We start from the raw sequence: 56,219 nt of genomic DNA, 5'->3' as shown, positions 1-56,219 counted from the left end.
GACGCTGGTTTTACTCGGTCTGGCGTGGCAATTGAAAGTAGTCGGCATGACGCGGTTGGCCGGATTGGTCGTGATCGCCCTCGCCGCGCAAATCACCCTCGGGATCAGCAACGTGCTGTTTCATCTGCCGCTGCCGGTGGCCGTGGCGCATAACGCCGGCGGCGCGGCGCTGTTGCTGACCATGGTGCTGGTCAATTACCACGCGCGCACCAGTCTGGTTCGGGTCAAACAACCGGTGCTCGCACGCTGGCGTCTGAGCCCGCGCAAACACTCGGCTGCGCCCATCACTATAAAAGGAGAAACGCCGTGGCGATTCTGATTGGCGAACGCCCGCATCAGGCGATCTGGCGTGATTATCTGGAGCTGACCAAACCGAAAGTCGTGGTGCTGATGCTGATCACCTCGCTGGTCGGCATGTTCCTCGCCACTCGTGCCGGGGTGCCGTGGACGGTGCTGGTGTTCGGCAATCTGGGCATCGCGCTGTGTGCCGGTGGCGCGGCCGCGGTCAATCATGTAGTGGACCGGCGCATCGATGCGGTCATGGCCCGCACCCATAAACGGCCACTGGCCGAGGGCCGGGTTTCGCCCACGGCGGCACTGACTTTTGCGCTGGTGCTGGCGCTGCTAGGCCAGGCCTTGCTGCTGACCTTCACCAATCCGCTGACCGCGTGGCTGACACTGGCCTCGCTGCTCGGTTACGCGGTGATCTACACCGGTTTCCTCAAACGCGCGACGCCGCAGAACATCGTCATCGGCGGCCTCGCCGGCGCCGCACCGCCGCTGCTCGGCTGGACCGCCGCCACCGGCCACGTCAGCGCCGAACCGTTGCTGCTGGTGCTGATCATCTTCGCCTGGACCCCGCCGCACTTCTGGGCGCTGGCGATCCACCGCAAGGAGGAATACGCCAAGGCCGACATCCCGATGCTGCCGGTCACCCACGGCGAGCACTACACCAAGGTGCACATTCTGCTGTACACCTTCGCGCTGCTGGCGGTCAGCCTGCTGCCCTACGTGATCCACATGAGCGGCGTGCTCTACCTGATTTGCGCGCTCGCCTTGGGCTTAAGGTTTCTGCAATGGGCCGTGGTGCTGTACCGTGGCACTCGGCCGCACGCGGCGATCAACACCTTCAAGTACTCTATTTATTACTTGTTCCTGTTGTTCATCGCCCTGCTCGTAGACCACTACTTACTGTTGAACCTATGACTCGAACCCAGAAAACCGTCTTCATCCTCGTCGCCGTGATCGCGCTGATCCTGGGACTTACCGTCAACAAAGTACTGAGCGGCAAGGGCCAGGGCGACCCCACCGCGCTGATCGACGCCGGCATTATCCTGTTGCCGCAGAGCCGCAACCTGCCGGACGTGACGATGACCGATCAGGACGGCAAACCGGTGGCGATCAATGAGTTGAAAGGCAAGTGGAGTCTGCTGTTCTTCGGCTACACCTTCTGCCCGGACATCTGCCCGACCACGTTGGCGCAACTGCGGCAGATCAAGAGTGAATTGCCCAAGGACGCTGTGGATAAGTTGCAGATCGTGCTGGTCAGCGTTGACCCGAACCGCGATAACCCCAAGCAGTTGAAGCAGTACCTGGGCTACTTCGATCCGCAGTTTATCGGCCTGACGCCGACCTCGATTGAAGAACTGCAGAAAGTGGCGAACGCGGTGAGTATTCCGTTTATTCCGGCCGATACCAGCAAGCCGAATTACACCGTCGATCACAGCGGCAACCTTGCAGTAATCGGGCCGGACGGTACGCAGCGCGGTTTTATTCGTGCACCGTTGAATAATGCCAAGCTGGTTGCGCAGTTGCCGGTGATGTTGAGCCGCAAATAGCCAAGATCAAAAGCCTGCCCTCACCCTCACCCTAACCCTAACCCTCTCCCGGAGGGAGAGGGGACTGAACGGGGGATATTGGCGAGCTACACCGAATTGAACGCACTGCTTCGAATCCATAATCGCCAAGATCTTTCAGGTCGATGTAGGACGCAAGACACCTCGGTCGGCTCCCTCTCCCTCCGGGAGAGGGCTGGGGTGAGGGGGAAGGTTCGCTGCGGGACTAAAGCCGAAAACCGGACACAAAAAAGGGGACGCCACTGGCGTCCCCTTTTCGTTGCAGCTATCTGAATCAGAACGCCGGCAATACCGCGCCTTTGTACTTCTCGGTGATGAATTGCTTCACTTCCGGGCTGTGCAGGGCGGCAGCCAGTTTCTTCATGGCATCGCTGTCCTTGTTGTCCGCACGGGACACCAGGATGTTCACGTAAGGCGAGTCGTTACCTTCGATCACCAGCGCGTCCTTGGACGGATCGAGCTTGGCTTCCAGCGCGTAGTTGGTGTTGATCAACGCCAGATCGACCTGGGTCAGCACGCGCGGGATGGTCGCGGCTTCCAGTTCACGAATCTTCAGGTCTTTTGGGTTTTGCGCGATGTCTTTGACGGTCGACAGGATGTTGGTCGGATCCTTCAGAGTGATCACGCCAGCCTTGGCCAGCAGCAACAGCGCACGGCCGCCGTTGGTGGCGTCGTTCGGGATCACCACGTTGGCGCCGCTTGGCAGGTCTTTCAGATCCTTGATCTTGCTCGAGTACGCGCCCAGCGGTTCCAGGTGCACGCCAGTCACCGCCACGAGGCTGGTGCCCTTGGCCTTGTTGAACTCATCAAGATACGGCTGGTGCTGGAAGAAGTTGGCGTCCAGGCGCTTTTCGGCAACCTGTACGTTCGGCTGAATGTAGTCGGTGAAGACCTTGACCTTCAGATCCACGCCTTCTTTGGCCAGGGCCGGCTTCACGAATTCGAGGATTTCCGCGTGCGGCACCGGGGTGGCGGCAACGGTCAGGGTTTCGGCGTGGGCCGAGAATGCCGCAACGGCAGCGAAAGCAGCGATCAGTTTTTTCATTCAGCTAACTCCTTTTGAGGCGCCCGTCTGGCGCCTGCCAGCGAATGGCCGGCTCATATCATTACAAAACCGGTTATTTGCGCGAGAAATGCACGACCAGACGGTCGCCCACCATTTGCAACACTTGCACCAGGATCAGCAGTAACACCACGGTGACGATCATCACGTCAGTCTGGAAACGCTGATAACCGAAGCGGATCGCCAGGTCACCCAGACCACCGGCGCCGACCACACCGGCCATTGCCGTGTAGGACACCAGTGTAATCGCCGTCACCGTAATCGCCGCGAAGATGCCCGGACGGGCCTCTGGCAGCAAAGCGTTCATGATGATCTGCCGGGTGGTCGCGCCCATCGACTGGGTCGCTTCAATGATGCCGCGATCAACTTCACGCAGCGCAGTTTCCACCAGACGCGCGAAGAACGGCGTTGCACCCACCACCAGCGGCGGAATCGCACCGGCTACGCCCAGCGAGGTGCCGGTGATCAGTACGGTGAACGGGATCATCACGATCAACAGAATAATGAACGGCAGCGAACGCAGGATGTTCACCGCCAGCGACAGGAAAGCGTACAGGCCACGGTTTTCCAGCAACTGACGTGGGCTGCAGAGGAACAGCAACACGCCCAGCGGCAGGCCGAGCAGCACGGTGAACAGCAGCGAACCACCGAGCATCAGCATAGTGTCGCCGGTGGCGAGCCAGATTTCGTACCAGTCAATATTGGTAAAGAAACTCATCAGGTCTTCCATTAGCGCAACACCTCCATGTGAACGTCAGCGGCGGTGAAACGGGCGAAGGCCGCTTCCATGTCGCCACCGGTGACGGCGAGGGTCAATTGCCCGTACGGAATGTCTTTGATGCGGTCGATACGACCGGCGAGGATGCTGTAGTCGACGCCGGTTTCCCGGGCGACGGTGCCGAGCAGCGGCGCGTAGGTCGCTTCGCCCTGGAAGGTCAGACGCACGATACGACCGGGCACGTGAGCGAAGTCATCGCGCTGCTCGCTTTCGTCGATCTGCTCGCTTTCCTGAACAAAACGCTTGGTGGTCGGGTGCTTCGGATGCAGGAACACATCGGCCACCGAACCTTGCTCGACGATCACGCCCGCATCCATCACGCCAACCTGATCGCAGACGCGGCGGATCACGTCCATCTCGTGGGTGATCAGGACGATGGTCAGTTTCAGCTCACGGTTGATCTCAGCCAGCAGTTGCAGGACCGACGCGGTGGTCTGCGGGTCGAGGGCACTGGTGGCCTCGTCGCACAGCAGAATCTTCGGCTTGGTCGCCAGGGCGCGGGCAATGCCGACGCGCTGCTTCTGGCCGCCGGACAATTGCGCCGGGTACTTTTTGGCGTGGTCGGACAAACCGACCCGCGCCAGCAACTCGGCGACCCGCTGATTGATCTCGCTGGTCGACAACTCGCCCGCCAGGGTCAGCGGCAACGCAACGTTGTCGGCCACCGTCTTCGAGGCCAGCAGGTTGAAATGCTGGAAGATCATCCCGACTTGCTGGCGGAAACGGCGCAGGCCGTTGGCATCCAGCGCGGTGACTTCTTCGCCGTCGACGATGATCTTGCCGCCACTGGATTCTTCCAGGCGATTGATCAGGCGCAGCAGGGTACTTTTGCCTGCACCGGAATGGCCGATCAGGCCGAAGACCTGACCGTTCTCAATCGAAAGACTGGTCGGGTGCAGCGCGGGAATGTCCTTACCGGCGACGCGGTAAGTCTTGTGGACGTTTTGAAACTCGATCACGTAGCGAACCTTGTGGGGCGCGTTAGAAAAGGATCAGCGGTTAGCCGGGCGCGCATTTTAGCCTGTCCGTATAGAGGTTCTTAGCATTTATTTCGCAATTAACCTTCGATTTGGCAATAACAAGATCAAAGGTCATAAAAAAGGAACGCCCCAAGCGCCTCATCAGTCACTAAGTAAGCGACTTGAAAACCCTGGGTGCCGTGCCCGGGAACCACTCAAGAGTCCCCGGCAAGCATCGGGGTCAACCGAGGAGTTTACGACTGATGAGCAAGAAGCCTACGACCGATAAAAGCCAGATGGCCGGAACCGATACCCCGGATCGCGCCAACACCAACGCCAAACTCGACAGCCTGGAGAAATTCCGCTCCGACGCCACCGGCCAGGCGCTGCGCACCAATCAGGGTGTGAAAGTCGCCGATAATCAAAACACCCTCAAGGCCGGACCTCGTGGGCCGTCGTTGCTGGAAGACTTCATCATGCGTGAAAAGATCACGCACTTTGACCATGAACGCATTCCGGAACGCATCGTCCACGCGCGTGGCACAGGCGCCCATGGTTTCTTTCAGGCTTACGAGAATCATGCAGCGTTGACCAAGGCTGGTTTCCTACAGGATCCGGGGAAGAAGACGCCGGTATTCGTGCGTTTTTCCACTGTGCAAGGGCCACGCGGTTCCGGCGACACCGTGCGTGACGTGCGTGGCTTCGCCGTGAAGTTTTTCACCGATGAAGGCAACTTCGATCTGGTCGGCAACAACATGCCCGTGTTCTTCATTCAGGACGCGATCAAGTTTCCCGACTTCGTCCACGCCGTAAAACCCGAGCCGCACAACGAAATCCCGACCGGCGGCTCGGCGCATGACACGTTCTGGGATTTTGTTTCACTGGTACCGGAATCGGCGCACATGGTCATCTGGGCGATGTCCGACCGGGCGATCCCGAAAAGCCTGCGCAGCATGCAGGGCTTCGGCGTGCACACCTTTCGCTTGATCAACGCCGAAGGCAAATCGCGCTTCGTCAAATTCCACTGGCGCCCTACGGCCGGCACTTGCTCGCTGGTGTGGGATGAGGCACAGAAACTCGCCGGTAAAGACACTGACTACCATCGTCGTGACCTCTGGGACGCTATCGAGATGGGCGACTACCCGGAATGGGAACTGGGTGTGCAGGTCATCGAAGAGGAAAACGAACACGACTTCGATTTCGACATCCTCGATCCGACCAAGCTGATCCCCGAAGAAATTGTGCCGATCACGCCGCTGGGCAAAATGACCCTGAACCGCAACCCGGACAACTTCTTTGCCGAGACCGAGCAGGTCGCGTTCTGCCCGGGCCATATCGTGCCGGGCATCGACTTCTCCAACGACCCGTTGCTGCAAGGTCGGCTGTTTTCCTACACCGATACGCAAATCAGCCGACTCGGCGGGCCGAATTTTCATGAGTTGCCAATCAACCGCCCGGTGGCGCCGTTCCACAATGGCCAGCGCGATGCCCAGCACCGCACGGTGATCGACAAGGGGCGTGCGTCCTACGAGCCGAACTCGATTGATGGTGGCTGGCCGAAAGAAACCCCACCTGCCGCACAGGATGGTGGTTTTGAAAGCTATCCGGAACGCATCGACGCGGCGAAGATCCGTCAACGCAGCGAGTCGTTCAGCGATCACTTCTCCCAGGCGCGGCTGTTCTTCAAGAGCATGAGCAAGCACGAGCAGGAACACATCATTGCGGCTTACAGCTTCGAGCTGGGCAAGGTTGAACGCGAGTTCATCCGCGCGCGGCAGGTGAACGAAATTCTGGCCAACATCGATCTGGAGCTGGCCAAACGTGTGGCGGCCAATCTGGGCCTGCCGGCCCCTGCCAAAGGCACGGTTGAAGTGCGCAAAACGTCCTTCGATCATTCGCCGGCGCTGAGTCAGGCGAATCTGTTGCCGGAAAACATCAAAACGCGAAAAGTGGCGATTCTTGCTGCCAACGGCGTTGATGGTGCAGCGATTGATGCAATGAAGAAGGCATTGGCCGCTGAAGGTGCGCACGCCAAGTTGCTTGGCCCGACGTCGGCGCCGGTGAAGACTGCCGACGGAAAAATGTTGCCTGTGGATGCTTCGATGGAAGGCATGCCGTCGGTGATTTTCGATGCGGTATTTGTGCCGGGTGGCGCGGCGTCGGTCAAGGCGTTGAGCGGCGATGGCGTGGCGTTGCATTACCTGCTGGAGGCGTACAAGCATTTGAAGGCGATTGCGCTGCACGGCGATGCCAAGCAGTTGCAGGATTTACTGAAGCTGGAGGCGGATGCCGGGCTGCTGCAGGGCAAGGATGTGCCGGCGTTGACCAAGCCGTTCTTTGCTGCGATCGGGCAGCATCGGGTTTGGGATCGGGAGCCTAAGGCGAAAGCCATTCCGGCCTAAACATCTTCGCTGGCAGGACGCTATCGCGAGCAGGCTCACTCCTACAATTTGATCTCGGTAAGACACAAAATCTGTGTTCCCCAGAGATCCCCTGTAGAAGTGAGCCAGCTCGCGATGCTTTTAAGGTTTTCGCGGAATCAGAACCATCTGCGCCGGGACTGTGCGCACGATCTGCTTCTCGATCTGCACATCGAAATCCGGATTCAGTTTCTTCACACGTTTGGTCAACAATGTCGCCAACCAAGGGTAATCATTGGTCCGTGGCGCCTGAATGGTCACAGCACATTCGTAATTCACTACATCGGCGGCGATCGCATCCAGTTGACGACGAAGTTTGCGGCTATCGGTGATGTTCAGCGCCACCGTGGTGCTTTCGGCTGTCGGGTCGATCACTTTGGCTTTCGGCTTGGCTTCAGCCGCCAGCAATGCTGCTTCAGCCTTTTCCAGCTCAGCCTTGCGTGCTTCGGTGATCGCCCCGTTTACACCACCGGTCAGCGCCGGTGCTTTCGGCATCAACGCGCGAGCGCGGCTCAACGCCGTGGCAGCCGCGTTCACATCACCCTTCTGCAGCACGATCTGGCTACGGCGCAGATACGCTTCGGCCAGTTGCCGCTGATATTGCTCAAGGGATTGATCGTTGGGGGTTTCAGCCTGCAAGGCGGCCAGTTGGTCTTCGGCAGTGGCCAGTTCGCTGCTGGCCAGGCTTTGCTCCAGCTGTGCGATGGCCGTAGCTCGCGCATCCGGGGCTTCGGCCACCGGCGGCGTGCTTTGGCAGGCGCCCAGCAGCACTGAAAATGCGACAAGGAGCAGATAACGGGAGGCGAACGGCTTCATTCCTGCGACTCTCTAATTGCGCAAAAAGCGAGCAAGTCTACACCCCTCGACGGGGCAGAACAAAACTCAGCAGAAACAGTGCGGCCGCCGTCACAACGATTGACGGGCCAGCCGGGGTGTCCTTGAACCACGACAGCGCCAGCCCGCCACACACCGCGAGTATGCCCAGCAGGCTCGCGCCCAGTGCCATCTGCTCCGGTGAACGGGCGTGACGCTGTGCCGCAGCCGCCGGGATGATCAACAGCGAAGTAATCAGCAATACACCGACGATTTTCATCGCCACTGCGATCACCACCGCAATCAACAGCATCAGCGCCATGCGCAAGCCCGCCACCGGCAGGCCTTCGACCTTGGCCAGCTCTTCGTGCACGGTGATCGCCAGCAGTGGTCGCCACAGCGTCACCAGCAACACCAGCACCGCCGCACTGCCACCGAGGATCCATGCCAGATCGGTTGGACTGATCGCCAGCAGGTCGCCGAACAGATAGGCCATCAGGTCGATCCGCACTTCATGCATGAAGCTTAGTACCACCAGCCCGAGAGAGAGCGTGCTCGGTGCGAGAATTCCCAAAAGCGTGTCGGACGCCAGCGGTTGGCGCTGTTGAAGCGTGACCAAAAGCACCGCCAGCAGCAGGCAGCCGACCGTCACCGCCACCGTCGGGCTGACATCCAGCAGAAAACCCAACGCCACGCCGAGCAATGCCGCGTGGGACAAGGTGTCGCCGAAATAGGCCATACGCCGCCAGACCACGAACGAGCCGAGTGGTCCTGCGACCACCGCCAACGCCAGACCTGCGAGCAGGGCATACAACAGAAAATCAGCCATGCTTGCAGTTGTCTCCGTGAACGTGAGGTTGGCCAATTACCGGCCCTTTGACCACCGAACCGTGCAGATCGTGAGCATGGTCGTGATGGTGGTGATAGATCGCCAGACTCTGTGCGTTCTTGCCGAACAGCTCGACAAACGCCGGATCGCCACTGACCTGCTCGGGATGCCCGGAGCAGCAGACGTGACGGTTGAGGCAGACCACCTGATCGGTGGTGCTCATCACCAGATGCAAATCGTGGGAAACCATCAAGACGCCGCAGCCATGGCGGTCGCGCAGACGGGTGATCAGGCTGTACAGCTCGGCTTGCCCGGCGACGTCGACGCCTTGCACCGGCTCGTCGAGCACCAGCAATTCCGGTTCGCGCAACAGCGCCCGGGCCAGCAGCACGCGCTGCATTTCACCGCCGGATACGCTTTGCACCGGGCTGTCGATGACGTGCTCGGCGCCGACTTCCTTCAATGCCGCCAACGCGCGCGGCCGGTCAACGCCCGGCACCAGTCGCAGAAAACGAAGGACTGACAACGGCAGGGTCGGATCGACGTGAAGTTTTTGCGGCATGTAGCCGACACGCAGTTTCGGCTTGCGCCAGACACTGCCGCTGTCCGGCTTCAACAGCCCGAGCACGGCGCGCACCAGCGTGGTCTTGCCGGCGCCGTTGGGGCCGATCAGGGTAACGATCTGCCGCGGCTCGACGCTCAGCTCGATGTTGTCCAGCACGGTTTGACCGGCAAACGTGACGGCGACCTGTTCCAGACGGATCAGCGCGTTGCTCATCAAGCCCCCTGGCAACCGGAGCACAGGCCGACGACTTCGACGGTCTGTGCTTCGACGATGAAACCAACGTCCCTGGCGCTGTTGATGATCGCGTCACTGATCACTTTTTGCTCAAGTTCGATGGCAGCGTGGCAGTCGCGGCAGATCAAGAACTGGCCCTGATGCGCGTGCTCCGGGTGTACGCAGCCAACGAAGGCGTTGAGCGAGGAGATGCGGTGCACAAGGCCGTTTTCCAGGAGGAAATCCAGTGCGCGGTACACGGTCGGCGGCGCAGCGCGGCGGCCGTCCTGCTCGCTGAGCACGGCGAGAATGTCGTAGGCGCCCAGCGGCTTGTGGCTCTGCCACACCAGTTCCAGCACCCGGCGGCGCAACGCGGTCAGGCGCAAGCCTTTCTGGGCGCACAAGGTATCGGCCTCGGACAAAGCGCTGTGCACGCAATGTGAGTGGTCGTGGGGACGGCTGGCAATCGGTGTAATAGGCATGGGCGGCGACGAGTTTTGATAGAGACGTTATTATGTTACCCGTTCTCGCCTCCTTGAGTGGTCATCGTGTCCCGACTTTTTTCTGTTTTTGTGGCTTTTGTCGCCAGTTTTCTGCTGATCGGTTCGGCTCAGGCCGAGGTCAAAGTCCTCACCAGCATCAAGCCGTTGCAGCTGATTGCCGCGGCCGTGCAGGACGGCGTGGCGATTCCCGAAGTGCTGCTGCCGCCCGGCGCCTCGCCACACAATTACGCCCTGCGCCCGTCCGACGTACGGAAGGTGCAGTCGGTGGATCTGCTCTACTGGATCGGCCCGGACATGGAAGGTTTCCTGCCGCGCGTGCTGAACGGTCGTACGCTGCCGAGCGTGGCGGTGCAGGATCTGCCGGGGATGAAGCTGCGGCACTTCGCTGAAGACAGCCACTCCCACGCCGAAGACGCCGATGAGCATGACCACGACCATCGCCCGGGCACCCTCGATGCACATTTGTGGCTATCGCCGGTCAACGCGCGGGTCATTGCCGACAAGATGGCGGCTGACTTGAGCGCTGCCGATCCGGCCAACGCCGAACGCTATCAGAGCAACGCCAAGGCTTTCGACGAACGTCTGGATGCATTGGATCAGCGTCTGAAGAAGCGTCTGGCCAACGTTGAAGGCAAGCCGTACTTCGTTTTTCACGAAGCCTTTGATTACTTCGAAGAGGCTTACGGTTTGAAGCACACCGGCGTGTTCAGCGTGGCGGCAGAGGTGCAGCCGGGCGCGCAGCATGTCGCGGCGATGCGCAAGCGTTTGCAGGAAGTGGGCAAGACCTGTGTGTTCAGCGAGCCGCCGTTGCGTCCGCGTTTGGCCGAGACACTGGTAGCTGGTCTGCCGGTGAAACTGGCCGAGCTGGATGCGTTGGGCGGGTACACCCCGGCGACGGCTCAGGGGTATGAGCAGGTGCTGGAAAAACTGGGTAATGATCTGGCGGGATGCCTGGAGTCTTTGTAACCCGCAAAATCCTGCGGTGAGGGGGAAAGTCCCCCCCTCACCGCAAATCAGAGGGCGAAAGGCAACGGTGTATTGACCGTTTGCCGCTGCGCCAACCGCTGCTCAAACTCCTGCGGATCATGAATCAGCACATCCTGCCCGGCGAACTGCTCGGCCGCGATCAACCGCGACAGCCAGAACCGCACACAGGCCACGCGCAGCATGGTCGGCCACAACTCTGCTTCGGCTGCCGTGAACGGGCGTAATGCCGCATAAGCACCGAGGAACGCCCGCGCCCGTGGGCCATCAATCACCCCGTCGTCGTCCGAACACCAGTCGTTCAAGGCAATCGCCACGTCGTAGAGCATCGGCCCCGAGCAGGCGTTGTAGAAGTCGATCAGCCCGGTCAGGTGCGTGCCTTCGAACATCGCGTTGTCGCGAAACAGGTCGGCATGAATGTTCGCCCGAGGCAGCGCGAGGATCCTGTCCTTGCGCTCGGTGATTTCATCCAGGGCTTTTTGCAGCAGGGCACGCGGCTCATCGCTCAGGTGCGAGAGCAACTCGGTGCCCTCTTCCAGCATCCAGTCCAGGCCACGATCGGTCTTGCGCTTGATCATGCGCTCGCCCTGAGTGGCCAGGTGCAGATGCGCCTGCAACTCGCCGACCTGCGCGCAATGCTGGGCATTGGCGACCTTGATGTGCTTGCCGGACAGGCGCGGCTGCAGCAGCGCCGGTTTGCCCTTCAGTTCACGCAACGCCACGCCGTCGGTGGTACGCAACGCGTACGGCACAGGCAAATCAGCCTCGTGCAGCACGTCGAGCAGGTCGATGAAGAACGGCATCTCTTGCACCGGGCCGCGTTCGACCAGGGTCAGGACGAATTCGCCCTGCTCCAGACTGATGAAGAAATTGGTGTTTTCACTGCCGGCGGCGATCCCCTGGAAATCGAGCAGACGGCCGAGCCCGTAAGGGGCGAGAAAAGTTTCCAGCTCGGGCCGAGCCAGGGGAGTGAACACAGACATGGTTAAAAACTGCTCAGTTCTGGCGCCGCTTTCGCGCGGCGCCGATTAAAAGTCGGGAAACTTACTTCCAGGTAAAAATTTCCCACGACGGAATCAGCATATCCGGCTGGTCGGAGCGTATGTAGTTCGCGTCCGTACCATCGGCGCGGACCAGGAAATACGGTTTTCCGCCCTTTGGCGTGACCTTGATCGCATACACGAAGCCACTCCGGCTGTATTCCTGAATGACCTTGTCGCCTTCCGTGTGCGTGTTAATGGTAACTTCCGGCTCATTTGCCGGCACATCATCCGCCGCCATCGCGGCCAAGGGTGAGGCAGCAATCAGACCGACCAGCAGCAAGCGATTTAACGTACGCATGATAACCTTGTCCCTTTGTCGTCAACGGTCCCGCTATTCTAGCGCCGGACCCGCCGAAAAGGTTGATCCTGCTCATGAGCCAAGCCCCCCTCGTCCTGGTGGACGGTTCGTCTTACCTGTACCGCGCTTTCCACGCCCTGCCACCGCTGACCACCTCCAAAGGCCTGCCGACCGGAGCGGTCAAAGGCGTGCTGAACATGCTCAAGAGTCTGCGCAAGCAGTATCCGGACAGCCCGTTCGCGGTGGTTTTCGACGCCAAGGGCGGGACCTTTCGCGATGAGATGTACGCCGAATACAAGGCCAACCGCCCAAGCATGCCCGACGACATGCGCCTGCAGATCGAACCTCTGCACCAGAGCGTGAAGGCTTTGGGCTTCCCGCTGTTGTGCGTGGAAGGTGTCGAGGCCGACGACGTGATCGGCACCCTCGCCCGCAGCAGCGCGGCCGCCAACCGTCCGGTGATCATCTCCACCGGCGACAAGGACATGGCACAACTGGTCGACGGCCACATTACCTTGGTCAACACCATGTCCGGTAGTTCGATGGATGTGGAAGGCGTGAAGGAGAAATTCGGCGTCGCACCGGAGCAGATCATCGATTACCTGGCGTTGATGGGCGACTCTTCCGACAACATCCCGGGCGTTCCCGGTATCGGCCCGAAGACCGCTTCCGGCCTGCTGGTCGGCGTCAACGGCGGCCTCACCGAGCTGTACGCCAATCTCGACATCGTGCCGACTCTGCCGATTCGCGGCGCCAAGACCCTGCCGGCCAAGCTCGAAGAGCACAAGGAGATGGCGTTCCTCTCCTACCAACTGGCGACCATCAAGGTCGACGTGCCGCTGGACGTCGAACTCGACGACCTGCAAATGGGCGCGGAAGACCCGGCCAAGCTCTACGAGCTGTACACCCTGCTGGAGTTCAAGAGCTGGATCAACGACCTGGATCGCGACGCCAAACGACTGGAACTGAGCGCTGCCGCCGCGCCTGCACCGGCCGGCGATCTGTTCAGCGCACCAGCAGAAGAAGCCCCCGCCGCTCCGGCTGAAGCCGCTTACGAAACCATCCTCGATCAGGCGCGCTTCGACGTCTGGCTGGAAAAACTCAACAACGCCAAGCTGTTCGCTTTCGACACCGAAACCACCGGCATCGACGCGCAGCAGGCGCAGCTGGTCGGCTTGTCGTTCGCCGTGCAGGCCAACGAGGCCGCGTACATTCCGCTGACCCACTCCTACATCGGCGTACCGGAACAACTGGACCGCGACACCGTGCTGCGCGCGCTCAAGCCGATTCTCGAAGACCCGAGCAAGCTCAAGGTCGGCCAGCACGCCAAGTTCGACATGAACATCCTGGCCAACTGCGCCATCGGTGGCGATCAGAACGAAGGCATCAACGTGCGTGGCATCGCCTTTGACACGATGCTTGAGTCCTACGTGCTCAACTCCACCGCCACCCGTCACGACATGGACAGCCTCGCGCAGAAGTACCTGGATCACACCACCGTGAGCTTCCAGGACATCGCCGGCAAAGGCGCCAAGCAGTTGACCTTCGACCAGATCGCTCTGGAACAGGCCGGGCCGTATGCCGCGGAAGACGCTGACATCACCCTGCGTCTGCACCAAACCTTGTTCGAAAAACTCAGCGCCATCCCGAGCCTGGCCAGCGTTTTGACTGACATCGAAATTCCACTGGTGCCGGTACTGGCGCGCATCGAGCGTCAAGGCGCGTTCGTCGATGCTGAACTGCTCGGCATCCAGAGCATTGAGCTCGGCAACAAAATGGTGGCGCTGGAGCGCGAAGCGTTCGAGATCGCCGGCGAAGAATTCAACCTCGGGTCGCCAAAGCAACTGGGCGTGATTCTTTACGAAAAACTCGGCCTGCCGGTATTGAAGAAGACCGCCAAGGGTCAGCCGTCCACTGCTGAAGAAGTGTTGGCGAAGCTCGCTGAAGACGATCACCGCTTGCCGAAGGTGCTGATGGAGCACCGTTCGATGAGCAAGCTGAAAAGCACCTACACCGATCGTTTGCCGGAGCAGATCAACCCGCGCACCGGGCGCATCCACACCTCGTATCACCAGGCGGTAGCATCGACCGGGCGTTTGTCCTCCAGCGATCCGAACCTGCAGAACATCCCGGTGCGCACGGCTGAAGGCCGACGCATTCGTCAGGCTTTCGTCGCGCCGCAAGGCTACAAACTGCTGGCAGCGGACTATTCGCAGATCGAACTGCGGATCATGGCCCACCTGTCCAAAGACGAAGGCCTGATGAACGCCTTCCGCAATAATCTCGACGTGCACACCGCGACCGCTGCCGAAGTGTTCAAGGTCGAACTCAACGAAGTGACCTCCGACCAGCGCCGTGGCGCCAAGGCGATCAACTTCGGCCTGATCTACGGCATGGGCGCGCAGAAACTCGGCAAGGACATCGGCGTCGACACCAAGACCGCCAAGGCTTACATCGATACCTACTTCGCCCGCTATCCAGGCGTGCGTGAGTACATGGATCGCACCCGCGCCCAGGCGGCGGATCAGGGTTATGTCGAAACCTTCTTCGGCCGACGTCTGTACCTGCCGGAAATCAACTCAAACAAGCCGCAGGAACGCGCAGCGGCCGAACGCACGGCGATCAACGCGCCGATGCAGGGCACGGCGGCGGACATCATCAAGAAAGCCATGGTGGCTGTGGATAACTGGCTGACGACGTCCGGGCTCGACGCCAAAGTCATCCTGCAGGTACACGACGAATTGGTGCTGGAGGTTCGCGAGGATCTGGTCGAGCAAGTCAGCGCCGAGATTCGCGTGCACATGAGCGAGGCGGCGAAACTGGATGTGCCGCTGCTGGTCGAAGTGGGTGTGGGCAACAATTGGGATGAGGCTCACTGAGCCTATTGAACACGGTTCGCCGCGACCTGTTGTCGCGGCAACCCCGGCAAACCCTGCTTATTTCGAAAAGCACTCGGGATTATTCCAAAGCTTTTTGAAAAAATTCTGAACTAATCTGGAAGGACACCACTCAGAGTTACTGAATGGCTGGTGAAGCCCTTCGATGCTCCTATGTTGTGTTAAGTGTTGGCAGATATCTGAACCCCGCCCTAGCGGTTCGGAACTTGAACCCCGGAATTTCTCCCTCCCCAATGAAATCCGGGGCTTTTTTTGCCCGAAAATTGGCTGTGGCACGCTCAGAGTGCGTTGAAAGCACCACAACCAATTTTCTAATCACTGTTACTCAGTCGCCTCGGCACCTTTGTCTGCCAGTTCCATCCAGCCTGCCAGGACAGTGTAGGCCTCTTCCAGGCCCATGCGTTTTGGTGCGGAGAACAGCTGGATGGTGACCAGATCGCCCCAACCCTTGCGGATTTCCGACTGCACTTTGAGCAGGGTGTTCTTGGCTGCGCCGTAGGTCAGTTTGTCGGCCTTGGTCAGCAGGATGTGCATCGGCATGCCGGCCGCAACGGCCCAGTCGAGCATCAGCAGGTCGAAGTCAGTCATTGGATGACGGATGTCCATCATCAGAATCAAACCCTTCAAACTCTCGCGGCCACCGAGGTAAGCCTCCAAGTGACGCTGCCAGTGTTGCTTGAGCGGGATCGGTACTTTTGCATAACCGTAGCCCGGCAGGTCGACCAGACGCCGATCATCGTCTAGCTTGAAGAAGTTCAACAGCTGTGTGCGACCCGGAGTTTTCGAGGTGCGCGCCAGGCTGGCGTGAGTCAGGGTGTTCAGGGCGCTGGATTTGCCGGCGTTGGAACGACCGGCAAAGGCCACTTCAAAGCCCTCGTCGTCAGGGCACTGATCGACTTTGGCGGCACTGAGCATGAACGTGGACTGTTGGCACAGGCCGAGGATGGGATTCTTGAGTTGCATGGGATTTCCGATGTGGGCGGCGCCGGGATTGGGCGCGGAACGCGGTGTCGCTTCCGTTTCAGTGACGCCAGTATATAATGCCGCAGATTTTGTGTGTGCTTTGTCCCAGCGTAGGATGAAGTTCACGAGAGCGACAGACCTTGATTGCGCATTAGAACGCAGAACGCTCTCAACCCTGAAAAGGTCGTTTTATGACGAAATGGCTGCTGGCTGCCGGAGTCTTGATGCCGCTTTACAGCGCACAGGCTACACAGGATCCGGAAGCCGTGTACAACCGTGTTTGTGGTGCCTGTCATTCCGGCCAACTACCCATGGCGCCCAGAAGAGGCGATCAGGAAGCTTGGACGCCGAGGTTGGCGAAAGGTATGGAGACGCTGGTGCAACACGTAACCCAGGGTTTCAAGGCGATGCCGCCGCGTGGTTTGTGCATGGACTGCAGTACCGAGGATTACCAGGCCATCATCCTTTGGATGAGCGGAAGTAAACCCGGTCCATAACTCTTAACCCTTAGCCGTAGTTGGATTAGCTGATGAACAAACTGATCGTGAGTCTGCTGTTGACCGTGGGAATTTCAGGCTTCGCCCATGCTGCCGGTGATGCCGCCGCCGGCCAGGCGAAAGCTGCCGTTTGCGGAGCCTGCCATGGTCCGGACGGGAACAGCATGGCACCAAACTTTCCAAAACTGGCCGGCCAGGGTGAACGCTACCTGACCAAGCAGCTGCACGACATCAAGTCGGGCAAGCGCACCGTTCTGGAAATGACCGGCCTGCTGACCAACCTGAGCGATCAGGATCTCGCTGACATCGCCGCCTGGTTCGCCAGCCAGAAAGGCAGCGTCGGCGCTGCCGATCCGAAGATCGTCGCGCGCGGTGAAGCCCTGTTCCGCGGCGGCAATCTGGAAAAAGGCCTGCCAGCCTGCACCGGTTGCCACTCGCCGAATGGCGCCGGCAACGCTGCCGCAGGGTTTCCGCATCTGGGCGGCCAACACGCGCAATACATCGCCAAGCAGCTGACCGACTTCCGCAAGGAAGAAGCCGGTCGCAGCAACGATGGCGACGCCATGACCATGCGCACCATCGCCCGCAAACTCAGTGATGAAGACATCGCCGCCGTCGCCAGCTACATTCAGGGTCTGCACTGAGAACCGCACTGGCTGGCGATAGATCCCGCGCAACGTTAACGCTCGATTAATCCGTCGCAGCAAGTATAAAAAGGGTGGCTTTGGCCGCCCTTTTTTGTGGCCGCTGCCGTTACACTACAGAACTCATGCCCGCCAGGATCTGTCTGAAAACAGGTCGCGCGAGGCGACCAAAATTGTCCAGGAGTAAAGCATGCGTAATCTGATCATCAGCGCCGCCCTCGTCGCTGCCAGCCTGTTCGGCGTGACTGCCCAGGCCGCCGAAGCCCCTGCCGCCCCTTACGTCGAACTGAGCAACCCGGTACCCGTCGCCGTGCCTGGCAAGATCGAGGTGGTCGAGCTGTTCTGGTATGGCTGCCCGCACTGCTACGCGTTCGAGCCGGTGATCAATCCATGGGTTGAAAAACTGCCTTCCGACGTCAACTTCGTACGCATTCCTGCAATGTTCGGTGGCCCGTGGGACGCTCACGGCCAGATGTTCCTGACGCTGGAAGCCATGGGCGTCGAGCACAACGTTCACGCTGCCGTGTTCAACGCAATCCAGAAAGAACACAAGAAGCTGACCGACAAGAACGACATGGCCGACTTCCTCGCAACCCAAGGCGTGGACAAGGACAAGTTCCTGGCGACCTTCGATTCGTTCGCCATCAAAGGGCAGATCGTGAAAGCCCGCGAGCTGGCCAAGAAGTATGAAATCTCCGGCGTTCCAACCATGATCGTCAACGGCAAGTACCGCTTCGACATCGGTTCCGCCGGTGGTGCTGAACAAGCCCTGCAACTGGCCGATCAACTGGTGGCCAAAGAGCGAGCGACCAACAAGGCCGCTGCCAACTAAGCGCGGCGACCGCCATGCGCCGCTGGAAAACCGAACGCATCGTTGGCCTGCATGATCCGCAGGTCAACGAGCATCACCTGGCGTCCACGGGCCTGCCTGCGGACCAGCGTCTGCGTTTGCTCAGCTTCAATATCCAGGTCGGCATCAGTACCGAGCGCTATCGACACTACCTGACCCGCAGCTGGCAGCACTTGCTGCCGCACACCGGGCGCTCAGGCAATCTGCAAAAGATCGGCGACCTGCTCGGCGACTTCGATCTGGTCGCCCTGCAGGAAGCCGATGGCGGCAGCCTGCGTTCAGGCTACGTCAATCAGGTCGAACATCTGGCCCACCTCGGCGCCTTCCCCTACTGGTATCAACAACTCAATCGCAACCTCGGCCGCCTGGCTCAGCACAGCAATGGCGTGCTCAGTCGTCTGCGTCCGTGGGCGATCGAAGACCACCCGTTGCCCGGCCCGAAAGGTCGCGGCGCCATCCTGCTGCGTTTCGGCGAAGGCCCGGAAGCGCTGGTGGTGGTGATGATGCACCTGGCCCTTGGCGCACGGGTGCGCAGCCTGCAACTGGGCTACATTCGCGAACTGATCGGCGGCTATAAACACCAAGTGTTGATGGGTGACATGAACACCCACGCCAGCGATCTGCTACAACAGTCACCGTTACGCGATCTCGGCTTGCTGGCCCCGCAGGTGGAAGCGACATTCCCCAGCTGGCGCCCTCAGCGTTGCCTTGATCATATTTTGCTCAGCCCGACCCTGACCCTTGAAAAAGTACAGGTGCTGGCACAGCCCATTTCCGATCACCTGCCGGTCGCGGTAGAGATTCGTCTGCCGGGTTCGCTCACGGCCGATGCATTGCCCGCGTTGAGTCCTGCCCTTCGCGGAACCCCTGAATGAGCGACGAAGCCCAGCGCTGGAAAGAGAAGTACCTCAAAAGCATCGAACAACAGGACAAGCTCGAACGTCGCTGGGCCGCCCGCCTCGACTTGCTGCGTCGCGGTCTGGTACGCAGTACATTGGCGGCCGAAGGTACCGACCGCGTCGTTGATCAGTGCATGAAAGAAATGCGCGACGTGGTGCGCACCGACGACATGGACGCCGGCCTCGCCGCCCTGTTGCCGCGCCTGGAAAAAGCCGTGCTCGATTCCGAGCAGCGTCGCGAAACCCGGATTGATCAGGTCAGCACTGCGCTGACATCTCTGGTTGCTCAGTTGCAGGCCTTGCCGCTGCCGCGCGAAGTCGCACAGCCGCTGAAGAAGTTTGCCAAGCAACTGGACGGGCGTGTCAGTCAGGCCCGGGAAATGCCCCTGCTGCTGAGTGAACTGAGCAGTCTGCAGAGCAAAGCGCTGAGCCAGCTGGAGACGCCAGCAGAGCCGGACCGGCCAGGTTTGTTTCAGCGTCTTTTTGGCGGTCGCGATGGCGACGAGGCGCCCGTAGCCGTCACGCCTGCGCCTGAGCAGATCGCGCCCGTTGAGGTTGCGCACGCCATGCCTCAGCCCGAGCACGAACCTGTACACGCGGCTCCGGCCCCTGTGGCCGAACCGGTGGCAATCGCCCCACCCGCACTGCAACAGCCTGTGCCGGTCACGGAAGTTGCAATGCCAGCAGTCCCGGCGCCCGTCGAACCGCAGGTGACCGCTTTCGTTCCGCCCACGGTTGCCACCGAAACCCTTAGTCCGGCAGCTGAGCCGCAAACCATCACGCCCGCGCCTGAACCCGTTTTCACGCCCGCGCCAATCCCGGCTCCTGTTACCTTCAACCCCGACGAGCTGATTCATCCCGGCGACCCGCAGCCGTTGATCCTCGACAGCCTGCCCCTGCCCGAGCCGATCGCCCGTGCACTGGCCGCCATTGACCCGGAACAACCCGAGCACGACATTCTCTACGCGCTTCCCGACTCGCCGGAGCCGTCTTACAGCTCCGTGGCCAAGCACATCGAAGACACCCTGATCGGTCTGCTCGATGACCTGACCCTTCCGGAGCGCCACCGCCCGCAAGCGGAGGCCATGCGTGACCGCCTGAAAAATGGCTTGAACTGGTACGAACTGCTGCCGATCCTCGACGATCTGGCGACTTTGATGCTGGCGATCACCGACAGCGGCCAGCACGAATTCGAAGCCTACCTGCAACAACTCAACGAACGCCTCGAAGCATTCCAGAGCAATCTGCAGGCGGCCAGCGATGGCCATGCCGACAACAGTTCGGCGGCACGGGCGATGGACACGCAAATTCGTGAGCAGGTCGACGGCTTGCAGACCAGCGTGCAGCAAGCGGCGGATCTGGATGACCTCAAGCAAGTGTTGGAGAACCATCTCGAAGGCTTGCTCGGCACCATGGATCAACACCAGAAACAGCGCGATGCCCGCGAGCAGGAAGTGGCAGCGCGACTCAAAGGCCTATCCGAACGTGTGGCGCACATGGAGCAAGAGGCGCAGGGCTTTCGCGAGCACCTTGAAGAACAACGCCAGAAAGCCCTGATCGACCCGCTCACCGGTCTGCCCAACCGTGCAGCGTGGAGCGAACGGCTGGAGCAGGAAATCAAACAGTGGCAGCAACACGGCAACACCCTGAGCCTGGCAATGCTCGACCTCGATCACTTCAAACGGATCAACGACAACTACGGGCATCTGGCCGGCGATAAAGTGCTGAAAATCATCGCCAGCGTGCTGCGCAAACGCCTGCGCGGTTCTGACTTTATCGCGCGTTTCGGCGGTGAAGAGTTTGTCCTGCTGCTGCCGGCGACCCCGCCAGCGGTCGGTGCAAAATTGCTGGAAACCCTGCGTGCGGCAATCGAAGCCTGCCCGTTCCATTTCAAGGGCGAACGGGTGACGATCACTATTTCCATGGGGCTGGCATCGTTCAAACCCGGAGAACACAGCGATCTGGTGATCAAAAGAGCCGATCAGGCGCTGTACCGCGCCAAAAACGCCGGGCGTAATCGCATCGAGCTGGGCTGAGCCAATTGTTCCATTTTGTTTAAATCCGCCCAGCGACCGTCTTCACGCAAGTCAGTACGTTACACTGTTGCATTACTGTCTTGCGTGTATTGCCTTCTGCCATGAAATTTATTGCCCTCCTCGCGTCGCTGCTTGTTCTGGCCGGTTGTGCCAGCAGCCCGCGTTATGACACGAGTCACGCTTCGGCCAATTACGACAGCCGCATCCAGTTCGTGATCGTCCATTACACTTCGACGTCGCTCGAACGCTCGCTGCAATTGCTGACCCACGGCGAAGTCAGCAGCCATTACCTGATCGGCGACGACCAGCGCGGCACCATCTACAAGCTGATGGACGAAAACCAGCGCGCCTGGCACGCCGGCGAAAGCCAGTGGCAGGGCCGCACCTGGCTGAACTCCAGCTCGATCGGCATCGAAATCGTCAACCCGGGCTTCAAAGACACCCCGACCGGGCGCTTGTGGTATCCGTACAGCGAAGCGCAGATTCAATCGCTGATCGTCCTGCTCAAGGACATCAGCAAGCGCAACGGCATCAGCCCTCGCCACATCATCGGCCACAGCGACATTGCGCCCCTGCGCAAACTCGATCCCGGCCCGCTGTTCCCATGGAAGCGCCTGGCGGCCGAAGGCCTCGGCGTGTGGCCGAACGAGCAAGCCGTGGCGCGCCAACAGGCGCTGTTCAACGGCGGCGAGTTGCCGAGCATCAGTTGGTTCCAGGCACAACTGGCGCACCTCGGTTACGACACGCCGCAGACCGGTGAACTGGATGTAGCCACCCGCCACGTGCTTGCAGCCTTCCAGATGCACTTTCGCCCGGCGCGTTTTGACGGCACACCGGATGCGCAGACAGCGGCGTTGTTGCTGGTACTCAATCAGACAAAATAATGACGCCCGCCCGACGGTCAGAGCGAATTCGTAATCAGCAGCTATAACTCATTGGTAATTCTTCGGATATTCCATGATGGTTGCTACCCGAGAGACACTGCGTAGCTGGTTTTATCGCCCCTGGTTTTTGGCGATGATCGCGGCTGTCCTCAGTGCCAGCCTGTTGATCGCCGGCGCAATGTTCGTCGCGATGCATCAGGTGGAGCAAAGCGAAAGTCAGGAAATGAATGCCCAGGGCGAGCGCTTCCTCGCTCGCCTCGAGCAACTGTTCGGGCAATTGCGCGAAAGTCTCGATGACCTCGAAGCACAACCGTTGCGCAGCTGCGACGATGAAATGATCGCGACCCTGCAACAGGTCACATTCAATTACCGCTTCGTCTACGAAGCAGCCTACATGGACGCGACGCGGATCTGCTCCAACCGCCCGCGCCAGGAAGGCTTGTCCGTCGTCCGCCCGCCGGACATCAAAGGCCCGACTTACAGCTACTGGCTCAACACCACCACTGAACCCGATGAAAACCGCGCAGCGCTGATGCTCGGGCGCGGCAATTTTCGGGTGGCGACGTCACGCGGACATTTGACCGACATGGTCGACCTGTCAACAGGCAGCAGCCTGTTGGTGGTGCTGGATCACGGTACGCGGGCAATCCCGGTGCTCGGTACCACCCAGGATTGGCCGCCCACTGAATCTTGGCCGCCGAAAAACCGCGACGCCTTGCAAGTGACCCAATCCCGACTGATCTATCGCATGCCCACCGACAATCCGGAATATCAGCTGGTGCTGATCAGCCCGCGCACCGGCACACACATACCCGCCATCTGGTGGTGGCTGCTGCCGGTGTGCCTGTTACTCGGCGCGTGCGTCGGTTTTCTGGTGTTTTTGCTGGTACGCCAGCGGCAATCACTGGACGCAGAATTGCACGGCGCGATCCGCCGGGGCGAATTGCAGGTGCTGTACCAGCCCATCTTCGACCTCGACAGCCGCAATTGCGTCGGCGCCGAAGCCCTGCTGCGCTGGCGTCGCCCGGACGGCACGCTGACCAGCCCCGACCTGTTCATCCCCATGGCGGAGAACACCGGACAGATCCGCCAGATGACTGACTTCGTCATCCAGCGTCTGCTGGAACAATTGGGCCAATTGCTGCGAGCCAATCCGCAGCTGTACATTTCGGTGAACCTGGCAGCCTGCGACGTGATGGTGCCGCGCATCGGTCAGGTCATGGCGCGCCTGCTGACACTGCACCGAGTCGCGGCGCGGCAGATTGCCTTCGAAGTCACTGAGCGCGGCTTGATTGATGTGGTGGTCGCGCGGGAAAACCTGCAAGCCTTACGGGATGTCGGCCATCAGGTGCTGATCGATGATTTCGGCACCGGCTATTGCAGTCTCGCCTACCTGCAGACCCTGCCGGTGGATTGCCTGAAGATCGACAAGGCGTTTATCGACGCACTCGGCCACGACGCCGCCAGCAGCGGCGTGGCGCCACACATCATTCACATGGCGCAAGCACTGGATTTGAAGGTGATTGCCGAAGGCATCGAGCTCGAATCCCAGGCCGAACTGCTCAGCAGCGAAGGCGTGAAGTTCGGTCAGGGCTGGTTGTTCGCCCATGCGCTGAGTGCGGTGCAGTTCATCGAGCTGATCACCCGTGGCCGAAGGCTGGCTGGGCGCCGGATGGATGACGAAGCCTAGATGGAAAGAGCCATATAGAACTGCGTCCCCTGCCCCGGCCGTGAATAAACGCCCATCCGCCCACCATGCAACTGGACAATTTCCTTGCACAGCGCCAGACCCAGTCCGGCGCCGCCCTTCTTGCGGCCGACCTGCACAAACGGCTCGAAAATCCGTCCCTGCTGACCGTAGGCAATGCCTTCGCCGTTGTCTTCGACGCTGATGATCACCCGCTCGCCATGCCGTCGCGCCTGCAAGCGAATCTGGCCGTCGCGGGCGGTGTGGCGCAGGGCATTGTCGATCAGGTTGTCGAGGACACGTTCGAGCTGCGGCTGATCCGCCTGCAAACGTGGCAGCGGCCCTTGCAACTCGACGCTCAGCTCGATGCCCTTGGCGGCCGCCGCGTCGGCATAACGCAGTTGCGCCTGTTCCAGCAGATCTTCGATGGAGCACGGCGCCAGCGTCAGTTTCTGCAGACCGTTCTGGTAGCGCGAGAAATTCAGCAGGTCGTTGATCAGTTGCATCAGGCGCTGCATTTCTTCATTCACGGTGTCGAGCAGGTCGGCCTCACGCGATTCCGCCGGAAACTTCGCCCGCTCACGGAACAGGCCGAAGGCCATGTGCATTCCCGTCACGGGCGTGCGCAGTTCATGGGAGGCGCGCAACACGAACTCGCTGCGCACGCGCTCGAAGGCGCGTTGTTCGGTGACATCGTGCAAGACCATCACCGCGCCCAGGATATGGCCCTGAGTGTGGCTGACAGGGGTCAGGCTGTAGGTCAGCAGACGCGATTCGCCATCGACCTCGATGCTCAAATCTTCCGGCGCCCGCTCCAGCGTGCCGCCACGCAGAACCAGTTGCAGTTGCGCGTCCAGCTCGGGCCGGCCCAGTGCAGTGCCCAGCCCCTGACCCAAGCGGTCATCCTCCCAGCCCAATTGGCGCTGCGCCACCGGGTTGAGGTGTTCGAGATGGCCCTGACGGTCGATCATCAACAGGCCGTCGTCGATGCTGTCGAGCACCGCTTGCAAGCGCTGTTGCCCGGCCAGAAGCTCATCGACGTTGGTTGCCTGATGCTCACGCAATGCTTCGGCCATCAGCCCGAAACGCTTGGTCAGTTGGTTCATCTCCACCGCCGAGGAAATCGGCAGGGTCACTTCGAAATTACCTTGGCCGATGTTGTCCGCTGCGTGCGCCAGCGCTTCGATCGGCGCGCCAAAGCGGCGAGCGATGCCATGGGCGGTGACAAAACCGATGATCAGTACGGCCAGTCCGACCAGGCCCAGCAACCCGGCGACCAATAGCGCTCGATCACGCGCGTCGTGCTGAACCGCGTTGATGTTATCCAGAGCATGTTTGTGTTCGGTGATCAGTCCATTGCGCAAGGTGTTGAAGCGCGCCCTGAAATCGGCGTTGCTGCTCATCGCTTCGGAAGGGTTGCGCGACAGGTCGAAGGCTTGCAGAAAACTCAGGTAATCGGCCTTGGCCTGAGTGAAACCGTACTGTCGGCCATCGCCCTCCTGTTCCTGGGCGATGCCCTCGTCGAGCAATTCGAAGTAATGCTGCCTGGACGCTTCGAACGCGACCGGATCGGGCTTTTCCGCGAGCATGATGATCAGTTGATCGCCGAGGGTTTGCCGCAGCTTGAGGCCCAGGTCGAGGGTGACGAAGTTGTTACGCACCAGCGCTTCCTGCGTCCCGGCCATCTGCATCACGCTGACCAGCCCGAGCAACAGCCCGAGCAGCGCCACGGTGATCAGCGCCGAAATGCTCAGGAACAGGCGCGTACGCAACTTCATCGCCAGTTTCATCGCTGCGCGCTCACAGGTTGTACTGCTTGCGCTTGCGATACAGGGTCGAGGCGTCGATGCCCAGGGTTTTCGCCGCCTGATCGAGGGTGCCGGCGGTGGCGAGCACGGCGCCGATGTGGGCTTTTTCCAACTCGTCCAGGCTGAGCGCGGCACCGACTCGGGGCGCGTTGTTGGCCGGTTGCTCGGCCATGCCCAGGTGACTGATTTCCACCCGTTCCTGCGGGCAGATGATGCTCGCCCGTTCGACCACGTTACGCAGCTCACGAATGTTGCCCGGCCAGCGATAACCGAGCAGTGCCTCGCGAGCCTCGTCGCTGAAACCGCGCGCCGGCCGCGCATATTCTTTGACGAAGCGGGCAAGGAAGCGGTCGGCCAGGGTCAGGATGTCTTCGGCGCGCTCGCGCAATGGCGGCAAGTGCAGGGTGATGACGTTCAGGCGATAGAGCAGGTCTTCACGGAAACGACCGTCACGCACCATGTCTTCAAGGTTGAGGTTGGTCGCAGCGAGAATGCGCACATCAGCGCGGCGGGTGACCGGATCGCCTACCCGCTCGTATTCCTTGTCCTGAATGAAACGCAGCAACTTGGGTTGCAATGTCAGGGGAAAATCGCCGATCTCGTCGAGAAACAGCGTACCGCCATCCGCCTGGTTGACTCGGCCCAGCGTGCTTTCACTGGCGCCGGTAAACGCACCGCGACTGTGACCGAACAATTCGCTTTCCATCAGCTCGGCAGTCAGTGACGGGCAGTTGATCGTCACGCAGGATTTCTTCTCGCGCTTGCTCCAGCCGTGAATGGCACGGGCCAGCTCTCCTTTACCAGTGCCGGACTCGCCGAGAATAAGAATGTTGGCGTCAGTACTCGCCACCTGGCGGGCCGTCTCCAGCACGACTTTCATCGCCGGGCTGTGGGAATCGAGGCCATCCTTGGGCTTGCGGATCTCGCCTTCCAGCGCCTCAAGGCGTGCCGAAAGCTGACGTACTTCCAGTTGCTTGGCGGTGGCCAGGCGCAGTTGATCAGGGCTGCAAGGTTTGACCAGATAGTCGGCGGCGCCCGCCTGAATGGCGTCGACTGCGGTATCAACAGCCGAATGCGCGGTGACAATCACTACGCGCATCCACGGCGCTTGAATGCGCATTTGCGCCAATACATCGAGGCCGTTGTCTTCGCCCAGACGCAGATCAAGGAAGCACAGGTCGAAGACCTGACGTTGCAGCAGGGCGTCGGCCTGAGCCGCGCTGTTGGCAGTGGCCACCGTATAGCCTTCGTCTTCGAGGCAATAACGGAAGGTTCGCAGGATGGCGGATTCATCGTCCACCAGCAGAATGCGGCCTTGATGCTCAGTGGCAGATTCCATTTTTCCTACGCTCCATAAAGATTGGTCTTGGGTTAGTCCCGGAAAAATCGGGCAAGTTGCATGGTTGATTCTGAACGATGCCAGCCATAGGAGGGTAGCTCTCTCCTGCCTTTACGGCTAATCCGTTGATTTTGTTGATTTTTTAAACAATTGACGATTTGCGGGCGTTTCCCCACTTACTTTTCTGACATCCGCGCCCTGCTCTCAATTCCCTAAGAATGAATTCTCCTACGAAATAATCGTGCAATCCGCACGACCACGATGGACCCATCGTGCAGGATGCGTCGCGATCAATTTTTACATCACTTATAAGCCATTGATTTATATAGATATTTTTTAAATAAAAAACTGGCATGCAGGCTGCAATACCTCATTCAGCCCGGGCAGATCAGCACTGCCCCAACCGAATAAGAGTGAGGAACCCAGGATGACTCGCCCAAGTGCCGCCCAAATGCGTATCTCGCCAATGCACCTTCAGCAAGGTCTGTTTGGCGTACTGGCGCTGTTGATCACCCTGATCGTGTGCCAGCAATACCTGAGCTGGGAAAACAGCCAGAAGCCTGAGCCGCTGATCTCGATCCAGCACAGCACGCAGAAGCACTTCAGCGCCGTCAGCAGCAGCCAGGCGGAAAGCGCCTCGATGCGCATGATGGACGTCGATCAGGCGCAACCTCTGGACGAAATGCCACGGGAAGAGCGCTGGGTCTTCTGATGGATTTAACGGATTCGGGCGCGATGCGCCGGAACACGCAACACCCCTAAATAGAGAAGTAAGGAGAATCACCATGTTGAGCTGGGCAATTACATTCTTGATCATTGCCATCATCGCTGCAGTACTGGGCTTCGGTGGTATCGCGGGCACCGCCACGGGTATCGCCAAGATTCTCTTTGTCGTGTTCCTGGTGATGTTCATCGCATCCTTCTTCTTTGGCCGTCGCGGCCGAGGTTAACGATGAGTGCTTTAAAGACACTGGCAGCCGCCCTGCTTCTGGGCGGTAGTGCCATGGCGATAGCGGCCAATGACGGCCAGACGCGGGTCAACGAACTGTTGAGTTCCGACCCGCAGTACAGGGAAACCTGGGAAGGCGTGGTGAAGAAGGAAGAACGCTTGCCGGAATGGGTGATGAACCTCTCCGGGACGCCTGACCAACAGATGAATGCCGTGACCGAAGATGGCGACAAGTATCTGGTGGGACCGCTCTGCGAGTCGCAGGACAAGTGCCTCAATCACCGCTTGATCGTCGCGTTCAGTTTCGACAAGAAAGACGCTTACGCCATGCTCGTCGATGTGCCCGAAGGACTGCCGGCCGACAAGTCGCCGACGCGACATGCCACGTACCGCTTCCTCGGCAAACCCGATCAGGGCATGCAGGATCTTCTGATGGAAACCCTGAAGAAAGATCCGAATTGGTATTGATTCGAACATAAGAGCAGCCCCCCGCTGCTCTTTATTGCGCCCACCCGAGGAAGGCCGGCGCATGACCAGGGGGCCGGGATGTTCTGACTGTTGCAGGGTCGGAGTGACCTACGGGTACAGGGAGTGCCTGCGAAAGGGCCGGGTCAGGGTAAAAGCTGCGTCGCAGGTTCGCCGACCCTCAGCGGTTCGACGGACTTGCGCTGAGCTTTGCTCAACGTCAAAACATTGATCCAGAGCGCTCCGCTCCTCTTTTTATCGCTCACACTGCGCGCGAAAACATTTCGCGGTGTTTCCGGGCGACCGTATATCGAGAAAGAGACCTTTTAAACAGTAGGACTTCTAGTCTTCCTGCGTAGGCTTTTTCCTCAAATTTACGTCGATTTTTTTCGTTCAAAAAATAACCAACCTACGCTGTAATGGCCGGTTCACGGCACTTATGCCGGCTGAAATGTCGCAATCGAACCGGTTGGGACGCCAGTTTCAATTAAAAAAGCTCATGCCGATTCGGCATAGGGTAGGCGTTTACGGCATTAGACGGCGCAACCTTGCATCGGAATAGTTGCGCCTTTTTTCGCCTGCCGGAGAGCCGTAAACACGCGCTTCGGGGCACCTTATACGGAGGCAGATGCACAAACTTTTCCGCTAAAGAGCGTTCCAGTTCCTGCATGTGCCTGAGTCAAACGCAAGTAAGGGTAAAGATAATGAAGAAGGCAAAGCTTAGCCTCGCCTGGCAGATCCTCATCGGTCTGGTATTGGGGATTGCAATTGGTGCGTTGCTCAACCATTTCAGTGCCGAGAAGGCCTGGTGGATCAGCAACGTCCTGCAACCGGCAGGCGATATCTTTATCCGTCTGATCAAAATGATCGTGATCCCGATCGTCATCTCTTCCCTGATCGTCGGCATTGCCGGCGTGGGCGACGCCAAGAAGCTGGGGCGTATCGGCCTGAAGACGATCATCTATTTCGAAATCGTCACCACCATCGCCATCGTCGTCGGCCTGCTGCTGGCCAACCTGTTCCACCCGGGTGCCGGCATCGACATGAGCACCCTGGGCACCGTGGACATCTCCAAGTACCAGGCGACCGCCGCCGAAGTGCAGCATGAACACGCGTTCATCGAGACCATCCTCAACCTGATCCCGTCGAACATCTTCGCGGCCATGGCTCGCGGCGAAATGCTGCCGATCATCTTCTTCTCCGTGCTGTTCGGCCTCGGTCTGTCGAGCCTGCAGTCGGACCTGCGCGAGCCGCTGGTGAAGATGTTCCAGGGCGTCTCGGAAAGCATGTTCAAAGTCACCCACATGATCATGAACTACGCCCCTATCGGTGTATTCGCCCTGATCGCGGTGACCGTCGCCAACTTCGGCTTCGCTTCCCTGCTGCCGCTGGCAAAACTGGTGATCCTGGTTTACTTCGCCATCGCCTTCTTCGCCTTCGTGGTACTGGGTCTGATCGCCAAGATGTTCGGCTTCTCGGTGTTCAAACTGATGCGCATCTTCAAGGATGAGCTGGTACTGGCCTACTCCACCGCCTCGTCCGAAACCGTGCTGCCGCGCGTGATCGAGAAGATGGAAGCCTACGGCGCACCGAAAGCCATCTGCAGCTTCGTGGTGCCGACCGGTTACTCGTTCAACCTCGACGGTTCGACCCTGTACCAGTCCATCGCCGCCATCTTCATCGCTCAGCTGTACGGCATCGACCTGTCGATCAGCCAGCAACTGCTGCTGGTGCTGACCCTGATGGTCACCTCCAAAGGCATCGCCGGCGTACCGGGCGTGTCCTTCGTGGTGCTGCTGGCCACTCTGGGCAGCGTCGGCATTCCGCTGGAAGGCCTGGCCTTCATCGCCGGTGTCGACCGCGTCATGGACATGGCGCGTACCGCGCTGAACGTGATCGGCAACGCTCTGGCAGTGCTGGTTATCGCGCGCTGGGAAGGCATGTACGACGACGCCAAGGGCCAGCGCTACTGGAACTCACTGCCGCACTGGCGCAGCAAGGAAAAACTGCCGGCCGGTGACGTTTCCAACAACTGATCCCCGCCCGCAAGGCACCCTGATAAACCCCGGAGAAATCCGGGGTTTGTCGTTTCTGGCGACCCCGCTATCATTCGCCGCATCTTCCGGGGGATTTGACTGATGCTTAATGGCCTGTGGCTTGGCTTCTTCATCGTGGCAGCCGTGTCGGCGCTGGCGCAGTGGCTGATCGGTGGCAACGCCGGGATTTTCGCGGCGATGGTGGAAAGCATTTTTGCCATGGCCAAGCTCTCGGTCGAAGTCATGGTGCTGTTGTTCGGCACCCTCACCCTGTGGCTGGGCTTCCTGCGCATTGCCGAGAAGGCCGGCATTGTCGAATGGCTGGCCAAGGTACTCGGCCCGCTGTTCCTGCGGCTGATGCCGGAAGTCCCGCCCGGTCACCCTGCCCTCGGCCTGATCACCCTGAACTTCGCCGCCAACGGCCTCGGCCTGGACAACGCCGCCACGCCCATCGGCCTGAAAGCCATGAAAGCGCTGCAGGAGCTCAACCCCAGCGCCACGGTCGCCAGCAACGCACAAATCCTTTTCCTGGTGCTCAACGCCTCGTCGCTGACCCTGCTGCCGGTGACGATCTTCATGTACCGCGCCCAGCAAGGCGCGCCGGACCCGACGCTGGTGTTCCTGCCGATTCTGCTGGCGACCAGTTGCTCGACCATCGTCGGCTTCCTCTCGGTGGCGTTCATGCAGCGCCTGCGCATCTGGGATCCGGTGGTGCTGGCGTATCTGATTCCCGGCGCCCTCGCCCTCGGCGCTTTCATGGCGTTGCTGGGCACGCTGTCGGCCACCGCGCTGGCGGGATTATCGTCGATCCTCGGCAATCTCACGCTGTTCGGCTTGATCATGCTGTTTCTGATCATCGGCGCGCTACGCAAGGTAAAAGTGTACGAAGCGTTCGTCGAAGGCGCCAAGGAAGGCTTCGATGTGGCGAAAAACCTGCTGCCGTACCTGGTGGCGATGCTGTGTGCGGTCGGCGTGCTGCGCGCCTCAGGGGCACTGGACTTCGGTCTGGACGGCATTCGTCACCTGGTCGAGTGGGCAGGTTGGGACACGCGGTTCGTCGACGCGTTGCCGACGGCGATGGTCAAACCGTTCTCCGGCAGCGCAGCGCGGGCGATGTTGATTGAAACCATGAAGACCTCAGGCGTCGACAGCTTCCCGGCGCTGGTCGCGGCGACGGTGCAAGGCAGTACCGAGACGACGTTCTATGTGCTCGCGGTGTATTTTGGCGCGGTGGGCATTCAGCGCGCCCGGCATGCCGTGGGCTGTGCGCTGTTGGCGGAACTGGCCGGGGTCTTGGGTGCTATCGGCGTGTGTTACTGGTTCTTCGGCTAAACACAAAATCAAGCTGTAGGAGTGAGCCTGCTCGCGATAGCGGTCTATCAGCCACTATCATCGGTGACTGTCACCCAGCTATCGCGAGCAGGCTCACTACTACAGGGATTGTGGTGAATCAGGGGTTCTGTGGCGCGAGTTTCTGGCCTTGATCGACGGCCCATGCGACAACTTTCGCAGTCAGCCGATCACTGGCCTGACCAAATCCTGCAACCACCGCCGGAACCTGCACATCGCTTAACGGCTGACGCTCTTCAAAGCGTCGACTGGCGAGAATCCGCTGGTCGTAGCCGCGCACAATCAACGCGTCCAGTCGCACCACGACACTGGCCTGCGTGCCCTGATACTCCGTCTGAAACGCCTGCAAATTCCCGCCCAGCTCAAGATCCGCGGCAAAGTTGCTGTCATCGGTACTCAGCAGCGTCACTCGACCGTCCCGGGCAAAGCCGTCGAGCAAGCGGTTGCGCAGCAGCACCGGCGCCGGATCGCTCCAGCGTGAGGCCTTGTAGCTGCTGATCACATCGCCTTGCGGAATGACAGCGATATTCGGCCGGTTCAACGCTTCACTGGCCTGTAATTTATTCAACCGCAGCGACCAGTGCTGAGCCGCCGCCGAGCCGGCCGAGGCAGGCGCCTGAGTGATCGGCAGACGATAGACATCGGCCGGTTCCGACTTGGGCAGAATCGAACACGAACTGATCAACACAAAACCGGCGAGGAGGGCGAGGCGAGTCAGCTTCATGGCGTGAACTCCTTGTTCTTGTCACTGCCCAGCAGGTAACCGCTGGGGTTGGCCTCCAGACGTTGGGAAATGGCGCGCAACGAGGTCAGGGTTTCGCGCAATTCGCGAATCGCCGGGGCCAGACCGTTGAGACCCTGCATGCCGTTGTCGAGGGAATTCTGATTCTTGCTCAGCAAGGCATTGATCGTGGCGCTGCTCTGTTCCAGCGACTTCATCGCCTGCCCGGCGCTGCCCAGCGCTTGTTTGCCCTGATCGTTGAGCAGGCCGTTGGCATTACGCATCAATGCCGAGGTCTGTTCGAGCATACTCCCGGCCTGTTTGCCGACACTCGCCAGTTGCTGCATGGCTTGCTTGATGTCGCCGCGTTGATCGTTGATGGTACCGGTAGTTTGTTCCAGGTGAGCGAGGGTCTTGCTTACACGTTCGACGTTTTCGGCGGAGAACATCTGATTGGCGTTGCCCAGCAAAGAGCTGATCCCGCTCATCAAGTCGTTGCTGTCATTGAGCAGCCGCGAAATGGGCGAGGGCGAGGCGACGATGATCGGCAGCTTGCCGTCGTGCCCTTTGAGTTGCGGGCTGTCAGGCGTGCCGCCGCTGAGCTGGATGATCGACGTTCCGGTGATCCCGGCCAGCGCCAGTTTGGCCTGGGTGTCTTCCTTGACCGGCGTGTCGCCACCCAGCCGAATTCGCGCCAGCACCCGGCGGGGATCTTTAGGGTCGAGGCGCAGACTGACCACGTCGCCGACCTTGATGCCGCTGTACTGCACCGGGCTGCCCTTGGACAGACCACTGACCGCCTCGTTGAAGACGATTTCGTAATCCTTGAACTCGGTGTCGACGCTCGACTTGGCCAGCCACAGGCCGAAGAGCAGGGCGCCTGCCACGACAATCACTGAGAACAGGCCGATCAACACATGATGGGCTCGGGTTTCCATGTCAGACCTCGTTGAGCAATTTGGCGGCGTCCAGCGCCGAGCGGCCGCGCGGACCGTGGAAGTATTCGTGAATCCACGCGTCATCCGTTTCCGAAACGACGTCGATGGGGCCGGCGACCAGCACTTTTTTCTGCGCCAGCACCGCCACGCGGTCGGTGATGGTGTAGAGCGTGTCGAGGTCGTGGGTGACCAGAAACACGCTCAGGCCCAAGGCATCGCGCAGGGTCAGGATCAGTTGGTCGAACTGCGCCGCGCCAATCGGATCGAGGCCGGCGGTGGGCTCATCGAGAAACAGAATGTCCGGATCCAGCGCCAGCGCCCGCGCCAACGCCGCACGCTTGATCATGCCGCCGGACAGCGAGGCCGGGTACTTGTCCGCCGCCGACAGCGGCAGCCCGGCCAGCGCCAGTTTGACTGCCGCCAGGTGTTCGGCGTCCTCGCGGCTAAGGCCGGCGTGTTCGATGAGGGGCAGGGCGACGTTCTCGGTGACGGTCAGCGAAGAGAACAACGCGCCTTTCTGGAACAGCACGCCGAAGCGCCGTTCGACCAGCGAACGCTCGTGCTCGGACAGGCTCGGCAGGTTCTGCCCGAAGACTTTGACCACGCCCTCACTGGGACGGCGCAGGCCGACGATGCTGCGCAGCAACACCGACTTGCCGCTGCCGGAGCCCCCGACCACGGCGAGAATCTCGCCTTTGTACAAATCCAGATCCAGATTCTCGTGCACGCTCTGGCTGCCAAAGCGATTGCACAGGCCACGGACTTCAATCACCGCCTCCGAGGGCGCGCGAGGTAGACGACTCACCAGCCCATCTCCATGAAGAACAGCGCGGCCACCGCGTCGAGCACGATCACCACGAAAATCGACTGCACCACCGCCGAGGTAGTGTGGGCGCCGACCGATTCGGCGCTGCCGCTGACCTTGAAGCCTTCCAGACAGCCAATCGTCGCGATGAGGAAAGCGAAGACCGGCGCCTTCACCAGGCCCACCAGAAAATGCTGAATGCCGATGTCGGCTTGCAGCACCGAGAGGAACATCGCCGGCGAAATCCCCAGCGACACCGCGCAGACCACGCCGCCGCCAATGATCCCGCAGAGCATCGCCAGAAACGTCAGCATTGGCAGCGCCACCAGCATCGCCAGCACCCGAGGTACCACCAGCAACTCGACGGGGTCGAGGCCCAGTGTACGAATCGCGTCGATTTCTTCGTTGGCCTTCATCGAGCCGATCTGCGCGGTGAAGGCACTGGCGGTACGCCCGGCCATCAGGATCGCGGTCAGCAGCACGCCAAACTCCCGCAAAAACGAGAATCCCACCAGGTCCACGGTGAAAATCGTCGCGCCGAAACTGGCGAGCACGGTGGCGCCGAGAAACGCCACCACGGCGCCGACCAGAAAGGTCAGCAACGCCACAATCGGTGCGGCATCGAGGCCGGTCTGTTCGATGTGGGCAATCATCGGCGTGAGCCGCCAGCGCTTGGGCCGGAACAAGCCACGGGCGATGGTTTCGAGGATCAAACCGATGAAACCCAGCACCTGCAGGGTGTCTTGCCAGACCGTATCGACGGCGCGGCCGATGCGCGTCAGCAGTTGCACGCTGACGCTGACTTCCGGCTCTTTGATCGGCACGCAGAAATCAGTCATCGATTGATAGACGGTTTGCAGCAGCGCGCGGTCGGCCTGGGAAATCGTACAATCGGGGTGTTCGGCGGATTTGCCGAGGCGATCGGAACCGAGCAGCTCCACCAGCAATGACGCGCCAGCGGTGTCGAGGGCACCGAGGCTGTTGAGGTCGACGGTGGTGTTGACGTCATACTGGCCGTGGAGGTTTTCGGTCAGTTGCTTGAGTTCGGCGTAATGGGCGAGCGTCCAGTCCCCGCTGACCCGCAGGCGGGCAGGGGTGATCGAGGTGTCCAGTCGGGCACTGCCGGTGATCGAGCTGCTGGTCATAAGCTCCGTGCTTGTTCGGCTATATCGCGAACCTACGTAATAGCACGAACCCGCTTACTTTTCTTTGATCGCTGTGCTGTCCGGAACTTCGAAACGCAGCACGCCGATCACCTGGCCATCCTCGGTCAGCACCCGTACCTGCCATTTGCCCGCCGGGTTGGCGGGGAAGTTCTGCTTGTGCGTCCACGCCCGGTAGCCTTCCTTGCGTCCGCCGTGGATGTCGAGCGCGATGCGGTCGACCTCTTTGCCGTTGAACTGCCAGACGTGATAAATCCGCTCATCGAGGCCGCGCGGCGCATTGATCGCGGTGTAGGCGTAGAGCCCGCCGTTGCGGATCTGCTCGGCGCTGACCGTATCGAGGCTGGCGCCGGGGGTGCGGTCCTGCATTTGCGTACTGATCGCCACGTCGGTCATCCACAACGTCGCCGGCGGGACCCACGAACGCAACGCCCAACCGACGCCACCGATGCCGACAGTGATGCACAGAATCGCCAGTGCATTGCGCAGCGTGCGAATCGGGAAGATCGACGCCAGGCTCGGGAACGACAACAACACGGCGATGCCCAGCGCCCACTTGAAGCTCTGCGAGGTGGTCAGGTGCATGATCACCGGCAGCGCGGTGAGCAGAGCGGCGAACAGGGTCAGGGTGTGCAGCGCGAGAAACGCCCAGCGCCGGGGCGCCAGCCATTTGTAATAGAGCGGATCGACGATCGAGATCAGGGCGGCGACGCTGAGCAGGCCGGTGAAAATCAACTGGCCGCTGTTCCACGTCGTGGTGATGAAGAAGAACGGCAGGACGAAAAACAGGCTTTCCTGGTGGATCATCTGCGTCGCGTAACGCAGCAGCGGCTGGGGGATTTCCCTTTTGAACACGCGGGTGAACAGGCCGGTCAGGGTGTTTTCCAGCATCAGCCAGATCCAGCTGAGCAGCATGATGATGGTGATCCAGCTCGCCAGACCTTGCTGGCGGTCGACCAAAATGAAACTGCCGACCCCGGAGATGAAACCGCCAAGCGCAATGACCCCGGGATAGCGCTTCATCAGTTCGAGAATGCGCTGGATCAGGAGCTGTATTTTCGGCATTTGGGCGGTTCACAACGCTGTAGGAAAAAACCCCGAAAGGTTAACGCCGCCGGGCCCCTGTGGCGAGGGGATTTATCCCCGTTGGGCTGCGAAGCAGCCAAACCCGGCAACTCGATTCATCCAGACAAAACGTATTCGCAGGATTTACGACGGCTGCGCCGCCGAACGGGGCGGTGCGACGTTTCGCTAAATCCCCTCGCCACAAGATCTCACTCACCACCGACTATTGTGGTCACTCTCGGGATTTGTGTTTACGACGTTGATGCACACGCCAGCCAATCAGCGCCAGCAACACCACACCCAGCCCACCCGCACTCAGCCACAACACCTGATCATCACTGATCAACGGTTTCTCGATCCGCAGATACCCCGGTTGCAGCAGCAACTCGCGCATGGCCTTGTTCGCCGTCTCCAGCGTCACGCCTTGCAGCTCCCGCGCCGGATTGGCAAAGCGACCATCCTCGTAATCGCCCAGCGCACTCCAGTAATAATCGGCCAGCGCGCTGTTGCCTTGCACGGCCCAGGCCTGATGGGCGATGGCAGCCTGTTTGATGCGAGCGAAGGTCTCGGCGTCGAGGCCGTTTTTCAGCAGGTCGGCCTTGAGGTCTTCCAGCACTTGAATGGCTTCGTCGACGTCATCGCGATCCAGGTCGGCATTCAGACTCATGAAACCGACCCCGCCAAACACTTCACGCTCGGCCCACGGCCCGTAGGACAAGCCGTGGTTCAGGCGGATCTGCCGGTACAACGCCCAGTCGAGGTAGTCCTTGAGGATGTCGAAGGTCTCGTCGTACTGATCATCCAGTACCGGTTCCGGCACCAGCCAGTGCAACTTGGCGCTGTCGCCGATAAAACCGCGGGTGAGGGTGCGCTCATGGGCGGCACTGGTGCGAATGTCCGGCAGCGGTCGGTGTTCGCTCGGATCAACCGCTTCGAGCGCGCCCCACGTGCGTTCCAGATAGGCCGGCAGCAGTTTGTCCAGCTCACCGACAACGATCAGGGTCATGTTGTTCGGCGCGTACCAGGCCTTGCGCACCTTCTCCAGTTGCGCCTGGGTCAGAGGGCCGACCTCGGCGCGCTGCGGGCATTTCAGGCCCAGCTCGACGGCGAGTTGATTACTCGCCGTGTGACCGAGGTCCTGGCGGTCGAGAAAGCGCTGCAAACGCGTGTAGTGGCCGCCGTCCTCACGCTCGACCACACGTTTGGCGGCGTTGATCGCGTTGTCGTCGATGCGCGTTTGCGTCAGCAGGTCGAGCAGCAAGTCGAGGACCTTGCGCTGGTTTTTCGCCGGCGCCTCGATGACGAACGTGGTGTCGGCGTTGCTGGTGAAGGCGTTCCAGTCACCGCCCAATGCCTGCATGCGCTCTTCAAGACCCCCTTCGCCAGTGGCGTCGATGCCGCTGAACAGCAGATGCTCCAGCAGGTGCGGCAGCTCTTTTTCGTCGCAGTCAAAATCGTCGAGGCCAACGCCGACCACCAGCCGGATCGCCACATGCCCACGCTCGGTGCCGGGTTTGAGCAGCAACTGCAAACCGTTGGGCAGCGCATAACCTTCGACCTGGAAACGATCCAGCGCGAAGGCGGGCAGGGAACCGAGCAACAGACAGGCGAACAACAGGCAACGCATAACAGGCTTCCATACGGCTGAATTGGAGATCCGTGTCGTCAGTCAGGGGTCCCATCGCGAGCAGGCTCACTCCTACATTTGGAATGCGTCCCCCTGTAGGAGTGAGCCTGCTCGCGATAGCGGCCTGAAAGGTGAATCAATGTAACTGACTAAACCGAGCCGCAGACGTTCAAGGCGAATGCGTGATGTCGGCAATATCATCCGCCGCCAGCGCGCCGGTGTCCGTGGTTTCCAGCACCACGTACGCGCTGCTGCAAAACAGCGAGTTCAGCCGCTTCATGTCCGCAATCAACTCCAGGTGCAGCGAACTGGTCTCGATACTCTGCACGATCTTACGTTGCAAACGGCTGACGTGCGCATGGGCCAAACGGCGTTCCTGTGCGCGAAAGCGACGTTTTTCACGGAGCAATTGCCGGGCGCTTTCCTTATCGCCGCTGAGAAACACCGACAGCCCCAGGCGCAAATTGGCGATCAGTTGCTGATGCAACCCGGCCAGTTCTTCCAGGCCATCCTCGGAAAACGATCGGCGCTGGGAGGTCTTCTGCTGCTGGATCTTGCGCAGCATGCGTTCGATCAGATCGCTGGCCAGTTTCAGGTTGATCGCCAGTTCGATGATCTCGGCCCAGCGCCGACTGTCCTGCTCGCCGAGGTCTTCGCGGGGCATTTGCGCCAGATACAGCTTGATTGCGCTGTACAGCGATTCGATGTCATCGGTCAGCCGGCGCATTTCCTGGGTAACGGCGGTCTGCTTGCCGCGCAGCACGTCGAGGGTGGCGTCGAGCATGTTGTCGAGCAGGTCGCCCATGCGCAGGGTTTCCCGTGCGGCGTTGGCCAGTGCCAGGCTCGGCGTGACCAACGCGGTCGCATCGAGGTGACGCGGTTTGGCGGTGCCGTTGACCTCCGGCCGCTCTGGCAGCAACCACGCACACAGTCGCGCCATCGGCGCCACCGAAGGCAACAGAATCAGGCAGCGTGCGGTGTTGTAGAGCAGGTGAAAGCCGATGACCATTTCCTGGGGGCTGAAGTCGAGGCTGTCGATCCAGTGCACCAGCGGGTCTAGTACCGGAATGATCAGCAGCAGGCCAATCAGTTTGTACAACAGGCTGCCCAGCGCCACTTGCCGGCCGGCGGCGTTCTGCATGCTGGTGCTCATGAACGCCAGCACGCCGCTGCCGATGTTGGCGCCGATCACCAGCCCGATCGCCACCGGCAGGCTGATTACACTGGCCCCGGCCAGCGTCGCGGTAAGCAACACGGCGGCGAGGCTGGAGTAGGAAATCATCGCGAACAACGCGCCGACCAGGGCGTCGAGGAGGATGTCGCCGGTCAGCGAGGCGAAAATCACTTTCACGCCCTGTGCGTGGGTGATCGGTGCAGCGGCCTCGACGATCAGTTGCAGCGCAAGAATGATCAGCCCCAGACCAATCGATACCCGGCCCATTTGCCCGAGCCGCGTCTGTTTGCGCGACAGAAAGAAAATCACCCCGAGGAAAATCAGCAGCGGCGACAGCCAAGACAAGTCAAACGTCAGCACCCGCGCCATCAGCGCCGTGCCGACATCGGCGCCGAGCATGGTTGCCAGCGCCGGGGTCAGCGCCATCAGGCCCTGGCCGACAAATGAAGTCACGAGCATGGCCGTGGCGTTGCTGCTCTGCACCATCGCCGTGACAAGGATGCCGGCGATAAAGGCGAGCCAGCGTTTGGACATGTTCTGGCCGATCACGTGGCGCAGATTGGTGCCGTAGACCCGCAGGATCCCGGTGCGAACGATGTGCGTGCCCCAGATCAGCAGGGCGACGGCGGAAAGCAGATTGAGCAGGGTGAGCATGCAGACCCCCTGTAGTTGCAGCGCCCCAGAGGGGCAAGTTGACGGTACCGCGCGGTTTCTACGTTCTGATACTTAAGCTGTAGTTGGCGAACGGTCTGGGCGCCAGCATTGCACAGCTAAAGTATCGATTGAAACAAAAGCGTCATGAAAACAGCTTCATGCAGCCATGAAAAAAGGGCCCGAAGGCCCTTTGATCGTTACGCAGCGTTCGGGTCACTGACCCGGAACATCCTTGCGCAGTTTTACCGGATCCTGCTGTTTCTTCTTGCGTGCAATCGCGCCGCGCATCTTGATGTTGATGGCTTCGACCGCCAGCGAGAAGCCCATGGCGAAGTAGACGTAGCCTTTCGGTACATGCACGTCGAAGGCTTCGGCAATCAGCACGGTGCCGACCACCAGCAGGAACGACAGTGCGAGCATTTTCAGCGACGGATGCTTGTCGATGAACTCGCTGATCTTGCCCGAGGCCAGCATCATCACCAAAACCGCGACGATGATTGCCGCGACCATCACTGGCACGTGGGAAACCATGCCCACCGCAGTGATCACCGAGTCCAGCGAGAAGACGATGTCGATGATCGCAATCTGGATGATGGTGTAGAGGAAGTTGCCGCCCTTGCCCGAAGGCGCGTCGTCGCTTTCGTCTTCGCCTTCCAGCGCGTGGTACATCTCTTGCGAGCTTTTCCACAGCAGGAACAGACCACCGAAGAACAGGATCAGGTCGCGACCGGAAATGCCTTGGCCAAAGACTTCGAAGAGGTCGGCCGTGAGGCGCATGACCCAGGTGATCGACAGCAGCAACAGGATCCGCGTGATCATGGCCAGGCCAAGACCGAAGATCCGGGTGCGCTGCTGCATGTGTTTGGGCATGCGGCTGACCAGGATCGAAATCATGATGATGTTATCGATGCCCAGAACGATTTCCAGGGCGGTCAGAGTAAAGAAGGCAACCCAGATTTCAGGGTTGGTCAGCCATTCCATGTGTATTCCTTTGAGCGAGTGTTAAACCAAGACGCCAGCAAGTAGCTGGCGTGATGGTGAGTTGATGCCGTTACAAAGTGCTGAACAGCGGGAAAGTCCCCAGCAGCAAAGCGGCCACCAGTATGCACAGGCAGACCAGCACTGCCCACTTCAGGGTGAAACGCTGGTGATCGCCGAACTCGATACCGGCCAGCGCCACCAGCAGGTACGTCGACGGCACCAGCGGGCTCAGCAGGTGGACGGGCTGACCGACGATCGAGGCACGCGCCATTTCCACCGCAGTGATGCCGTAATGGCTGGCCGCTTCGGAGAGCACCGGCAACACGCCGTAGTAGAACGCGTCGTTCGACATGAAGAACGTGAACGGCATGCTCACCAACGCCGTGATCACCGCCAGGTACGGGCCGAGGAAGTCCGGAATCACTGCCAGCAGACTTTTCGACATGGCGTCGACCATGCCGGTTCCGGACAGGATACCGGTGAAGATGCCTGCAGCGAAAATCAGACTGACCACCGACAGCACGCTGCCGGCGTGGGCCGCGACGCGATCCTTCTGCATTTGCAGGCAAGGGTAGTTGACGATCATGGCAATACTGAACGCCACCATGAACAGCACCGGCAGCGGCAACAGGCCGGCGATCAGGGTGCACATCAACACCAGGGTCAACAGACCGTTGAACCAGATCAGCTTCGGACGACGGGCGTCCGGGAATTGCGACACGCTGATTTCGCTGTGATCGATTTCGTCGCCGATCAGGTGCAGTTCACCCAGACGCGCACGCTCACGTTTGCCGTAGAAGTAGGCGATGACCAGGATCGCCACGACACCTGCCGCCATGGCCGGAATCATCGGCACGAAGATGTCCGACGGGTCCACGTGCAGTGCACTGGCGGCACGGGCGGTCGGCCCGCCCCATGGGGTCATGTTCATCACGCCACCGGCGAGAATGATCAGACCGGCCATGATTCGCGGGCTCATGCCGATGCGGCTGTACAGCGGCAGCATCGCGGCCACGCAGATCATGTAAGTGGTCGCGCCGTCACCATCGAGGGAAACGACGAGCGCCAGTACGGCGGTGCCGACCGAAACTTTCAGCGGATCGCCCTTGACCAGTTTGAGGATCTTGCGCACGGCCGGGTCGAACAGGCCGGAGTCGATCATCAACGCAAAGTACAAAATGGCGAACATCAACATCACGCCGGTCGGCGCGAGTTTGGTAATACCTTCGAGCATCATCGGGCCGATCTTCGGGGCGAAGCCACCGAACAGGGCGAACAGGATCGGGATGATGATCAGAGCGATCAGCGCGGACAGGCGCTTGGTCATGATCAGGAACATGAACGTGATGACCATGGCAAAGCCAAGGAAAGTCAGCATGGGAATACTCCAGGCGTAGCGCGGCTAGGTAAGTGAGCGGATCGGGCGGGATCAGCGCAGAACGGGAAGCACGAGGCGTACGGGCGGAGTTGCAGCGAGGAGGCGGGTTGCAGAGGACATCAGAATCACCATTGTTGTTGTTAATTGGGCCTGTCGTGCGAGCGATCACACGCGTTGGCCAACCGGTCTGTTGCCGGAAGTGGAGGCGATCCTAATCGGGGAAGCTTTCAGCTACCTTTCGCTGAGTGAAAGCGTTGAATGAATGGTCAACCGGTCGTCGGGCGCGATCCGAGTCAATATTTACGGGATGAGGAGCGGATGAAATGAGCGAATTGCACAGCGGCGGCTGCCATTGCGGACACATTCGTTATCAGTTCAGCGGTGCATTGCAGGACATCGCGCACTGCCATTGTTCGATCTGTCGCAAGGTCAGCGGCGGTATCGTCACCACATGGATCACCGTGCCGGCGGCGAATTTCCAGTGGCTGGCGGGCACACCGTCGCGCTATGACTCGTCGAGCAGTTGCGCACGGTTCTTCTGCCCGCGCTGCGGCGCGCAACTGGCGCTGATAACGTTGCTCAGCCCTGAGAGCATCGATGTGACCATTGCCACGCTCGATCAGCCAGAACAGGCGTCGGCCGAGCGGCACATCTGGACCGACAGCCAGTTGCCCTGGCTGCATCTGGACGAGCATCTGCCGGGCGAGCCCGAAGAGACTCTTTAGATCAAAAAATAGACAAATCCAGCGGCCGCATCGCGCCCATCCAGATCGCGTGCTCGGTGTGGTCGAGCAAGTCATCGCCCGTGTCCGGGTGCAGAAACACTACCAGGCCGTTGCGATTGAGCGCCAGCCACGGCAACACGTCGCCGATCAGCTCCGGGCCGAAGGCCAATTGGCAGCTCCAGTCCGGGTGCGGGCCGACCGGGCGCTCATGAACGCGGCCCATCTTCAACGGAAACAATTGTGCGGCCTGCTCACACAAGGCCCGCGCCTGTTCAATGGTGCCGGCATCGAAATAAACGTGGGCGTGATAGCCCTTGATCGCTTGCATCTGAAAGCCTCGAAAATCGGTTCGAACCCTCGGCGTTGCCCGTATGTCACACGCCATACAAGGGAAAACAAAAGGGCTCAGCCATGAAAAATGCCGAAACCCCGGCGGTAAAAGTGGTGCTCTATGGTGCCATGAGTAGCCTGGGCAGCGCGTTGATGGCTGAACTGTTGCGCCGTCAGCACGAAGTGATCGCGATACTGGATGATTTGAATGTGCTCGCCCCGCGTCCGGGCCTGCGCACCAAAAGCGGCGACCTGTTCGACTCCGAGCGGGTCAATCAAAGCGTAGCCGGCAGTTCGGCGGTGATCTGCCTGCTCGACGCGCCGGGCTTGCCCTTCAGCAGCGATCATGTCGAACGTTCGGTGTTGCTCGGGCCGGTCGAGCAGGTGCTGGCGGTCGATTCATTGGTCGATGGTCTGCAGGCAGCCAACGTCTCGCGGTTGTTTCTGGTCGGTGATTTTGCCGTGCTCGACGAGCCGGATGTGGAAGATCGCCTGCAACGCCACGCCGCCGAGGAAATTCGCGAAGCCCTGCAAAGCAGTCCGTTGCACTGGACGCTGGTCAACGCACCGCGCGGGGTTGCCGGTTTGACCATTGAACATTTCAGCCAGGTCGGCAACACGCTCGAACCGGGTCTGGCCGAACCGCTGGAGCGCTTGAATCGCGTGGCGGTGGGGATTGCCGATGAGCTGCGCTTGAATCTGCATGTCGGTGAACACGTGAATTTTGTCGCCGCAGGCGACTGAGCGCTCACAGCGCAATCGATGGTAACGGCAGCCCGGCAAGGGATTCGGCGCTGCCGGCCTGTTCCGCCATCAACCAATCGACGAACTGCTGAATCAGTGCACCGCGCCGTTTGCGTTGCGGCAGCACCACGTAATAACCGAGGCGTGACAGGGTGGTTTCGGCAATGGGCCGACATAACAAACCCTGGCTCAACAAGTTATCCACAAGGTGCCGCCAGCCAATCGCCACGCCCTGACCGCCAATCGCCGCTTGAATCAACAGCGTGTAATTGTCGAAGCGCAATTGTCCCGGAGCTGGCGGGGTGGTGATGCCCAGTTCGCGGAACAAGCCGCTCCAGTCGAACCAGTTGCTGCTGTTCTCACCACGCAGATGCAGCAACGGAAACTCCAGCAAGGCCTGAGCAGGCAGGGGCGCTGAGCGATTTTTGAGCAGTTGCGGGCTGCACACCGGGAACACTTCTTCGCTGAACAGCCAATGGCTTTCGCCTTGTTTGAAACGCCCGTCGCCGAACAGGATGGCCACGTCAATGTCAGTGCGCAGCATGTTGTGATTGCGCTCACTGGTGACCAGGCTGACATCGACCTGCGGATTGGCTTCGTGAAAACGGTGCAGGCGCGGCATCAGCCAATAGGCGGCGAAGGCGAAATCGGTGGCGACTTGCAGCACTTCATGCTGCTGTTGCGCGCTGATCGCGCTCAATCCTGCGTCGATATTCTGCAAACCAAGCGTAACTTGCTCGAACAGGATGACGCCGACCTCAGTCAGCTCAATGCCCCTGTAGATGCGATCAAACAGGCGCGTGCCGAGCTGTTCCTCCAGCCGTTTGATCTGCTGACTGATCGCCGGTTGCGTGGTGCCAAGCTCCACCGCCGCCGCAGTGAAACTGCGATGGCGGGCGGCAGCCTCGAAGGCGCGAAGCAAGTCGAGCGACAGGTCACCCAGGGCTTCATACATAAGCTGTGCTTATCCTAGTCATTGTCCGGCGCGGGCTTTACCGGACACAGCATGGACTCCATGCTCGATCGCAGCAATGTCGCATAAATATTCACTATGGAATGCCGCGATCACATGAAGCGCAAGAATATTCTTTTCATCATGGCCGATCAGATGGCCGCGCCAATGTTGCCGCTCTACGGCCCGTCGCCGATCAAACTGCCGAATCTCAGCCGCCTCGCCGCCCAAGGCGTAGTGTTCGACGCCGCTTACTGCAACAGCCCGTTGTGCGCACCGTCGCGTTTCACCCTGGTCAGCGGCCAGTTGCCGAGCAAGATCGGCGCCTACGATAACGCTGCGGATTTCCCCGCCGATATTCCGACCTACGCCCATTACTTGCGGCGCCTCGGCTACCGCACCGCACTGTCGGGCAAGATGCATTTCTGCGGCCCGGACCAGTTGCACGGCTATGAAGAACGCCTGACCAGTGACATCTATCCCGCCGACTACGGTTGGGCGGTGAACTGGGATGAGCCCGATGTGCGGCCGACCTGGTATCACAACATGTCTTCGGTGCTGCAAGCCGGGCCATGCGTGCGCACCAATCAGCTCGATTTCGACGAAGAAGTGGTGTTCAAAGCGCAGCAATACCTGTTCGATCACATCCGCGAGGACGGCGATCAGCCGTTTTGCCTGACCGTGTCGATGACGCATCCGCACGATCCGTACACGATTCCCAAGGCCTTTTGGGATCTGTACGACGATGCCGATATCCCGCTTCCGACAACCCCGGATCAACACGAACTCGATCCACACTCGCAGCGCCTGCTAAAGGTCTACGACCTGTGGGACAAGCCGCTGCCTGTGGATAAGATCCGTGATGCGCGCCGCGCGTACTTCGGAGCATGTAGTTATATCGACGCCAACGTCGGCAAACTCCTGCAAACCCTCGAAGAAACCGGACTCATCGACGACACCATCATCGTGTTCTCCGGCGACCACGGCGACATGCTCGGCGAGAAAGGACTCTGGTACAAAATGCACTGGTTTGAAATGGCTGCCCGCGTGCCGCTGCTGATCAGTGCGCCGGGGCAATTCAGTGCGAACAGGGTCAGCGCGGCTGTGTCCACCGCCGACCTGTTGCCCACTTTCGTCGAACTGGCCGGCGGCACCCTGGAGCCAGGCCTGCCGCTGGATGGCCGTTCCCTGGTGCCGCATCTGCAAGGGCAGGGCGGCCACGACGAGGTCTTCGGCGAATACATGGCCGAGGGCACGATCAGCCCGTTGATGATGATCCGTCGCGGCGTCTTCAAATTTATCTACAGTGAAAGCGACCCTTGTCTGCTCTTTGACGTAGCCAACGATCCGCGAGAACTGGAAGAACTCAGCCAATCGCCACAACATCGCCAACTATTTGCCGATTTTCTCGCCGAAGCACGGGCCAAGTGGGATATTCCGGCGATCCACCGCGATGTGTTGGCCAGCCAGCGCCGCCGTCGTTTTGTCGCCGACGCGTTAACGATCGGCAAGCTGAAGAGCTGGGATCACCAGCCGCTGGTGGACGCCAGTCAGCAGTACATGCGCAACCACATCGACCTCGATGATCTGGAACGCAAGGCCCGTTATCCACAACCCTGCCAAAACCAATAATGTTAAGGGGAAGTCCATGCGCAAGTTATCCACAGTTCTGACGGTCAGCCTGCTGGCTCTGGGCAGTGCTTCGGCGTTCGCCGAGCAAAGCTGCGAGACCGTGAAAATGGCCGACCCCGGCTGGAGCGACATTGCCGCGACCAACGCCATTGCCGGGTTTCTGCTGGACGGCATGGGCTACAAGGCCAAGGTCGACACCCTCGCGGTGCCGATCACCTTCGGGGGTTTGAAGGACGGTCAGGTCGATGTGTTCCTCGGCAACTGGATGCCGGCGCAACAAGGCTTCTACGACAAGTTCGTCGCCACCGGTGATGTCACGCAACTGGCGAAAAACCTCGACGGCACCGAATTCACTCTGGCGGTGCCGGATTACGTGTGGGATGCAGGCGTGCATGACTTTGCCGACCTGAACAAATACGCCGACAAGTTCGAGCGCAAGATCTACGGCATCGGCTCGGGTGCACCGGCGAACATCTCCTTGCAGGAAATCATCAAGAAAAACGACTTCGACATGGGTCAGTGGAAACTGATCGAGTCCAGCGAACAGGCGATGCTCGCCGAGGTATCGCGGGCGGTGAAGAAACAGAAATTCGTCACCTTCCTCGGCTGGACGCCGCACCCGATGAACGTGCAGCTGAAAATGCATTACCTGAAGGGTGGCGAGAAATACTTCGGCGACACCGGCAGCGTCTACACCCTGACCCGCAAGGGTTACGCCGAGGCGTGCCCGAACGTGGGTAAATTGTTGACCAACCTTTCGTTCACTCAGGAGATGGAGAACAGCATCATGGCCGAGGTGGTGAACAAGAAGGTCAGCAATGCGGAGGCGGTGAAGGCGTGGATCAAGGCGAATCCGGCGGTGCTGGACAAGTGGCTGGATGGCGTGAAGACGGCTGACGGGCAGGATGCGTTGGCGGCAGTAAAAGCCAAGCTGTAATGCTATCCAACTGTTGACGCACTTCCCTGTGGCGAGGGGATTTATCCCCGTTGGGCTGCGAAGCGGCCCCAAATCCAGTATTCACGCTGTATCAGGTAAACCGAATGCGATGGTTTTGCGACTGCTTCGCAGCCGAACGGGGATAAATCCCCTCGCCACAATGCTTGCTGTGTCCTGATAGGCTTGTGCAAAACCCCAACCGCGAGAACCCATGGCCTTCCCCAGTCGTCGCTCACTGCTGCCCTTCCTCACTTGGCTCCCGCGGCAAACCCGCGCCAGCGTCGGACGGGATCTGATCGTCGGCCTCAGCGGTGCGATTCTCGCGTTACCCCAGTCGATTGCCTACGCGCTGATCGCCGGTCTGCCACCCGAATACGGCCTCTACGCTGCGATCATTCCGGTGCTCATCGCCTGCCTGTGGGGTTCATCGTGGCACCTGATCTGCGGCCCGACGGCGGCGATTTCGATTGTCTTGTACGCCAGCGTCAGCCCCTTGGCTGTCCCTGCATCGCAGGACTACATCACCTTGATTCTGCTGTTGACCTTCCTCGCAGGAATATTTCAGTGGTTGCTTGGCCTGCTGCGCTTCGGTGCGCTGGTGAATTTTGTTTCGCATTCCGTGGTGCTCGGTTTCACCCTCGGCGCGGCGGTGGTGATTGCCATCGGGCAATTGCCGAACTTGCTGGGGCTGGAACTGCCCGCGAAAGCCACAGCGCTGGCCAGCCTGATGGATCTGCTGCAACACCTCAGGGCAGTGGATAAACCTTCGGTGCTGCTCGGCATCGCGACGGTGGTGGTGGGCGTGGTACTCAAACAATTGCTGCCACGCTGGCCGACCCTGTTAATCACCCTGGTGTTGGCCAGTCTGCTGGTGTGGCTGTGGCCGGCAATGTTCGGCCACGTGCATCTGGTCAGCGCTTTTTTCGGGCGTTTGCCGCCGTTCAGTGCCTTGCCGCTGGATCTGGATCTGATCCTGCGCCTGCTGCCCAGCGCCGTGGCGGTTGGCATGCTCGGGCTGGTCACCAGCCTGTCGATTGCCCGTTCGATTGCCGCGCGCTCGCAGCAATTACTCGATGCCAATCAGGAAGTCCGTGCGCAGGGTCTGTCGAATATCGTCGGCGCGTTCTTCTCCGGATCGCTGTCGGCCGGATCGTTCACCCGTTCCGGGCTGAGCTACGAGGCCGGGGCCTGTTCGCCGCTGGCCGGGGTGTTTTCGGCGTTGTGGGTGGCGTTGTTCGCGATCTTCGGTGCCGGGCTGATCGCACACATTCCGATCCCGGCCATGGCCGGCAGCATTCTCTTAATTGCCTGGGGACTGGTGGATCATCGCGGCATTCGCGCGTTGCTGCGGGTCAGCCGTGCCGAGTTCGTGGTGATGGGCCTGACCTGCCTCGCGACGTTGCTGCTGGAGTTGCAGACGGCGATCTACGCCGGGGTGCTGGCGTCGTTGTTTTTCTACCTCAAGCGCACTTCACAACCCCGGGTGCAGCATTGGCGCGATGGCGAGGACGATGTGCTGCGGGTCGGCGGCTCGATTTTTTTCGGCGCCAGCCACTACCTGCAAGTGCGCCTGCAACGGATGCACGGCGCGCGGGTGGTGATCGAGGCGCAACAGATCAACTTCATCGACTATTCCGGCGTGGAGATGCTGCATCAGGAGGCGCGGCGCTTGTTGCGCCAGGATCGCAGCCTGACCCTGCGCCGGGCACGGCCGCAGGTGGTCGAGGAATTGAGGAAGCTTGAAGGGCCGGAGAAGTGCCCGATCCGGTTCGAGGACTGATCGGGCATTGTCGGTGTAGCTATTCGCGAGCAAGCCCGCTCCCACGGGGACACCGCTGTACCTGTGGGAGCGGGCTTGCTCGCGAAGCTTTTAAAGGCTCAACTGACGACGCAATTCTGCAAGAACCGGCGCTGTATCCGGACGCACTCCGCGCCACAGGTAAAACGCCTCGGCCGCCTGCTCGGCCAGCATCCCCAAACCATCCATCGACACCGCCGCACCCTGCTCACTGGCCCAACGACAGAACGCCGTCGGTTCCTTGCCGTACATCATGTCGTAGCACAGGGTTTTACCCGGTTCGATCAGGCTCGGCGAAATCGGCGGTACATCGCCCGTGAGGCTGGCAGACGTGGCGTTGATGATCAAGTCCACCGGCTCCTGCAACCAGTCGAAACCGCTGGCCGACACCGGCCCCAGGTCGCAGAACAGTTCGGCCAGCAGCTCGGCTTTATCCACCGTGCGATTGGCGATGATCACCGAGGCCGGCTTCTCCGCGAGCAACGGTTCCAGTGCCCCACGCACCGCGCCACCCGCGCCGAGCAACAGGATGCGTTTGCCGGTCAGGCTGAAACCGGCGTTTACCGTCAGGTCGCGCACCAGTCCGGCGCCATCGGTGTTGTCGCCGAGCAGCGAGCCGTCAGGCAGTTTGCTCAAGGTATTCACCGCACCGGCCCGCTGCGCCCGGGCGGTCAGGCTGTTGGCCAGGCGGTAGGCGTCTTCCTTGAACGGCACGGTCACGTTGGCGCCGCGACCTTCCCGGAAAAACGCCGTGGCGCAACCGACGAAGTCGTCGAGCGGCGCCAACAAGGTGCTGTAGTCGAGGTGCTGGCCAGTCTGCTCGGCGAAAAGCTTGTGAATCATCGGCGACTTGCTGTGGCCAATCGGATTACCGAAAACGACGTAACGATCCATCAGATGTCCTCAGGCCTCGGCCAGCCAGTCACGGTCTTGCAGGAAATACTCGGTCAGGCGCGCTTCTTCACTGCCAGGTTCAGCCTTCCAGTCGTAGCTCCAGCGCACTTGCGGAGGCAGCGACATAAGGATCGACTCGGTGCGCCCGCCCGATTGCAGGCCGAACAAGGTGCCTCGGTCGTAAACCAGGTTGAATTCGACGTAGCGGCCACGGCGGAACTCCTGGAACTCGCGCTGCTTGGCAGTGAACGCATCGTGCTTGCGGCGCTGCACGATCGGCAGATACGCGTCGATGTAGGCATCGCCGATGGCGCGCATGAAGGCGAAACTGGTGTCGAAGTCCCACTCATTCAGGTCATCGAAGAACAGGCCACCGATACCGCGCGGCTCGTGGCGATGCTTGATGTGGAAGTAGGTGTCGCACCATGCCTTGTAGCGCGGGTACACGTCCGGGCCGAACGGCGCGCAGGCCTGCTCGGCGACGCGGTGCCAGTGGATGCAGTCTTCTTCGTTGCCGTAGTACGGGGTCAGGTCGAAACCACCGCCGAACCACCAGACCGGCTCTTCACCTTCCTTCTCGGCGATGAAAAAGCGCACGTTGGCGTGGGACGTCGGCACATGCGGGTTGTGCGGGTGGATCACCAGCGACACGCCAAGGGCTTCGAAACCACGCCCGGCCAGCTCCGGCCGATGGGCGCTGGCGGACGGTGGCAGGCCACTGCCGAAGACGTGGGAAAAGTTGACGCCGCCCTTTTCAATCACCGTGCCGTTCTCGATCACCCGGGTCCGACCGCCACCGCCGGCCGGCCGGGTCCAGGCGTCTTCGACGAAGCGCGTGCCGCCGTCTTCGAGTTCGAGTACGGCGCAGATGCGGTCTTGCAGGTCGAGCAGATAGGCCTTTACGGCGTCGGTGCGGGTCGTCATGGCTTCACCTTGAATCGGGCGGCGCCCCGCAGGCGGGCGACGCAAATGGGCGCGTAGCATACCACCGCACGCCGGCGCGCCGCAGTTGACGAAGATCAAGCATGGGAGTTGGATAGGAGCCTCGCAAAAGACCCAAGGAGAGCAGGCAGATGGCAAAGCGTATCCAGTTCCGCGCCCACGGCGGTCCCGAAGTGCTCGAATATGTTGACTACCAACCCGCAGCGCCCGGCCCCAATCAAGTACGTGTGGCCAACAAAGCTATCGGTCTGAACTTCATCGACACCTATTACCGCAGCGGTCTCTATGCGCCGCCTGCCTTGCCATCTGGCCTCGGTGCCGAAGGCGCGGGCATCGTCGACGCCGTCGGCAGCGAAGTCTCCCGGTTCAAGGTCGGTGATCGCGTGGCATACGGCAGTGGCCCGTTGGGCGCCTACAGCGACCTGCACGTTCTGCCCGAGGCCAATCTGGTCAAACTGCCGGACGAGATCAGTTTCGAAACGGCGGCGGGGGTGATGCTCAAGGGGCTCACCGTGCAGTACCTGTTGCGCCAGACCTATGAATTGAAGGGCGGCGAAACCATTCTGTTCCACGCCGCTGCCGGCGGCGTCGGCTCGCTGGCCTGCCAATGGGCAAAGGCACTGGGCGTGAAACTGATCGGCACGGTCAGTTCCAAAGAAAAAGCCGAACTGGCCAAGGCCAACGGCGCCTGGGCGACCATCGATTACAGCCATGAAAACGTTGCCGAGCGCGTGCTGGAGCTGACCGATGGCAAGAAGGTTCCGGTGGTGTACGACGGTGTGGGTAAAGACACCTGGGTGACTTCACTCGACAGCGTTTCACCGCGTGGTCTGGTAGTGAGTTTTGGTAATGCTTCAGGTGCTGTGGACGGGGTGAATCTGGGGATTCTCTCGGCGAAGGGTTCGCTGTACGTGACCCGGCCGACGCTGGCGACCTACGCCAACAATGCCGAAAACCTGCAACGGATGGCCGATGAGCTGTTCGAGATGATCATCAGCGGCAAGATCAAGGTGGATATCAGCCAGCGCTATTCCCTGGCGGATGCGGCTAAGGCGCAGACTGAGTTGTCGGCGCGACGCACGACAGGGTCAACAATTCTGTTGCCTTGACCGGCCCCTTCGCGAGCAAGCCGGCTCCCACATTTGGAATGCATTCAACCGGTGGGAGCGGGCTTGCTCGCGAATGAGGCAACTCGGTATCAAGCCGGGCGCACGATGTTGCCTGTGGCCAGATCGCGAATCAGGCTCGGGTTTTTGCGCCCGCCCAATTGCCCGCCCAGCACCAGATCCAGCTGCCCGCGGAAATACTGTTCAACACGCAACCGCGTGCGCGCCGCCGGGCGTCCTTGCGGGTTGGCCGAGGTCGAAATCAGCGGCCCGACCATCGAGCACAGATCCCTCACCTGCGGATGATCACTGACCCGCAGCGCCACCGTGTCGTGCACCCCGGTGACCCATTCCGGCAGCAGGTTCTGATGCGGCACCAGCCAGGTATTCGGCCCCGGCCAGGTGCTGGCCATGCGGTCGATCCACTCCTGCGGGAAGTCTTCGAACAGGAAATCGAACTGGCGGATGTTGTCGGCCACCAGAATCAGGCCCTTGTCGACCGAGCGATTCTTGATCGCCAACAGACGATCCACCGCTTCTTCGTTCCACGGGTCGCAACCCAGCCCCCAAACGGCTTCGGTTGGATAGGCAATCACCGCCCCGGCGCGAATCTCTCGTGCGGCTTGTTGCACACGCCAACTGTTGACCATGAAAAAAATCTCCGCAATCAGGTTTCGCGCAGTTTACCGATCTTCCTTGTAAAACCTAGCGTGTCCTGGCCAACCAGCGGCCGTTTTCGCACACCGCATGGCCCTCCATTTCCAGTTCGGTGAGCGCCGCCAGCACTTTGGGTAACGCCCAGCCACTGCTGTCGGCCAAACCCTCGCTGGTGTGTGGCGCGGCGTGGAGCAGGGCAAGCAAAGGATGCCCGGCGTTCGGCGCGTCAGTGGCGTGCGGTAAATACTGCCACCCACGCAGGGCTTCGAGGATGTGCTCGATGGTTTCCACCAGCACCGCGCCGTCGCGAATCAACTGGTGACAACCGCGCGCACCGGGGTGATGAATCGAACCCGGAATCGCATAAACCTCACGCCCCTGTTCCGCCGCCAGCCGCGCGGTGATGAGTGAACCACTGGCGACACTCGCCTCAACCACCAGCACGCCGAGGGACAATCCGCTGATGATCCGGTTGCGCCGCGGGAAGTTGCTCGCGGTCGGCCCGGCGTCCAGCGGAAACTCGGAAAGCACCGCGCTGCCGGACGCGATCATGGCGTCGGCCAGCCGCCGGTTGCGCTGTGGATAAAAATTTTCCAGCCCGGTGCCAAGCACACCGATGGTTTGCCCGCCAACGTCCAGCGCGGCCTGATGCGCGGCAGCATCGATGCCCAGGGCGAGGCCGCTGGTGATGACAAAACCGGCCCCGGCCAGGCTGCGTGAAAACGCGGCGGCGGTGTCCATGCCGGGTCTCGATGCACGGCGGCTGCCGACCATCGCCAGTTGCGGTTTTTCCAGAATCAGTGGATCACCGGCCACGAACAACAGCGGTGGCGGATCCGGAATCTGCGCCAGCAGCGCGGGATAGTCTGGCTGATCCCACATCAGCAAATGTTGATCCGGCCGCTCTAGCCAGCGCATTGCATGGCTGGCGCCGTCACGCACTTCAGGGCAGCGCCGTGCTTCGGCTGAGGCCGCCGGTAAACCAAGCGAGCGCCAGGCACTCGCCGGCGCGCTGATGGCTTTGGATGCCGAGCCAAAGGCTTCGAGCAATTTGGCAAAGCGCTTCGGACCGATTGCCGGCAAGCGGTGCAGGCGCAAGCGCGCTTCCAGTTCCGCAGGGGAAACCGGCGTACAGACAGACAGCATCATGGATCATCCTTGATCGTTATAAGCCCCGAACCTTTCGGAACAAGCTGTGGATAACTCTGTTGGTAACTTGTGAAGCTTGCTTACGGATTTCGCACCTTGTCGAGCACCGCCAGCGAGCGCGACGCGTTGAGCACGAGGCCGTAACTGAGTTTGTCGTAGGTACGGAACACCATCAGCAACCCGGCGCGTTCATCGGGAATCTTCAGCGGTTGCCCGGTTATCCGGTCGCGCACCGTTTCGCCGGTTTTCATCACCACCAGCACGTTGCCCTCGGCCAGCCCGTCACGTTTGCCCTTGTTCAGCGTGACCACGTCCATCACACCGATCTGGGTAACGCCGCGCGGGACGTCGATGATCACGCCATTGATGTCCGTAGTCGGCGCGCTGGGCATGAAGGTCGAATTGATCGAACGCTCTTCGCCGCTGAACAAACGATCGCCGAGGCGCACTTCCTGGGTCGTGCGTTGCAGGGCGAGGGTGGCGACATCGCCTTCGGTGGCGACGATTTCACCGCCGCCGATGTCATCGGCGTTGATCCCGAGAAACTCCCGCGTCTGCGGGTCGGTGTAGACCTTGCCCTGACGAAAGATGCCGTAGACCAGTTGATCCGGGTCGAAATGGCCACGGGCAAAAATGCGGTCGCCAGTGCCGCTGAGCACGCGCTCGGCATCGCCGGCGACGATATACGGCGCTTTGTCGAAGTCCTCGACCTTGTCGACGATGCGGTTGCTCAGCAGAAAGCTGTTGATGGATTTCAGCGGAATGCTCGGAATCGCCTCGGCCACCGGGCTGGTACGGATCCGGGGCGAGAGCTTGATCGTGCCGCGCGACTCGCCGCGATTGAGGGTCAGGCGTGGCTGGCCGTTGACGTAACTGAGGGTCAGCGTATCGCCGGGATAGATCAGGTTGGGGTTTTCAATTTGCGGATTGGCCCGCCACAGTTGTGGCCACTGCCAGGGCTCGCGCAGGTATTTGCCGGAAATGTCCCAGAGTGTGTCCCCCGAAACCACCGTGTATTGCTGTGGAAAACCTTCCCTGAGTTGCACTTGCCCTTGCGCAGCGCCGGCAGCAGCCAGCAACAGCAGGGCGAGTAGTGTTTTCCTCATGCGGTGAATCCCTTTATCATGTGCATTCGCGTGAATCGTATGAGCCTCCGTGGCTCGCCCCTGTTTCGTCATGAAAGGCAGAGGGTCTAAATTAAAAGCTACGCTTCACAACGGTAGCCTGCATCTTCGGACCTGCCAGGCCATCGACCCGACTTTACTCAACACGTGCAGCAATCAAGCCTATGGCCATTTTAAACATCCTCGAATTCCCGGACCCGCGTCTGCGTACTATCGCCAAGCCTGTGGCTGTAGTGGACGACGAAGTGCGTCAGTTGGTCGATGACATGTTTGAAACAATGTATGAAGCGCCGGGCATCGGCCTTGCCGCGACCCAGGTCAACGTGCACAAACGTATCGTCGTGATGGACCTTTCCGAAGACCGCACCGAACCCCGGGTGTTCATCAACCCCGAGTTCGAATCGCTGACCGAGGAAATGGAGCAATACCAGGAAGGTTGCCTCTCGGTACCGGGCTTCTACGAAAACGTCGACCGCCCGCAAAAGGTCAAAATCAAGGCGCTGGACCGCGACGGCAAGCCCTATGAACTGATCGCCGAAGGCCTGCTCGCGGTGTGCATCCAGCACGAATGCGACCACCTCAACGGCAAATTGTTCGTCGATTACCTGTCCACGCTCAAACGCGACCGGATCAAGAAGAAACTGGAAAAGCTACACCGCCAGAACGCTTGATGCCCCTCTCCAAAGGCTTGCTGCGGCAAGCCTTTTTCTTTTTATGAGACTCCCTGAATGACTGAGCCACTGCGCATCGTTTTTGCCGGCACCCCGGAATTCGCCGCCGAACACCTCAAGACCCTGTTGAGCAGCCCTTACGAGATCGTTGCGGTCTACACGCAACCGGATCGTCCGGCCGGTCGCGGGCAAAAACTGATGCCGAGCCCGGTCAAACAACTCGCGCTGGAAAACAATATCCAGGTGTTGCAGCCGCCGACTTTGCGCAACGCTGACGCTCAAGCCGAACTGGCCGCACTGAAGCCGGACTTGATGGTAGTGGTCGCCTACGGCCTGATCCTGCCGCAAGTGGTGCTGGATATTCCGCGTCTGGGCTGCATCAACAGCCACGCCTCCCTGCTGCCGCGCTGGCGCGGTGCGGCGC

The 56,219-nt window shown here is 60.5% G+C and carries 54 protein-coding genes (2 of these 54 only partly in view); 26 read left to right on the top strand and 28 right to left on the bottom strand.

Annotated features, from left to right (window positions below; genetic code table 11):
- The 3 genes in view from F2P67_RS18165 to F2P67_RS18155 are tightly spaced (each overlapping or abutting the next) and all read left to right on the top strand, a layout consistent with a single transcriptional unit that may run on beyond the window.
- A protein-coding gene (locus tag F2P67_RS18165; RefSeq protein WP_166222195.1) for a COX15/CtaA family protein crosses the window boundary here: on the top strand, positions 1–319 show its 3' portion. The gene continues 761 nt to the left of window position 1, outside the view; 319 of the gene's 1,080 nt are visible here — the last part of the coding sequence; its start codon lies off the left edge, out of view; it ends in the stop codon at positions 317–319.
- Positions 307–1,206, top strand: coding sequence for a heme o synthase (gene cyoE, locus F2P67_RS18160; protein WP_166222193.1), 900 nt, complete (start codon positions 307–309; stop codon positions 1,204–1,206). The genes F2P67_RS18165 and cyoE overlap by 13 nt, the downstream gene beginning before the upstream one ends.
- Entirely contained in the window at positions 1,203–1,838 is a 636-nt protein-coding gene (locus F2P67_RS18155; protein WP_123455021.1) for an SCO family protein, read from the top strand. The genes cyoE and F2P67_RS18155 overlap by 4 nt, the downstream gene beginning before the upstream one ends.
- A gap of 292 nt (positions 1,839–2,130) precedes the next feature.
- Here the strand turns inward: F2P67_RS18155 and F2P67_RS18150 are convergent, their stop codons facing one another.
- From F2P67_RS18150 to F2P67_RS18140, 3 genes are all read right to left on the bottom strand, one after another.
- Entirely contained in the window at positions 2,131–2,901 is a 771-nt protein-coding gene (locus F2P67_RS18150; RefSeq protein ID WP_166222191.1) for a MetQ/NlpA family ABC transporter substrate-binding protein, read from the bottom strand.
- A 73-nt stretch (positions 2,902–2,974) separates the two neighbouring features.
- On the bottom strand, positions 2,975–3,649 hold the full coding sequence (locus tag F2P67_RS18145) for a methionine ABC transporter permease (RefSeq protein ID WP_166222189.1): 675 nt from the start codon (positions 3,647–3,649) through the stop codon (positions 2,975–2,977).
- Positions 3,649–4,656 carry an ATP-binding cassette domain-containing protein gene (locus F2P67_RS18140; RefSeq protein ID WP_166222187.1) on the bottom strand — a complete coding sequence of 336 codons (1,008 nt, stop codon included), beginning with the start codon at positions 4,654–4,656 and terminating at the stop codon, positions 3,649–3,651. Before F2P67_RS18140 ends, F2P67_RS18145 begins: the two co-directional genes overlap by 1 nt.
- Before the next feature lie 260 nt (positions 4,657–4,916).
- On the opposite strand from F2P67_RS18140, the gene katE reads away from it, so the two are divergent.
- Complete coding sequence (gene katE, locus F2P67_RS18135; protein WP_166222272.1) at positions 4,917–7,058, top strand: catalase HPII; 2,142 nt, start codon at positions 4,917–4,919, stop codon at positions 7,056–7,058.
- Positions 7,059–7,178: 120 nt separating this feature from the next.
- Here katE and F2P67_RS18130 read toward each other — a convergent pair whose 3' ends face one another.
- The 4 genes from F2P67_RS18130 to F2P67_RS18115 are packed head-to-tail and all read right to left on the bottom strand — an operon-like array spanning position 7,179 to position 9,978.
- Positions 7,179–7,892 (bottom strand): PA5502 family lipoprotein, encoded by a 714-nt coding sequence (locus F2P67_RS18130; protein ID WP_166222185.1) that lies wholly within the window; start codon positions 7,890–7,892, stop codon positions 7,179–7,181.
- Positions 7,893–7,929: 37 nt separating this feature from the next.
- Positions 7,930–8,718: a zinc ABC transporter permease subunit ZnuB gene (gene znuB, locus F2P67_RS18125; RefSeq protein ID WP_110965582.1), complete on the bottom strand. Its 789-nt coding sequence runs from the start codon at positions 8,716–8,718 to the stop codon at positions 7,930–7,932.
- Complete coding sequence (gene znuC, locus F2P67_RS18120) at positions 8,711–9,496, bottom strand: zinc ABC transporter ATP-binding protein ZnuC (RefSeq protein WP_166222183.1); 786 nt, start codon at positions 9,494–9,496, stop codon at positions 8,711–8,713. The genes znuB and znuC overlap by 8 nt, the downstream gene beginning before the upstream one ends.
- Positions 9,496–9,978, bottom strand: coding sequence for a Fur family transcriptional regulator (locus F2P67_RS18115; RefSeq protein WP_166222181.1), 483 nt, complete (start codon positions 9,976–9,978; stop codon positions 9,496–9,498). Before F2P67_RS18115 ends, znuC begins: the two co-directional genes overlap by 1 nt.
- Positions 9,979–10,044: 66 nt before the next feature.
- On the opposite strand from F2P67_RS18115, the gene znuA reads away from it, so the two are divergent.
- A complete protein-coding gene (gene znuA, locus F2P67_RS18110; protein WP_178120936.1) occupies positions 10,045–10,965 on the top strand; it encodes a zinc ABC transporter substrate-binding protein ZnuA in 921 nt (306 codons plus the stop codon).
- Positions 10,966–11,012: 47 nt separating this feature from the next.
- Here the strand turns inward: znuA and F2P67_RS18105 are convergent, their stop codons facing one another.
- Both F2P67_RS18105 and F2P67_RS18100 read right to left on the bottom strand, forming a co-directional pair.
- Positions 11,013–11,966, bottom strand: a complete 954-nt coding sequence (locus F2P67_RS18105) for a homoserine kinase (RefSeq protein WP_166222178.1) — start codon at positions 11,964–11,966, stop codon at positions 11,013–11,015.
- 61 nt (positions 11,967–12,027) lie between these two features.
- The gene (locus tag F2P67_RS18100) at positions 12,028–12,324 is read right to left on the bottom strand and encodes a DUF2782 domain-containing protein (RefSeq protein WP_166222176.1); all 297 of its coding nucleotides are present in this window, start codon (positions 12,322–12,324) and stop codon (positions 12,028–12,030) included.
- A 74-nt stretch (positions 12,325–12,398) separates the two neighbouring features.
- Here F2P67_RS18100 and polA point away from each other — a divergent pair, with 74 nt between their 5' ends.
- Complete coding sequence (polA, locus tag F2P67_RS18095; RefSeq protein WP_166222174.1) at positions 12,399–15,203, top strand: DNA polymerase I; 2,805 nt, start codon at positions 12,399–12,401, stop codon at positions 15,201–15,203.
- 339 nt (positions 15,204–15,542) lie between these two features.
- Here polA and yihA read toward each other — a convergent pair whose 3' ends face one another.
- Positions 15,543–16,184 (bottom strand): ribosome biogenesis GTP-binding protein YihA/YsxC, encoded by a 642-nt coding sequence (gene yihA, locus F2P67_RS18090; RefSeq protein ID WP_166222172.1) that lies wholly within the window; start codon positions 16,182–16,184, stop codon positions 15,543–15,545.
- A gap of 191 nt (positions 16,185–16,375) precedes the next feature.
- Here yihA and F2P67_RS18085 point away from each other — a divergent pair, with 191 nt between their 5' ends.
- The 7 genes from F2P67_RS18085 to F2P67_RS18055 all read left to right on the top strand — a co-directional run bounded on the left by F2P67_RS18085 (position 16,376) and on the right by F2P67_RS18055 (position 23,684).
- Complete coding sequence (locus tag F2P67_RS18085; RefSeq protein ID WP_166222170.1) at positions 16,376–16,681, top strand: c-type cytochrome; 306 nt, start codon at positions 16,376–16,378, stop codon at positions 16,679–16,681.
- A gap of 32 nt (positions 16,682–16,713) precedes the next feature.
- Positions 16,714–17,325: a c-type cytochrome gene (locus tag F2P67_RS18080; RefSeq protein WP_166222168.1), complete on the top strand. Its 612-nt coding sequence runs from the start codon at positions 16,714–16,716 to the stop codon at positions 17,323–17,325.
- Positions 17,326–17,515: 190 nt separating this feature from the next.
- Positions 17,516–18,157: a thiol:disulfide interchange protein DsbA/DsbL gene (locus tag F2P67_RS18075; RefSeq protein WP_166222166.1), complete on the top strand. Its 642-nt coding sequence runs from the start codon at positions 17,516–17,518 to the stop codon at positions 18,155–18,157.
- A 14-nt stretch (positions 18,158–18,171) separates the two neighbouring features.
- A complete protein-coding gene (locus F2P67_RS18070; protein ID WP_166222164.1) occupies positions 18,172–19,050 on the top strand; it encodes an endonuclease/exonuclease/phosphatase family protein in 879 nt (292 codons plus the stop codon).
- Positions 19,047–21,110, top strand: a complete 2,064-nt coding sequence (locus tag F2P67_RS18065; RefSeq protein WP_166222162.1) for a diguanylate cyclase — start codon at positions 19,047–19,049, stop codon at positions 21,108–21,110. The genes F2P67_RS18070 and F2P67_RS18065 overlap by 4 nt, the downstream gene beginning before the upstream one ends.
- A 101-nt stretch (positions 21,111–21,211) precedes the next feature.
- A complete protein-coding gene (locus F2P67_RS18060) occupies positions 21,212–21,994 on the top strand; it encodes an N-acetylmuramoyl-L-alanine amidase (protein ID WP_166222160.1) in 783 nt (260 codons plus the stop codon).
- A 76-nt stretch (positions 21,995–22,070) separates the two neighbouring features.
- Complete coding sequence (locus tag F2P67_RS18055; protein ID WP_178120941.1) at positions 22,071–23,684, top strand: EAL domain-containing protein; 1,614 nt, start codon at positions 22,071–22,073, stop codon at positions 23,682–23,684.
- Here the strand turns inward: F2P67_RS18055 and F2P67_RS18050 are convergent.
- Positions 23,681–25,471 (bottom strand): KinB sensor domain-containing domain, encoded by a 1,791-nt coding sequence (locus F2P67_RS18050; protein WP_166222156.1) that lies wholly within the window; start codon positions 25,469–25,471, stop codon positions 23,681–23,683. The two genes, F2P67_RS18055 and F2P67_RS18050, sit on opposite strands and share 4 nt — an antisense overlap.
- 10 nt (positions 25,472–25,481) lie before the next feature.
- Positions 25,482–26,828: a sigma-54-dependent response regulator transcription factor AlgB gene (gene algB / locus F2P67_RS18045; protein ID WP_025112294.1), complete on the bottom strand. Its 1,347-nt coding sequence runs from the start codon at positions 26,826–26,828 to the stop codon at positions 25,482–25,484.
- 427 nt (positions 26,829–27,255) lie between these two features.
- On the opposite strand from algB, the gene F2P67_RS18040 reads away from it, so the two are divergent.
- From F2P67_RS18040 to F2P67_RS18020, 5 genes are all read left to right on the top strand, one after another.
- Complete coding sequence (locus tag F2P67_RS18040; protein WP_166222154.1) at positions 27,256–27,540, top strand: hypothetical protein; 285 nt, start codon at positions 27,256–27,258, stop codon at positions 27,538–27,540.
- Positions 27,541–27,613: 73 nt separating this feature from the next.
- Positions 27,614–27,778, top strand: a complete 165-nt coding sequence (locus tag F2P67_RS18035; protein WP_003177151.1) for a DUF1328 domain-containing protein — start codon at positions 27,614–27,616, stop codon at positions 27,776–27,778.
- A 2-nt stretch (positions 27,779–27,780) separates the two neighbouring features.
- Complete coding sequence (locus tag F2P67_RS18030; RefSeq protein WP_166222152.1) at positions 27,781–28,245, top strand: inhibitor of vertebrate lysozyme family protein; 465 nt, start codon at positions 27,781–27,783, stop codon at positions 28,243–28,245.
- A 701-nt stretch (positions 28,246–28,946) separates the two neighbouring features.
- Positions 28,947–30,278 (top strand): glutamate/aspartate:proton symporter GltP, encoded by a 1,332-nt coding sequence (gltP, locus tag F2P67_RS18025; RefSeq protein ID WP_166222150.1) that lies wholly within the window; start codon positions 28,947–28,949, stop codon positions 30,276–30,278.
- Positions 30,279–30,380: 102 nt separating this feature from the next.
- Positions 30,381–31,610 (top strand): nucleoside recognition domain-containing protein, encoded by a 1,230-nt coding sequence (locus F2P67_RS18020; RefSeq protein WP_166222148.1) that lies wholly within the window; start codon positions 30,381–30,383, stop codon positions 31,608–31,610.
- Between the two features lie 118 nt (positions 31,611–31,728).
- Here F2P67_RS18020 and F2P67_RS18015 read toward each other — a convergent pair whose 3' ends face one another.
- The 9 genes from F2P67_RS18015 to F2P67_RS17975 form a co-directional block, all read right to left on the bottom strand.
- A complete protein-coding gene (locus F2P67_RS18015) occupies positions 31,729–32,352 on the bottom strand; it encodes an ABC-type transport auxiliary lipoprotein family protein (protein ID WP_166222146.1) in 624 nt (207 codons plus the stop codon).
- Entirely contained in the window at positions 32,349–33,287 is a 939-nt protein-coding gene (locus tag F2P67_RS18010; protein ID WP_166222144.1) for an MlaD family protein, read from the bottom strand. The genes F2P67_RS18015 and F2P67_RS18010 overlap by 4 nt, the downstream gene beginning before the upstream one ends.
- A 1-nt stretch (position 33,288) precedes the next feature.
- The gene (locus tag F2P67_RS18005) at positions 33,289–34,092 is read right to left on the bottom strand and encodes an ATP-binding cassette domain-containing protein (protein WP_166222142.1); all 804 of its coding nucleotides are present in this window, start codon (positions 34,090–34,092) and stop codon (positions 33,289–33,291) included.
- Complete coding sequence (locus F2P67_RS18000; RefSeq protein WP_166222140.1) at positions 34,089–35,237, bottom strand: ABC transporter permease; 1,149 nt, start codon at positions 35,235–35,237, stop codon at positions 34,089–34,091. Before F2P67_RS18000 ends, F2P67_RS18005 begins: the two co-directional genes overlap by 4 nt.
- A 54-nt stretch (positions 35,238–35,291) precedes the next feature.
- Positions 35,292–36,320, bottom strand: coding sequence for a DUF5924 family protein (locus tag F2P67_RS17995; protein WP_166222139.1), 1,029 nt, complete (start codon positions 36,318–36,320; stop codon positions 35,292–35,294).
- Positions 36,321–36,552: 232 nt separating this feature from the next.
- Positions 36,553–37,947 (bottom strand): M16 family metallopeptidase, encoded by a 1,395-nt coding sequence (locus tag F2P67_RS17990; protein WP_166222137.1) that lies wholly within the window; start codon positions 37,945–37,947, stop codon positions 36,553–36,555.
- Positions 37,948–38,116: 169 nt separating this feature from the next.
- Positions 38,117–39,775 carry a Na/Pi cotransporter family protein gene (locus F2P67_RS17985; protein WP_166222135.1) on the bottom strand — a complete coding sequence of 553 codons (1,659 nt, stop codon included), beginning with the start codon at positions 39,773–39,775 and terminating at the stop codon, positions 38,117–38,119.
- 213 nt (positions 39,776–39,988) lie between these two features.
- On the bottom strand, positions 39,989–40,756 hold the full coding sequence (locus F2P67_RS17980; protein WP_166222133.1) for a TerC family protein: 768 nt from the start codon (positions 40,754–40,756) through the stop codon (positions 39,989–39,991).
- Positions 40,757–40,826: 70 nt separating this feature from the next.
- The gene (locus F2P67_RS17975) at positions 40,827–42,134 is read right to left on the bottom strand and encodes a CitMHS family transporter (RefSeq protein WP_166222131.1); all 1,308 of its coding nucleotides are present in this window, start codon (positions 42,132–42,134) and stop codon (positions 40,827–40,829) included.
- Positions 42,135–42,457: 323 nt separating this feature from the next.
- Here F2P67_RS17975 and F2P67_RS17970 point away from each other — a divergent pair, with 323 nt between their 5' ends.
- Complete coding sequence (locus tag F2P67_RS17970) at positions 42,458–42,859, top strand: GFA family protein (protein WP_166222129.1); 402 nt, start codon at positions 42,458–42,460, stop codon at positions 42,857–42,859.
- A 1-nt stretch (position 42,860) separates the two neighbouring features.
- Here F2P67_RS17970 and F2P67_RS17965 read toward each other — a convergent pair whose 3' ends face one another.
- Positions 42,861–43,187, bottom strand: a complete 327-nt coding sequence (locus F2P67_RS17965) for a DOPA 4,5-dioxygenase family protein (RefSeq protein ID WP_166222127.1) — start codon at positions 43,185–43,187, stop codon at positions 42,861–42,863.
- An 83-nt stretch (positions 43,188–43,270) separates the two neighbouring features.
- Here F2P67_RS17965 and F2P67_RS17960 point away from each other — a divergent pair, with 83 nt between their 5' ends.
- On the top strand, positions 43,271–43,933 hold the full coding sequence (locus F2P67_RS17960) for an NAD(P)-dependent oxidoreductase (RefSeq protein ID WP_166222125.1): 663 nt from the start codon (positions 43,271–43,273) through the stop codon (positions 43,931–43,933).
- Positions 43,934–43,937: 4 nt separating this feature from the next.
- Here the strand turns inward: F2P67_RS17960 and F2P67_RS17955 are convergent, their stop codons facing one another.
- Entirely contained in the window at positions 43,938–44,888 is a 951-nt protein-coding gene (locus tag F2P67_RS17955; protein ID WP_166222123.1) for a choline sulfate utilization transcriptional regulator, read from the bottom strand.
- 114 nt (positions 44,889–45,002) lie between these two features.
- Here F2P67_RS17955 and betC point away from each other — a divergent pair, with 114 nt between their 5' ends.
- The 3 genes from betC (at position 45,003) to F2P67_RS17940 (ending at position 49,234) form a co-directional block, all read left to right on the top strand.
- The gene (gene betC / locus F2P67_RS17950; protein WP_166222121.1) at positions 45,003–46,517 is read left to right on the top strand and encodes a choline-sulfatase; all 1,515 of its coding nucleotides are present in this window, start codon (positions 45,003–45,005) and stop codon (positions 46,515–46,517) included.
- A gap of 16 nt (positions 46,518–46,533) precedes the next feature.
- Positions 46,534–47,454, top strand: a complete 921-nt coding sequence (choX, locus tag F2P67_RS17945; protein WP_166222119.1) for a choline ABC transporter substrate-binding protein — start codon at positions 46,534–46,536, stop codon at positions 47,452–47,454.
- A gap of 211 nt (positions 47,455–47,665) precedes the next feature.
- Positions 47,666–49,234, top strand: coding sequence for a SulP family inorganic anion transporter (locus F2P67_RS17940; RefSeq protein ID WP_166222117.1), 1,569 nt, complete (start codon positions 47,666–47,668; stop codon positions 49,232–49,234).
- Positions 49,235–49,324: 90 nt separating this feature from the next.
- On the opposite strand, the gene aroE is transcribed toward F2P67_RS17940, so the two are convergent.
- Complete coding sequence (gene aroE / locus F2P67_RS17935) at positions 49,325–50,146, bottom strand: shikimate dehydrogenase (protein WP_166222115.1); 822 nt, start codon at positions 50,144–50,146, stop codon at positions 49,325–49,327.
- A gap of 9 nt (positions 50,147–50,155) precedes the next feature.
- Positions 50,156–51,070: an oxygen-dependent coproporphyrinogen oxidase gene (gene hemF, locus F2P67_RS17930; protein ID WP_166222113.1), complete on the bottom strand. Its 915-nt coding sequence runs from the start codon at positions 51,068–51,070 to the stop codon at positions 50,156–50,158.
- A 149-nt stretch (positions 51,071–51,219) separates the two neighbouring features.
- Between hemF and F2P67_RS17925 the strand changes: the two genes are divergently transcribed.
- A complete protein-coding gene (locus F2P67_RS17925; protein WP_166222111.1) occupies positions 51,220–52,197 on the top strand; it encodes an NADPH:quinone reductase in 978 nt (325 codons plus the stop codon).
- 89 nt (positions 52,198–52,286) lie between these two features.
- Here the strand turns inward: F2P67_RS17925 and tsaC are convergent, their stop codons facing one another.
- From tsaC to F2P67_RS17910, 3 genes are all read right to left on the bottom strand, one after another.
- Entirely contained in the window at positions 52,287–52,844 is a 558-nt protein-coding gene (tsaC, locus tag F2P67_RS17920) for an L-threonylcarbamoyladenylate synthase type 1 TsaC (RefSeq protein ID WP_166222109.1), read from the bottom strand.
- A gap of 55 nt (positions 52,845–52,899) precedes the next feature.
- A complete protein-coding gene (gene dprA / locus F2P67_RS17915) occupies positions 52,900–54,000 on the bottom strand; it encodes a DNA-processing protein DprA (protein ID WP_166222107.1) in 1,101 nt (366 codons plus the stop codon).
- An 80-nt stretch (positions 54,001–54,080) separates the two neighbouring features.
- Positions 54,081–55,106 carry a LysM peptidoglycan-binding domain-containing protein gene (locus F2P67_RS17910; RefSeq protein WP_166222105.1) on the bottom strand — a complete coding sequence of 342 codons (1,026 nt, stop codon included), beginning with the start codon at positions 55,104–55,106 and terminating at the stop codon, positions 54,081–54,083.
- Positions 55,107–55,288: 182 nt separating this feature from the next.
- On the opposite strand from F2P67_RS17910, the gene def reads away from it, so the two are divergent.
- Both def and fmt read left to right on the top strand, forming a co-directional pair.
- Positions 55,289–55,795 (top strand): peptide deformylase, encoded by a 507-nt coding sequence (def, locus tag F2P67_RS17905; RefSeq protein WP_166222103.1) that lies wholly within the window; start codon positions 55,289–55,291, stop codon positions 55,793–55,795.
- Between the two features lie 57 nt (positions 55,796–55,852).
- Positions 55,853–56,219 carry the start of a methionyl-tRNA formyltransferase gene (fmt, locus tag F2P67_RS17900; protein WP_166222101.1) on the top strand. Its footprint extends 593 nt past the window's final position, so 367 of the gene's 960 nt are visible here — the first part of the coding sequence; its start codon is at positions 55,853–55,855; its stop codon lies off the right edge, out of view.

Source organism: Pseudomonas atagonensis, from assembly GCF_011369485.1.
GTDB classification, from domain to species: Bacteria; Pseudomonadota; Gammaproteobacteria; order Pseudomonadales; family Pseudomonadaceae; genus Aquipseudomonas; species Aquipseudomonas atagonensis.
Note: the sequence above shows the minus strand (reverse complement) of the source record. Positions and strands in the feature narration are given on the sequence as shown.

Excerpts from the sequence above, each read along its gene's own strand:
- F2P67_RS18155 (WP_123455021.1), top strand. The coding sequence starts at position 1,203 with ATGACTCGAACCCAGAAAACCGTCTTCATCCTCGTCGCCGTGATCGCG.
- F2P67_RS18150 (WP_166222191.1), bottom strand. The coding sequence starts at position 2,901 with ATGAAAAAACTGATCGCTGCTTTCGCTGCCGTTGCGGCATTCTCGGCC.
- F2P67_RS18145 (WP_166222189.1), bottom strand. The coding sequence starts at position 3,649 with ATGGAAGACCTGATGAGTTTCTTTACCAATATTGACTGGTACGAAATC.
- F2P67_RS18130 (WP_166222185.1), bottom strand. The coding sequence starts at position 7,892 with ATGAAGCCGTTCGCCTCCCGTTATCTGCTCCTTGTCGCATTTTCAGTG.
- znuB (WP_110965582.1), bottom strand. The coding sequence starts at position 8,718 with ATGGCTGATTTTCTGTTGTATGCCCTGCTCGCAGGTCTGGCGTTGGCG.
- znuC (WP_166222183.1), bottom strand. The coding sequence starts at position 9,496 with ATGAGCAACGCGCTGATCCGTCTGGAACAGGTCGCCGTCACGTTTGCC.
- F2P67_RS18115 (WP_166222181.1), bottom strand. The coding sequence starts at position 9,978 with ATGCCTATTACACCGATTGCCAGCCGTCCCCACGACCACTCACATTGC.
- F2P67_RS18105 (WP_166222178.1), bottom strand. The coding sequence starts at position 11,966 with ATGTCTGTGTTCACTCCCCTGGCTCGGCCCGAGCTGGAAACTTTTCTC.
- F2P67_RS18100 (WP_166222176.1), bottom strand. The coding sequence starts at position 12,324 with ATGCGTACGTTAAATCGCTTGCTGCTGGTCGGTCTGATTGCTGCCTCA.
- polA (WP_166222174.1), top strand. The coding sequence starts at position 12,399 with ATGAGCCAAGCCCCCCTCGTCCTGGTGGACGGTTCGTCTTACCTGTAC.
- yihA (WP_166222172.1), bottom strand. The coding sequence starts at position 16,184 with ATGCAACTCAAGAATCCCATCCTCGGCCTGTGCCAACAGTCCACGTTC.
- F2P67_RS18085 (WP_166222170.1), top strand. The coding sequence starts at position 16,376 with ATGACGAAATGGCTGCTGGCTGCCGGAGTCTTGATGCCGCTTTACAGC.
- F2P67_RS18080 (WP_166222168.1), top strand. The coding sequence starts at position 16,714 with ATGAACAAACTGATCGTGAGTCTGCTGTTGACCGTGGGAATTTCAGGC.
- F2P67_RS18075 (WP_166222166.1), top strand. The coding sequence starts at position 17,516 with ATGCGTAATCTGATCATCAGCGCCGCCCTCGTCGCTGCCAGCCTGTTC.
- F2P67_RS18070 (WP_166222164.1), top strand. The coding sequence starts at position 18,172 with ATGCGCCGCTGGAAAACCGAACGCATCGTTGGCCTGCATGATCCGCAG.
- F2P67_RS18065 (WP_166222162.1), top strand. The coding sequence starts at position 19,047 with ATGAGCGACGAAGCCCAGCGCTGGAAAGAGAAGTACCTCAAAAGCATC.
- F2P67_RS18060 (WP_166222160.1), top strand. The coding sequence starts at position 21,212 with ATGAAATTTATTGCCCTCCTCGCGTCGCTGCTTGTTCTGGCCGGTTGT.
- F2P67_RS18055 (WP_178120941.1), top strand. The coding sequence starts at position 22,071 with ATGGTTGCTACCCGAGAGACACTGCGTAGCTGGTTTTATCGCCCCTGG.
- F2P67_RS18050 (WP_166222156.1), bottom strand. The coding sequence starts at position 25,471 with ATGAAACTGGCGATGAAGTTGCGTACGCGCCTGTTCCTGAGCATTTCG.
- algB (WP_025112294.1), bottom strand. The coding sequence starts at position 26,828 with ATGGAATCTGCCACTGAGCATCAAGGCCGCATTCTGCTGGTGGACGAT.
- F2P67_RS18040 (WP_166222154.1), top strand. The coding sequence starts at position 27,256 with ATGACTCGCCCAAGTGCCGCCCAAATGCGTATCTCGCCAATGCACCTT.
- F2P67_RS18035 (WP_003177151.1), top strand. The coding sequence starts at position 27,614 with ATGTTGAGCTGGGCAATTACATTCTTGATCATTGCCATCATCGCTGCA.
- F2P67_RS18030 (WP_166222152.1), top strand. The coding sequence starts at position 27,781 with ATGAGTGCTTTAAAGACACTGGCAGCCGCCCTGCTTCTGGGCGGTAGT.
- gltP (WP_166222150.1), top strand. The coding sequence starts at position 28,947 with ATGAAGAAGGCAAAGCTTAGCCTCGCCTGGCAGATCCTCATCGGTCTG.
- F2P67_RS18020 (WP_166222148.1), top strand. The coding sequence starts at position 30,381 with ATGCTTAATGGCCTGTGGCTTGGCTTCTTCATCGTGGCAGCCGTGTCG.
- F2P67_RS18015 (WP_166222146.1), bottom strand. The coding sequence starts at position 32,352 with ATGAAGCTGACTCGCCTCGCCCTCCTCGCCGGTTTTGTGTTGATCAGT.
- F2P67_RS18010 (WP_166222144.1), bottom strand. The coding sequence starts at position 33,287 with ATGGAAACCCGAGCCCATCATGTGTTGATCGGCCTGTTCTCAGTGATT.
- F2P67_RS18000 (WP_166222140.1), bottom strand. The coding sequence starts at position 35,237 with ATGACCAGCAGCTCGATCACCGGCAGTGCCCGACTGGACACCTCGATC.
- F2P67_RS17995 (WP_166222139.1), bottom strand. The coding sequence starts at position 36,320 with ATGCCGAAAATACAGCTCCTGATCCAGCGCATTCTCGAACTGATGAAG.
- F2P67_RS17990 (WP_166222137.1), bottom strand. The coding sequence starts at position 37,947 with ATGCGTTGCCTGTTGTTCGCCTGTCTGTTGCTCGGTTCCCTGCCCGCC.
- F2P67_RS17985 (WP_166222135.1), bottom strand. The coding sequence starts at position 39,775 with ATGCTCACCCTGCTCAATCTGCTTTCCGCCGTCGCCCTGCTGATCTGG.
- F2P67_RS17980 (WP_166222133.1), bottom strand. The coding sequence starts at position 40,756 with ATGGAATGGCTGACCAACCCTGAAATCTGGGTTGCCTTCTTTACTCTG.
- F2P67_RS17975 (WP_166222131.1), bottom strand. The coding sequence starts at position 42,134 with ATGCTGACTTTCCTTGGCTTTGCCATGGTCATCACGTTCATGTTCCTG.
- F2P67_RS17970 (WP_166222129.1), top strand. The coding sequence starts at position 42,458 with ATGAGCGAATTGCACAGCGGCGGCTGCCATTGCGGACACATTCGTTAT.
- F2P67_RS17965 (WP_166222127.1), bottom strand. The coding sequence starts at position 43,187 with ATGCAAGCGATCAAGGGCTATCACGCCCACGTTTATTTCGATGCCGGC.
- F2P67_RS17960 (WP_166222125.1), top strand. The coding sequence starts at position 43,271 with ATGAAAAATGCCGAAACCCCGGCGGTAAAAGTGGTGCTCTATGGTGCC.
- F2P67_RS17955 (WP_166222123.1), bottom strand. The coding sequence starts at position 44,888 with ATGTATGAAGCCCTGGGTGACCTGTCGCTCGACTTGCTTCGCGCCTTC.
- betC (WP_166222121.1), top strand. The coding sequence starts at position 45,003 with ATGAAGCGCAAGAATATTCTTTTCATCATGGCCGATCAGATGGCCGCG.
- choX (WP_166222119.1), top strand. The coding sequence starts at position 46,534 with ATGCGCAAGTTATCCACAGTTCTGACGGTCAGCCTGCTGGCTCTGGGC.
- F2P67_RS17940 (WP_166222117.1), top strand. The coding sequence starts at position 47,666 with ATGGCCTTCCCCAGTCGTCGCTCACTGCTGCCCTTCCTCACTTGGCTC.
- aroE (WP_166222115.1), bottom strand. The coding sequence starts at position 50,146 with ATGGATCGTTACGTCGTTTTCGGTAATCCGATTGGCCACAGCAAGTCG.
- hemF (WP_166222113.1), bottom strand. The coding sequence starts at position 51,070 with ATGACGACCCGCACCGACGCCGTAAAGGCCTATCTGCTCGACCTGCAA.
- F2P67_RS17925 (WP_166222111.1), top strand. The coding sequence starts at position 51,220 with ATGGCAAAGCGTATCCAGTTCCGCGCCCACGGCGGTCCCGAAGTGCTC.
- tsaC (WP_166222109.1), bottom strand. The coding sequence starts at position 52,844 with ATGGTCAACAGTTGGCGTGTGCAACAAGCCGCACGAGAGATTCGCGCC.
- dprA (WP_166222107.1), bottom strand. The coding sequence starts at position 54,000 with ATGATGCTGTCTGTCTGTACGCCGGTTTCCCCTGCGGAACTGGAAGCG.
- F2P67_RS17910 (WP_166222105.1), bottom strand. The coding sequence starts at position 55,106 with ATGAGGAAAACACTACTCGCCCTGCTGTTGCTGGCTGCTGCCGGCGCT.
- def (WP_166222103.1), top strand. The coding sequence starts at position 55,289 with ATGGCCATTTTAAACATCCTCGAATTCCCGGACCCGCGTCTGCGTACT.